The organism is Hymenobacter negativus, assembly GCF_017571495.1.
In the GTDB taxonomy this organism is placed as follows: Bacteria; Bacteroidota; Bacteroidia; order Cytophagales; family Hymenobacteraceae; genus Hymenobacter; species Hymenobacter negativus.
Genome location: NZ_JAGETZ010000004.1, coordinates 515,394 through 572,353, shown reverse-complemented (window position 1 = coordinate 572,353; position 56,960 = coordinate 515,394). Strand labels below are relative to the sequence as shown.

Below are 56,960 nucleotides of genomic sequence, written 5' to 3'. Positions count from 1 at the left end.
GCGCTTGCCACTACAATAAAGCCCACGGCCAGCCACTGGCCAAGCGTCAGGCGCTCATCTAGCAGAAGCCAGCCGGACAACGCCGCGGCTACCGGCTCCAGGCTCATCAGAATGCTGAACGTGCGCGTGGGGAGCGTACGCAGGGCCTGCATTTCCAGCGAAAAAGGCAGCACACTGGAAAACACGGCCAGCAGCACTCCCAGCAATAGTAAATAAGGCGTGAGCAGCAATAAGCTGCCGCTGGCTACCCCGAATGGCAGCACCGGCACCGCCGCAAACAGCATACCGATGGCTACGGCCTGCTGGCCCGGCAGCACGGCCGCCGTGCGCTGGCCCAGTATAATATACACGGCCCAGCACCCCCCAGCGGCCAGCGCAAAAGCCAGCCCGAGCAAATCGATGCCCTGGCCATGCCACGGCGCAATGAGAGCAATACCAGCTGCGGCCAGCAACACCCACACCACATCCACCCAGCGGCGCGAGCCCACCAGCGCCAGCCCCAACGGTCCCACAAACTCCAGCGTCACGGCCAAGCCCAGCGGCACGCGGGCCAGCGCGCAGTAAAACAAAAAGTTCATGATGCCCAGTGCCAGGCCGTATGGGACCACGGCCCGCCACTGCGCCGGCTCCAGACTTCCCAGCCGCGGCCGCACCACTACCAGCAGCACTAGCGCCGACAGGCCAATGCGCAGGCTCGTAGTCCCCGCCGGGCCTAGTAGCGGAAACAAGCCCTTGGCAATGGCCGCGCCGCCTTGCACACTCACAATGGAAAGCAGCACGGCGGGTACCGCCGGCAGCGAAAAACGGGTAGAATGATTCATAGCAGCTGGTTAGAAAATCCCTCAAACATACCGAAACGTCATGCTTCGTTGAGTTCAACATGACGCGCCAGGAAATTTCCAAACAGCTTGGCAGGCCTGAATTGTCTGCCCCAAATGGCTGAGCAAAAGAGCAAGCGGGAGAGCTGGGGTTTTGTCTTTGCTTTCCTCGCCGCGCTCGTAGCCCACGCTGAGCCCTAGCGCCGACTATCCGTGCACAAATAATTTGTCCTGCTATGTCGAACTCCCATACCCTCGGTCATAAACGGCAGTCGAAATTCCAGCAACACCGGGTCATTCACCTCAGTAGCGTTATGATTTAGCAGTAGGCAGGGGCCAGATTTACGGGGTTATCCACTTTAACCTATTTGGTCATAAATCTCATTATTCCCGGTTCTCTAGAAACCGAAAAACCCCGCCTACATGCTGCAGACGGGGTTTAAAGTGGAGATGCAGGGATTCGAACCCTGGTCCAGACAAGGAAATCAACGTGCTTTCTACGTGCGTATCTATGCTTGGATTTTCATGGCGGTACAGGCGCATATCAGGCCTTTGCACCGCCCCTAGCTACAGTTGGGTTTCGCCTCCGAATCACAGCTCTTCGAAGGCTATTTTCTACTTACGACGCTCCGAACTCCCAGGTGTAGAAACTTACCCAGGCGGAACGATGGCATTACCTAATTCTGAACTAGGCAGCCATGGCGTACGAATAGTCGCCAGTTGATTGTTGATAGATTTTTTGACAGGAGAGCTTCCATCAACTCCTGGCACGCTTACCCGCAATTTGCGCAAGCTGTCAATTCCGGTCATCCCCAAATGGTAAAGAACGAGTCCCGCGTGACGGTTGAGGCTAAGCGGGCCGCGAAGGTACGCAGTAGATGGGAAACGATAGGAGTTGAGGGAAGGTTTCCTGTCATTTTGGTGTTCAGGTAGATGAGTAGAAGGGAAGGGTAGAATAATAAAACCTGTCATGCTGAGCGTAGTCGAAGCATCTCTACTGCTTCGTTACAAGCAATGAATTACTTACGCGGCAGAGATGCTTCGGCTATGCTCAGCATGACCTTCTGGTAATGCTTGGATAAGCCAAACCTCACCTCTGCCCGCTTCCGAAGCCGCCCGTTTCTGGGTAACTTTGTAGATAGAACTTATGGATAATTTCGTCGTTTCGGCCCGCAAGTACCGTCCAGTCACGTTTCGCAGCGTGGTGGGGCAGCAGCACGTCACTACCACGCTGCAGAACGCCATTCAGAGCCACCACCTGGCACAGGCGTTCCTGTTTTGCGGCCCCCGCGGCGTAGGCAAAACCACCTGCGCCCGCATTCTGGCCAAAACCATCAACTGCACCAACCTCAGCCCCGAAACCGAGGCCTGTGGCACCTGCGCATCGTGCGTAGCCTTCCAGGAAAACGCCTCTTTTAACGTGCACGAGCTGGATGCCGCCTCCAACAACTCGGTCGAAGACATCCGCTCGCTGGTGGAGCAGGTGCGCTACGCCCCGCAGGCTGGCAAGTACAAGATTTACATCATCGACGAGGTGCACATGCTCTCGAATGCGGCCTTCAACGCCTTCCTGAAGACGCTGGAGGAGCCGCCGAGCTACGCCATATTTATCCTCGCCACCACCGAGCGCCACAAGATTATCCCCACCATCTTGTCGCGCTGCCAGATTTTCGATTTCAGCCGCATCCGGGTTGAGGACATGCGAAGCCACCTGCGCTACGTGGCCAACCAGGAAGGCATCACGGCCGAAGACGACGCCCTGCACCTGCTGGCCCAGAAAGCCGACGGTGGCCTGCGCGATGCCCTGTCGATGTTCGACCAGATGGTGACCTTCGGCGGCAACAACCTTACTTACAAAGAGGTGGTGCAAAACCTGCACATCCTCGACTACGATTACTACTTCCGTCTCATCGACAGCCTGCTCACTGAAAATCTCTCGGCTGCGTTGCTGCTGCTCGATGAGGTGATGCAGAACGGCTTCGACCTGCACAACTTCGTGGTAGGCACCGCCGAGCACCTGCGCGGCCTGCTCGTGTGCAAAGATGCCGTGACCGTGCAGTTGCTGGAAGTGTCCGATGGCATCAAGCAGAAGTACGTGCAGCAGGCCCAGGCCGCGCCGCTGGCCTTCCTGCTCTCTGCGCTCAACCTCATCAGCCAGTGCGACCGCGAGTTCAAGCAGGCCAAAAACCAGCGCCTCCACGTCGAACTGGCCCTGATGAAGCTGGCCTACCTGAACGGAGCCGTGCAGTTCGTCCGCGAACTCAGTCCCGCTAACGGCGAGGCTAAAAAAAAAACTAGTAGCCTGAATGGTGCAGTGGAAACCCCTGCAACTACTTACGCACCAAGTAGCAACGCCATTAATAGCCCAGTGCAACCACCGCCAGTAGCGGCTGCTGCTGCTGCTGCTCTTTCAGCGCATGCGGTGCCAGTTGCTTCCGTTTCGCATGCTGCGCCGGCTGCTTATGCTACAGAGTCGCCGGCTGCGCCCTACACGGCTACTCCGCGTCCGGCCGCTGCGCCCACGCCGTTGCCAATGCCGGCCGGCGCGCCCATTGCCACCGGCCCGGCCCCGGCCGATGGTCCCGACCCGCTACCTGTTGAAAACGGCGTGGAGGAGTTGCACGACACGCCCAGCATCGAAGCCGACCCGGCTGCCCCCATCACCGAGCGCCACCAGATGCGCGACACGCTGCCGCACGTCGAAATTGGGGTGCCCAGCTTTGAAGGAATTGAGCCCGCGCCGCGCCCATCACCAGCCGCCGCCTTTGCTAAAATCCCCAGCCTGACCAGCAAAATCCCGAGCCTGAAGGATTTAAGCTCCCGGGCTGCTGCCAGCCAAGCCGCCACTGCAGCTGCCGTCGAGCCGCAGTATACCAGCGGTCCGGTTGTCGCGACCGACCCCGCCGTGTTGCAGCGTGTGTGGCAGGAGCTGGCCGAGGAGCGTCGCGCCCAAGACCGTATGAGCGAATTCTGGGTTCTGAACCGACCTGTGACTGCTAACGAAGAGCACACTATTGAGCTAGCGGTAGACAACCCCATCCAGGTCGACCAGTTCAACGACATGCGTGTGGAATTCCTGGCCGACCTGCGCCGTCGCACCGGAAACCCCCGTCTCAACGTGCAGCCCGTCGTAACCGCCGCCGCCCCCACCGCTCGAAAGCTCTACACGTCAACCGACAAGTTTGAGTACCTGGCCGAGCGGTTTCCCGCCCTGCGCGAAGCCAAGCAGCGCCTGGGCCTGGAAAACGAGTTCTAATCGATGCTCTGCTGCGTAGAGAGCACTAAGTAAGAGGCTCAGCCCCGCGCCAAGTGCGCGCAGGTATAGAATCAGCTCCTTTTAGCAATAGAAGGCTCATATTCAGCATCTGGAAGTTGAACTACGCACTTTAGCGCCAGGATTCCCTTCTATCAGGAGAGGGCAGGGAAGAACCCACGTCCGCGCCGTGTTGCAACCTGCCGCTTTTCACCGCGTCCTTACAGCTGCGCAAAAGCAAACCGGGGCGCCGCTGTTAAAGCGCCGGCCCAGTTTGCTAAAATCTGCAAACGATTGGGGAAAGTATAGTCGAGGCGAAAACGTCTTGCTTGAGGGCGGGGCAATCTGCTAAGATAAGACGAAATTTTGTTTTTTATTCCTCTATCACCCAGCTACCTTTGTTTTTTGAACCCCATACTGCTCCCGCCTGCGCCCTTCTGTGAAAAAGAATTTTCTGCTGTTGATTCCGGCCCTGGCAGTATTAGGTGTTGCCACTCAGTGCCAATCAAGTAAACCGGTCAGCACAGCTTCAGCAGTACCTGCTGCGCCAGCTACCGCCGCAACTCCGGCTGCCCCCAAAGAATACCGCTACGAATCGGTGCCCGGCGACCCGCTGGGCGTACGCATCTACAAGCTGGACAACGGCTTGACCGTCTACTTGTCTGACTACAAAGACGCGCCGCGCATCCAGACCTACCTAGCCGTGCGCGCGGGCTCCAAGAATGACCCTGCTACCGCCACCGGCCTGGCTCACTACCTCGAACACATGGTGTTCAAAGGCACATCGCAACTGGGCACGCAGGACTGGGCCAAAGAGAAGGTAGAGCTCGACAAGATTGAGGCGCTGTACGAAGTGTACCGCGGCCAGCGCAACGACCCCGCCGCCCGCAAGCGCACCTACCACCAGATTGATTCAATTTCGGGCGTGGCGGCTAAGTATGCCGTGCCGAATGAGTACGACAAGGTGATGGGCGCCATCGGGGCCAAAGGCTCCAATGCCCACACCTCGAACGAGGAAACAGTGTACCAGGAAGACATTCCCAGCAACCAGCTGGAGAAGTGGGCCGCCATCCAGGCCGAGCGGCTGCGCGAGATGGTGCCGCGCCTGTTCCACACCGAGTTGGAGGCTGTGTATGAGGAGAAAAACCGGGGACTCGATAGCGACTTCAATAAGGAGTTTGAGGCGCTGAATGCCGCGCTCTATCCCACGCACCCCTACGGCACGCAGACAACCATCGGCACGATTGAGCACCTGCAAAACCCGTCCATTACGGAGATTAAGAAGTATTTCGGCCAGTACTACGTGCCGAACAACGTGGCGCTGTGCTTGAGCGGCGACTTGGATTACGACCAGACCATCCGGGTCATCGACAAGTATTTCGGGGCCATGCCGAGCAAGCCGGTGCCAGCCTTTAATGCGCCGGTGGAGCAGCCCCTGGCCGCTCCAATTACCAAGGAAATCCTCGGGCCGCAGTCGGAAAATGTGATGCTGGGCTACCGCCTGCCGGGCAAAGCGTCGAAGGATGCTGTGCGCCTGCGCATGCTGGATAAAATCCTGACCAACGGCCAAGCCGGCCTCATCGACCTCGACCTGAACCAGCAGCAGAAGGTGCTGGAAGCCGCTTCGTTCACGGACATGAACGACGACTACTCCACGCACGTCATCTATGGCACGCCGCGCCAAGGGCAGAAGCTGGAGGAGGTGAAGACGCTGCTGCTGGGCGAACTGGCCAAGATGAAAGCCGGCAACTTCCCCGATTGGCTGATTCCGGCCATCATCAATAACGAGAAGCTGACGCGCACCAAGAGCTACGAAAGCAACGAGGCCCGTGCCAGTGCCATGTACGAGGCCTTTATCGAGCGCATCGACTGGAAAGACTACCTGCAGCAGCAGGACGATTTCGGCAAAATCACGAAGGCTGAAATAGTGAAATTTGCTAACGACAACTACGGCCCGAACGTCGTGACCGTGTTCAAGCGCACCGGCACGGACCCCAACAAGGTGAAGGTGGTGAAGCCCGCCATCACGCCCGTACCGGCCAACCGTGACGTGGCCTCGGCCTACTACAAGCAGCTCACGGCCATGCCCAGCACGGAGCTGCAGCCGGTGTTCGTGGACTACAAAAAGGACATTCAGGAAACGGAAATCAAGCCCGGCCTGCCGCTGTACTACACGCACAACGCCGAAAACGGCTTGTTCAACCTGTCCTACGTCTTCGACCTGGGCAAGAACAACGACCCGCGCTGGAGCCTCGCTTCCGACTACCTGCAATACCTTGGCACCGGCAACTACACCGCCGCGCAGCTGCAGCAGGAGTTCTACAAGCTGGGCTGCTCCTTCAACGTGAGCAGCGGCGCCGACCGCATTTTCGTCACCCTCAACGGCCTCGACGCCAACCTGGAGCCCGCACTCAAGCTGTTCGAACAGCTGATGAACGCGCCCAAGCCCGACGCCGTGGCCCTGAAAGACATGGTGGCCGGCGTACTCAAGCAGCGCCAGGATGCTAAGCTCGAAAAGCGCGTGATTCTGAATCAGGCGATGGTGAACTACGTGAAGTACGGGCCGAAAAACCCCTTCACCAATAACCTCAGCGAGAAAGAGCTGAAGGCGCTGAAGCCGGAGCAACTCACGACCCTGATTAAGAAGTTGGAGTCGTACCAGCATCGGGTATTGTATTATGGACCGCGTGCCCAGGATGCAACGGTAACCGTACTCAAAGCCGAGCACCGCACCCCCGCCAAGCTCACGCCCGCCCCGGCGGCCAAAGACTTTGCCGAGCAGCCGCTGAAAGACAAGAAGGTTTATTGGGTGGACTACAACATGGTGCAGGCTGAAATTCTGTTCCTGACCAAGGGGGACCTGTATAGCAAAGAGCTGGCTCCGACGGTGGCGCTTTATAACGAGTACTTCGGCGGCGGCATGGGCAGCATCGTGTTTCAGGATTTGCGCGAGAGCAAGGCACTGGCTTACTCAGCCTACTCCGGCTACTCCAACGCCGATAAGCTGGGCCGCTCCAACTACAACCTGAGCTACATCGGTACGCAGAGCGACAAGCTGCCCGAAGCCATGGCCGGCATGGAGGCCCTCCTCACCGACATGCCCGTGGCCGAAGCCAACCTGGAAATCGCTAAAAACGCCATCCGCAACAGCATCAGTACCGAGCGCATCACCAAGGGCGACATCCTGATGAGCTACGAGCGAGCCAAGCGCCTCGGCCTGGACTACGACATCCGCCGCGACGTGTACGCCAGCACCCAGAAAATGACTTTCGACGAGTTGAAGAAGTTTCAGCTGGCCAAAGTGCGCGGCCAGAACCAGGTCATTCTGGTAATCGGCTCCAAGGACCGGCTGAATTTTAAAGAGCTGGCCAAATACGGCACCGTGCAGCAGCTCACGCTGAAAGAGATTTTCGGGTACTAACCGCCCATTGTCATGCTGAGCGCAGCGAAGCCCCTTATCCCGCCTGCGCATAGCTGAATTTTTACCCCCGACGCCTGACGCGATAAGGTCCTTCGCTGCGCTCAGGATGACAGACTTATACAACACACGACCCACATGGCAGAGCAAAAAATCACCATCAAAAACGGCAAGCTGACCGTTCCGGATAAACCCACCATTCCCTTCATCGAGGGCGACGGGACGGGGCCGGACATCTGGCGCGCTTCCAAACTCGTTTTCGACGCTGCCGTCGAGAAAGCCTACGGTGGCAAAAAGCAGCTCGTGTGGAAAGAGGTATTGGCCGGTGAGAAAGCCTACAAAGCCACCAACAACTGGCTGCCCAACGAAACCCTCGATGCCTTTCGCGATTACCTCGTGGGCATCAAAGGCCCGCTGACCACCCCCGTGGGCGGCGGCATCCGCTCGCTCAACGTGGCCCTGCGCCAGGAACTCGACCTCTACGCCTGCGTGCGCCCCGTGCGCTACTACGACGGCGTGCCCTCGCCCGTGAAGCACCCGGAACTGACCGACATGGTCATCTTCCGCGAAAACACGGAGGACATCTACGCCGGCATTGAGTACATGAATGGCACGCCCCAGGCCCAGAAAATGCTCGAATTCCTGCAGGACGAGATGGGCGTGAAGAAAATCCGTTTCCCTGAGTCGTCTTCGTTCGGCATCAAGCCGGTATCGAAGGAGGGCACCGAGCGCCTCGTGCGCGCCGCAATCAAGTACGCCCTCGACAACAAGCTGCCGTCGGTGACCATCGTGCACAAGGGCAACATCATGAAGTTCACCGAAGGCGCCTTCAAAACCTGGGGCTACGAGCTGGCCGAGAAGGAATTTGGCGCCAAGGTCTTCACCTGGGCCCAGTACGATAAAATCGTGGCCAAGCAGGGCGTGGAAGTGGCCGACGCCCTCCAGAAGCAAGCCGTGGAGCAGGGCAAGCTCATCGTCAAGGACAGCATTGCTGATGCCTTCCTGCAACAGATTCTGCTGCGCCCCGCCGAGTACTCGGTGGTCGCGACCCTGAACCTGAACGGCGACTACGTGTCCGACGCCCTGGCCGCCATCGTGGGCGGCATCGGCATCGCACCGGGCGCCAACATCAACTACCTCACCGGCCACGCCATCTTCGAAGCCACCCACGGCACGGCCCCCAAATACGCCAACCAGGACAAGGTGAACCCCGGTTCCGTTATCCTCTCCGGCGTGATGATGCTCGAGTACATGGGCTGGAAAGAAGCCGCCGCCCTCATCAACAAAGGCCTCGAAGCCGCCATCGCCAGCAAGCGCGTAACCTACGACTTCGAACGCCAGATGGAAGGCGCCACCCTCCTCAAAACGAGCGAATTCGGCCAGGAGATTATCAAGAATATGTAGTAGCTTGGCTGCTGCCTAAGCACCCACAGAAACCCCCGCGTCGGCTGCAAGGCTGGCGCGGGGGTTTTGATTATTTAAATTTCAAATAGAATGCAGACCGAGAAAAAAACTTGCTTTATAATAATGCCAGTATCAGACCATGCTGACTATGAAACTGGACATTTTAAAAGAGTTTATGAGCACATCATAAAACCCGCATGCATTGAGGCTGGATTTGAGCCCCTGCGTGCGGATGATGTTCAGAAAAGCAACATTATAGTTGTCGATATTTTGCATAAAATAGTTAATTGTGAAATGGCTTTGTGCGATTTGAGTTCAAAGAACCCAAACGTTTTATATGAATTGGGTATACGCCAAGCATTTGATTTGCCAGTTGCACTGATAAAGGATAATGTGACGCCTAGAATATTCGATATACAAGGATTCCGTGATGTAGGTTATGATAGTACCATGAGAGTTGACCAAGTTAATTCTGCAATCAAACAGATTGCAGATGCTATTACAGCAACATACGAGCAGCATGATACTAAAGACAACTCCATCATATCTCTTTTGTCAATAACAAAAGCCAATATAAGTGAGCCAGTAAAGCTCTCCCCAGAGATGAGTTTGATGATGGAAACGCTGAAGAGTATAAATGATAAGATACTTAAATTAGAGCCATTAATAGATTCGCAGACAAAGCATACAAATACTGAAGGCCATGTGCCTAATAAAGAAAGGATTTTTCCTTTCGAATCTAATACCACTTCATTTAAAAATGATGGGCACGTATTTAAACTGTCAGATACCATTTACCATAAGAAATTTGGGAAAGGTGTAGTCACAGGAATACAAGTTCAACAAGGGACGCATAAAGTTGAAGTTGATTTTGAATCTGTTGGGATAAAAGTTCTTTTATCAAGCTTTGTCAAACTCGGTCATCAGCCATTTATGTAATTTCCCGGCTGGCGTGCGTCTGTGACGCGCTGCCCAATGGGTTCAAGTCTGTGGTTTGGGGCGCGCCTACCTCGGCACTTTCGCCGCCCGCCGCGTAGTTTAGTAAATACAACAAGCCACCTCCGCTATGACTAAAGCCCAAATCCTCGAAACTGTTAACCAGCTGCCGGAAAACTTCGAGCTAGAAGACCTTTTCGAACGTCTGCTCCTCATCAAACGCATTGAGGAAGGAGTTCGCCAATCAGACAATGGCGAAACGCTGACCGAGGCCGAAGCCAGAAGCTACCTCAGCCGCTGGCTGACCGACACCGGCGTAACGGCGCGGTAGCATGGTTATTCACTACACCACCCGCTTCGTGCACGAGCTGGATGAGCAGGCTGATTATTTGGCGCAATATTCAACAACCCGGGCTTCGTTGGTCGTGAATAGCGTCTTTCGGCAGCTTGATTTGTTGCGTCAGCACCCCCGTATGGGCCGCATGGTACCCGAATTCGGCGACGAAACGATACGGGAGCTACTGTACCGACAGTATCGCATCATCTACCGCTTAGTTTCAGTTGAACGGATTGATGTGCTGGCATTCCAGACTGGGTTGCGGCCGTTGCAACGGCCGCTGTAAAGCATCATTGATTCAACAAAAAAGGGCACCCACGCCAAGTGGGTGCCCTTTTTTATATCACTCAATAAGTTACTCCGATACCTACGGGGCTTGGGTGCCAGTACCGGCCCCGCCGCCCTGCTCCCGGCGCACCTGCTGCAGAATCTTGCGCAGCGTATAGTCCTTCGCCTTGACTTTATCGGAGGTTTGGTAGAGGCTTTTGCCGTCGGCAAGCAGGTGTTTGATGGGAGCGTAGAGGGCGCGGAATAGATTGGCGTTGTCCGCCGTGAGCAGGCGCTGGTCGCTCAGGCCGCTGCCCTGGGTGGTGCTGTCCTGCACCAGGCCGTCGTAGAGGCTTTGGATTTGGCTGTTTTCCTCGGGCTTTTGGCCCTTGTCGAACAAGGCCTTTTTATTGGTTTCAATGTTTTGAAGCAGCGTTTTCAGCGAATCGGCCAGGCCCTCATGCTCGTTGTCGTTGCGGTCGCGGCGCACAGCCTCAATGCCGAACTTCTTGGCCGGCACGGTGAGGCCCTCAGCGCGGCGCACCCGGGCTTCGAGGCGGTTGAGGAGCTGCGGCAGTGCCTGCAGCAGCCCTTCGATGCGCTGCGTCACGAGCTGCCGCTCGGCAATGGCCACGCTGCTGCGCTGCACGTTCTCCACGGCCGCGCTGGCCTTGTCGAAATCCTTCAAAAAATCGGGTTTGTAATCCTCCGGCAGCAGGTCCTGAAAATCAGCTTGGTCGCGCACGTAGCTGGCGCGGAGCAAGCGGGCCACGGGCAGCAGCTCGCTAATACGGAAGGCGAAGGGTAGTTGGCGCGCATTCATTGACTACGAAGACGGTAAGGTGAATAGTATAAGCGTAATAGTACGCTTTTTTTCGGTCCCGATTGGAAGCCTCACCGGGGCAATTGGAACCCGTGCCGGAGCCGTTGGAACGGCTGCCGGAGCAATTGGAACCCCTGCCGGAATGATTGGAGCCTACGCCGGGGCGCTTGGAAGGTGTACCAGGGCATTTGGAACGCTCGCCGGACCGGTTGGAACGGTTGCCGGACCCATTGGCAGCCTGGCCAGAGGCATCGGTAACAACGCCAATGCCAGCGCTTGCGCTTGCCAAACCAACGCCCGTACTTTGCGTACCACCGGCCGCGCACACCTCCCCGTTATGGACATCAACAGCAAGGGTTTCCGCTTATTAATTCTGGTATCCATTTGCCTGCTGCTGAGCGACTGGCTACCGGCGCACTTCAAGTTATGGTTTGTGCAGGAAACCGGCCACGTCAGCCACGACCAGACGATGAACCTGCTGCTGATTCTGCTCCTGTTTCGGCGGTGGCGGCACGCCATCACGCTGGGCCTGTTTCTGAGCGGCCTCCAGCTCCTGTTTACTGCCCTGATTCTGTTCTTCAACTGGAAAGAAGGCGGCCCGCTCCTGGGCTATAGCCTGCAGCTGCTGCTGCTTTGGGTCGTTGTAAAAGTGCTGAACGACTCCACCTCGGTGCGGGAATTTATGCAGCGCGAGCAGCCCGTTTAGCCTAAAGCTCAGCGACAGGGTGGCACGTCTGCCGCCAACAATCTCATAGCAAAAGGGCACCCGCATAGCAGCGGGTGCCCTTTTGCATGCTGTGCCCAATACTTGAGCCTTCGGATTACCATATCATTAAATAATTAAGTTATACCTGTACTTTTGGGTTGTCGTATTACCTTCCCGACGCTCTGTATTCATGAAAGTCCAGTTGACCATTGCCGCCGCTGCTTTGCTTCTTGCCACGGGCTGCGAGCAAGCCAAACAAGCCAAAGAGTCGTATTCGGCCATCTCCAAGCTCAGCGAAGCCGGCAAGGACATGACCGCCAACCTCGAAAAGGCCGAAACCGACCGCGCCGAGCGGGTGAAGCGCGGCGATACCCTTTCCCTGCCCTACAAAGAGCTGGAGCAATACCTGCCCACCGAAGTGAGCGGCTACACCCCCGGCGAGCTCAAAGGCCAGTCGCAGAAAATGACCGGCATGGCCTTCTCCACCGCCGAGCGCACCTTCACCAAAAGCCCCGACGAGGAAGTAGAAATATCCCTCATCGACTACAACGGCTCGAACGCCCTCTACCAAGGCGCCGCCGCCATGATGAGCCTCGGCATTGAGCAGGAAGACGACGACCACATCATGGGCCCCACTGCCGTGAAAGCCGACGGCGTGAAAGGCATGGACACCTTCTACAAAAAAGACGGCCGCGCCGAAATGACGCTCGCCGTCGGCGGCCGGTTCCTGCTCACCCTCAAGGGCACCAAGCAAAAAGACATGGCCCTCCTGAAGTCTATTGCCGACGACATGGACCTGGAAAAACTCGCCAAGCTCTAGCCCTTGGCCCCTGCTGGGCCCCGAAACCAGCAGGGGCCAGCCAGCTCAGGGGATGACGACCGTGTCGCCATCCAGCATGAACACTTTTTTTGGTGGCGGCAACTTGCTTTCGGGCGTGGCCGAGTACAGTATCCAATGGGTGACGATTGTCCCGCGGCGCACCGTCAGCAAAGGAGAATTGGCGGCTTTGGTAAGGCGGTCGCCGCGGTGCAGGTAGTGGCCCAGGTCTGAGGGGTCATACCCCAACTCATCACTCATCCCTGTGCGGTCGGCCGGGTTGGCCGCATCAAAGGCGTTGAAATTATAATGCTTATAATCGTTGCCGTCTAACTGATAGGTGTATTGCTGACGGTTCATCGAAACGTCGGTGACTTCGGCATCCGTCAGAGCCATGTCAAAATCCTCGGTTGAGGGTGGCAACAACCCCGCCAGCCCACCCCCCAGCAGAAAAGGCACAATGGTATAGAAAGCGGCAAGAAAAGCCAGGATTGCCAGAATGTTCTTCTTTCTGGAAACGGGCGGGGCAGGGGGGACTTCAGCAGCCATTAGTGCGCAGGAGCTATTCGCCCGGCTTCAATCGCTGAAACGCATTATTCAGCACCTCGGCCCAGCTCGGGTGGGCCAAAATCATGTCTTCCAGCTCCTGGTAGCGCAGCCGGCCCGCCATCGCCAGCTGAAACATGGTCATGATTTCGCCACCCTGCTCGCAGAACACCGCTGCACCCAGCAGCCGATCGTCCTCGCCCACCAGCACCTCCACAAAGCCTTCGGTTTCGCCCGTCTGCACGGCCCGCCCAATGGTGCGGGCCGGCAGCCGGCTCACCCGGTAAGCAATCCCCTTTTCCTTCGCCTGGCTCTTTGAGAGGCCAATGCGGCCCAACTGCGGCTCCGTAAACACCACGTAGGGGAGGGGCCGGTCGGCGGTGCCGCGCTGTTGGCCGTGCAGCAAGGCATCCCGCACAATGCGGTAGTCGTCGTAGGCAATGTGAGTGAACTGCGGGCCGCCCTTCACGTCGCCCAGCGCATACACGCCCCGCGTGCCGGTCTGCAGGTGCTCGTTCACCTCAATGTAGCCGTCCTCGTCCAGCTTCACGCCGGTGTGTTCCAGCCCAAGTTCCTGCGTGTTGGGCTCGCGGCCCACTGCCACCAGCAGGTGGCTGCCGTGCAGGCGCCGCTCGCCGGCCTTGGCATCCACGGTGAGGGTAATGCTGCCATCAGCCGCGCGGCTCACACGGCGGACATCGGCTCCCAGCACCAGCTCCACGCCGGCCTCGGCCAGGCAGGCTTCCAGCGGGTGGCTCACGTCGGGGTCTTCGCGGGCCATGAGGCGCGGCTTGGTATCCACAATGGTTACGCGAGTCCCCAAGCGCCGAAACATCTGCCCAAACTCCACCCCAATGTAGCTGCCCCCCATAATGATGAGGTGCTCGGGCTGCTCGGTCAGGTTGAGCAGCAACGAGTCGCTGGTGAGGTAGCCGCTGTCGGCCAGCCCTTCCAGTTCGGGCACCGCCGCCTTGGTACCGGTATTGATGAAGATGAGCGGGGCCGTAAGCTGCTGCTCGCCGCCCACCACCAGCGCCACGCGCAACGTGTGCGGCGCCGTGAACTGCGCCCGCCCGCGAATGAGCGTAATGCCCTCGTGGTCCTCCGTAATCTTGCGGTGCAGGCTGTCGCGCGAGTTCTGGCGCAGCCGGTGCATGCGCCCAATCACGGCCGCAAAATCGACGTCTGGCTCCGGTGCATTAATGCCCAGCTCGCCCGCCGTGCGCACCTGGTGGGCCCGCTGGGCCGAAGCCAGCAGCGCCTTGGTGGGCGCGCAGCCGTAGTTGATGCAGGACCCGCCCAGTGCCTCGCTTTCCACCATTGCCACGCGGCGGCCCGCATCGGCCAGCGCGTAGGCAAGGGGCGTACCAGCCTGGCCGGCTCCTATAATGATGGCATCAAACGAATCGGCGGGCATAGCAGGCATTAAAGATGAGTGGACTCCTACATACGGTCCGGTTTGCCCCATGACTGAGTCTGCTAACTGAAATCCGCCGTAAAGTCCAGTAGAAACACGAAATTGCCGGTTCAGGCGTTGCCTGGGCTTGTTCTCCTAACTCCGCCTCATGAAGCATTTGCTGCGTTTAGCCTTTTTGCTTGTCCTCACTGGCCTCACAGGCTGCGCCTCGCTCTACTTTCCCCCGCCGCCGCACGCACCCATGCTCACGCACCAGGGCGAGTTCTACGGCACCGTGAGCACCAACCAGCACACCAACTATGCCCTGCAAGGCGCTTATGGCCTCACCAACCACCTGGCAGTGGCCGGCACCTTCTCTTCGCTGCACCGCAAAAAATCCGACAAGACCGAGAACATCGACTTTGGGGAAGCCAGCCTCGGCTACTTCACGCGCCTGCCCGACAAGCGCGTGCTCGAAGTGTACGTGGGCGGTGGCGGCGGCTCTACCCAGCGCATCGAGCGCAACGAAGCCCAGCTCACCACCCGCACCCTCGACGGCAGCCTCTCTAAAATCTTCGCCCAGGTGAACTACGCCAAGAAAAAGCAAAAGAGCCTGCACCTCTTCAACCGCGACTTTCCGCTTACCTACGGCGCGGCCATGCGCCTGAGCTACATGCAACTCAACAACTTCACCATCGACGGCCTAGCTGCCCCGGGCGAAAACAACGTCTTTTTCGAGCCCATCACCTTCACCCGCACCCAGATAGCGGGCCCCGTCCAGCTACAGCTCATGAGCGGCCAGATTTTCGGCTTCCGCAACAACAAGTACCTCAAAGCCGCCAACTCCGTCTTTCAGGTCGGCATCGTCATCAACCTGGACAAGAACACCACGCTAGGGGAATAATGCTGCTTGATGAATATAGAATTGATTCCTGTGCTGGAGATTCCCATAACTGCAAAAGCCCGGTTACAGGCAATTCAACGCCCACTGGCTAGTTTCCAGCAAAACCCGTTTGAGTGGGATGAGTATCAACGGCAGCTCTTGGTAGTGGGAGGGTTTTCCGACTATCAGTGTGTAATTCAGGGTTGTAATTTCGTGTGTGTCGACCAGTGGAGCCTGCCGGATTTGAGGCTGTTGGTGCAAAACCATTTGGACAGTGACGGTACGGCCCCCATCCCCTTAGCAGAATCATGCGCACTATTTGGCGGCTGCATCCTCATTGTGGATGGCGTGCCGGTTTTGGTGCCGCAGTGTTGTAGCACAATTGCTGATTTCAGCAGCTGGGAAGACCTGTTAGAACCACAGTTTACCGCAGGGCCGTTTTGCCTGGAAGGCCACCCAGGCCCGGAAGCTGTAAAAAACGGTGTCCACCTGTTGATAACGTGCGAAGACCCAGATGAAGCCTTTGACCAGCCCGCGCAATCCAGAGTAGTTGTGCCAATAGAAGACTTGGCCAACGCTACGGAAAGAGCGAGACAACTGATGCAGGCCTTTGCAGACAGAATAGATTTGCTTTCTGCTGAGCTGGGTGTGGCAAAAGCATCTGACTACATCGTTTGGGGTAACCAATAAAAAAAGCCCCAGCAGAAGCTGGGGCTTTTCTCTATCAACTACTTCTTGCGATAAGCCGCAGGCAAAAACTACTTGCCACTCAGCACGCGCAGCATAGTGTCGCCAATCTCGGCGGGCGAATCCACCACGTGGATGCCGCACTCGCGCATGATGGCCATTTTAGCAGCAGCCGTATCGTCGGCACCGCCTACGATGGCACCAGCGTGGCCCATGCGGCGGCCGGGAGGCGCCGTCTGGCCGGCGATGAAGCCTACTACAGGTTTCTTATTGCCGGTTTCTTTAATCCAGCGCGCCGCTTCGGCTTCCATGCCGCCGCCGATTTCGCCAATCATCACGATGCCTTCGGTTTCGGGGTCGTTCATGAGCAATTCCACCGCCTGCTTGGTGGTGGTACCGATGATGGGGTCGCCGCCGATGCCGATGGCCGTGGTCTGGCCCAGGCCGGCTTTGGTGAGCTGGTCAACGGCTTCGTAGGTCAGCGTGCCCGACTTGGACACGATGCCGATGCGGCCTTTGGTGAAGATGAAGCCGGGCATGATGCCCACTTTGCACTCGCCGGCGGTCATCACGCCGGGGCAGTTTGGCCCAATCATCGTCACGCCGGTGCGCTCCGAGAGGTACTGCTTCACGGCAATCATGTCCTTGGTCGGGATGCCTTCGGTGATTGTGATAATCACTTTAATGCCCGCGTCGGCCGCTTCCATGATGGCGTCGGCGGCGAAAGCCGGCGGCACGAAAATGATGCTGGTATCGGCGCCGGCCTTCTCCACAGCCTCGGCCACGGTGTTGAACACGGGACGGCCGAGGTGCTCGGAACCGCCTTTGCCGGGCGTCACGCCGCCCACTACGTTGGTGCCGTAGTCCATCATCTGTTGGGCGTGGAACGAGCCCTCGGAGCCGGTGAAGCCCTGCACGATAACCTTGGAATCTTTATTGACCAGAACGCTCATTCGGAGGTGTTTTTGGGTGTTGATGAAGTGGGGAGGCAGCCCGGTCGGGCAGCGGTGCTGCAAAAGTAGGGCATTTTGGGGCTAGGGCAAGGCCAGTATCTATCATCCGGAAACCATCTGTCATCCTGAGCAGAGCCAAGGACCTTACCACGCCTATGTCAGTTGAGATTACTGCACCTTGTTCGGCGGTGATGATGTCATTTGTTTCGCTCAGGATGAAGGGCGCTAACTCCGCACCCCGCCGCCGAAATTCCTACCTTTGTCTTCTCACCCCACACTCCCACCATTCTTTTTTCATGTATTTCAATCACGTCATCGAGGCCGTTGGCCAAACGCCTCTCGTCAAGCTCAACAGCGTTGCGGCTGGCATTAAAGGCACCGTACTGGCCAAAGTTGAGTATTTCAACCCCGGCAACTCGGTGAAGGACCGCATGGCCATCCGCATGATTGAGGACGCTGAGAAGGCCGGCCTCATCAAGCCGGGCGGCACCATCATCGAAGGCACCAGCGGCAACACCGGCATGGGCCTGGCTCTGGCCGCCATTGCGAAAGGCTACAAAACCATCTTCGTAATGAGCGACAAGCAGAGCAAGGAAAAGCAGGACATTCTGCGCGCCGTGGGGGCTCAGGTGGTGGTATGCCCCGTAGATGTGGCCCCCGAAGACCCGCGCAGCTATTACTCCGTGGCCAAGCGCCTCAACCAGGAAACGCCCAATTCGTTCTACCCCAACCAGTACGATAACCTCTCGAACGCCGCTGCGCACTACGACACCACCGGCCCCGAAATCTGGCAGCAGACTGAGGGTAAAATCACGCACTGGGCCGCCGGTGTGGGCACGGGCGGCACCATCTGCGGCGTGAGCAAGTACCTGAAAGAGCAAAATCCCAACATCTTCACGCTGGGCCTCGACACCTACGGCTCGGTGTTCAAGAAATACAAGGAAACGGGCATCTTCGATAAAGACGAAATTTATCCCTACAAAACAGAAGGCATCGGCGAGGATATTCTGCCCAAGAATGTGGACTTCGATGTTATCGATTTGTTCATCAAAGTGACCGATAAGGACGCCGCCGTGATGACCCGCCGGCTGGCCAAGGAAGAAGGCCTGTTTGTGGGCTGGAGCTGCGGCTCGGCGGTTTTTGGGGCTCTCGAATACGCTCGCGAGCACCTGAAGGAAGACGACACGATGGTGATTGTGCTGCCCGACCACGGCACGCGCTACCTCGGCAAAATCTACAATGACGACTGGATGCGCGCCCAGGGCTGGCTGTAAGTAAGCTGCGCAATTGCCAGGCCGTTGTTCTGTTGGTATCTTCGTGGAAGCTAAAATAACCCCCTATCAATGTCCGCAAATTTGAATCATATTGTACTCGTTGATGACAACGAAACCACCAGCTTTCTGAATAATCGGTTGTTGGGTCGGTTGGCTGTTGCGCAGCACGTTAGCACGTTTTCGCGGGCCGATGAGGCGTTTGAACAGCTCTGGGGCGACAACACGAGCGAAAGTGCCGTGCCCGCACCCGACTTGGTATTCGTAGACCTGAAGATGCCCGGCGTGTCCGGTTTCGAGTTTCTGGAGCTCTACAACTCGCTGCCTAAGCCGGTGCAGGACCAAACGGTAATGGCCGTCCTCACCACTTCCATGCACGGTGCCGACACGGCCCGCGTAGCCCAGTATCCCAACGTCGAGTACCTCACCAAGCCCCTAACCGAAGAAAAGATGCGCAAGCTGCTGGAAAAGCGGTTTCAGTAGCAGCTAACACCATAAGTAGCCAAGAGTTGAAAAGTCCCGACACCGCGCAGTGTCGGGACTTTTGTTTTATAGCTTATCTAGGGCCCGAAAAATACCCGTCTTCTTCTTTTTTAGGAAAATGTAGCGGATGGAAAATGCCGTCGGAAAGCGGTTCCAGTCGCCCGAGCCGTATTCGATGGTGGGCTTGAAGTCGAAGGAAATGACAAAAGGGATGAAGGCAACCTTGTATTCGGCGCCAATAACGCCATCGAAACCCCAGAAATTGCCGTCGTCTTTGTGGGTGCCAACGTGACCGCCCGCGCCGAAATAGTAGTTCAAGCTAGGACCAAGGATGCCGAAATGGCGCTCGGCCATGAGCGTAGCGCTACGCTCCCGTGGGGCAAACATGGCCAAGCCCTCCAGCGTAGCCTTAGGCAGAAGCACCTGCTGAACGGTGAGGCCGTAGTTAGTGCCGTCGCTGCGCAGGCCGGCCGCCGTGCGGTATTTCTGCGCGGCAGCCGGCGGGGGCACCAGCAACACGAGCGACATGAGTACAAGCAGCAATTTCATGGCAATGGGGTAGGAGCGGGGTGGTAACCCTACGCAGAAACGACGCCAGAAATTGCCAAGGTTGAATAAAGTCTGCTTATTCTACCGCGTCCACAAACGTGAATTGCTGCCCGTCGAATAGGCCTTTGTCGCTCAGTTTCAGGCTGGGAATAACGAGCAGAGCCATGAAGGAAAGCGTCATAAACGGCGCTCCCAGCGGCGAGCCCAGCTGTTTTGCTAAGGCATCAACAGCTGCATAGGCTGCTGCCACAGCGGAGCCTTCCTGGTCCGACATGAGGCCGGCCACGGGCAGTGGTACTAGAATTTCCTGGCCGTCGGCACCCACGGCGGCCAGGCCACCTTTGGCTTGGATAACCAGATTTACGGCACGGGCCAGGCTCTCGTCGTCGCAGCCAACGGCCGTGATGTTGTGCGAATCGTGCCCCACGCTGCTGGCCAAAGCGCCGTGTTTCAGCCCAAACCCGCGAATGAAGGCCAGGGCCGGTGCCACCTGCGGCTGGTAGCGGTTTATAACGGCCAATTTGAGCACATCTTCGCCTATGTTGGGCACGACGAAGCCTTGCTCAATAGTGGCGGGTAAGTCGACGCGAGCCGTAATAAGCTGGCCATCAAAGCACTCGATAGCGCGAAGAGTAGCTTGTTCGTGCGCAATAGGTAGTTGAAAATCGGCAGCTGAAACGGGCTGGGCGTGGAAGTTATTGACCACCGCCACGGGGGCAGCCGGTAGCAGCGACTTGCCGTTTTCGGCCACCAGCTCGCCGTTGAGGTAGGTTTGCAGCACCTCAAAGTCGCGCAAATCCTTCACCACGATAAAGTCGGCCGGGTCGCCTTCGCCTAGCAATCCGACGGGCAGGTTATAGTGCTTCACGGGGTTCACGCAGGCCACGCGCAACACGCTGAATACGTCGTTGCCAAGGGCCACGGCGCGCTGCACCAGCTGGTTGATGTGACCGAGCACGAGCGTATCGGGGTGCTTGTCGTCGGAGCAGAACATGAGGTGGTGATAGTGCTCGGGGAGCAGCTCGATGAGAGCATCGAAGTTGCGGGCCGCTGAGCCCTCGCGGATGAGGATTTTCATGCCCACGGCCAGCTTATCCAGTGCTTCGGCTGCGGTGAAGCACTCGTGGTCGGTGCTGATGCCGGCACTGGCGTAGTGGGTGGCATCATCGCCGCGCAGGCCGGGAGCATGGCCGTCTACGGGGCGGCCGGCAGCATGGGCCAGGGCTATTTTCTGCATCACGTCGGCGTCGCGGTGGAGCACGCCGGGCCAGTTCATCATCTCGGCCAAGTAGCCGATTTTGGGGTTTTCAAATAGCTTGACGATGTCGGTGGCCGTGATTTCGGCCCCGGCCGTTTCAAACGGTGTGGCCGGTACGCAGCTGGGCGCGCCAAAGCAGAACTTGAACGGCGAATGCGCTGCGTTTTCCAGCATGAACTCCACGCCGGCCACGCCCAGCACGTTGCCAATTTCGTGCGGGTCGGATACAGTAGCCACCGTGCCGTGCGTTACGGCCAGGCGCGCAAACTCAGTGGGAACCAGCAGAGAGCTTTCGATGTGCACGTGGGCATCCACAAAACCGGGCAGCACGTAGGGCAGCGCCGGGTCGGCCTCGGCTTCGGCAATGGGCGCGATGGCGGCAATGCGACCCGCTTCTATGGAAATAATAGCGGGCTGAATGGAACGAGCAAAAACATCAACCACGTTGGCGGTGAGCGAGAAATCAGCAGTCATGATTAGTTATTGGGAATTAGTTGCCGGTGGGTAGGAATGAAATAGCTCAGATGTGCTTTGCTAAGCGTTGTGGATGGTAAGGCAAGTTCTTTTAAGTGTGCCTGACAACCAAAAGCGAACCACTGACAACTACCCACCCGCAGGCAAAGAACCTTATATTTGACAAAAAACCAGTTTCCGGTGAAAAAGAACCTTGTCCTTTTGCTGCTCGTGCTGCCGCTGCTGCTGGCCGAGGGCGGCTGCGCCCGCCGTACCGCGCAGCAGAAAAAAACTTCTTGGTACAAGCACCACAGCGGCGGAAAGTCGGTGCCCTGCCCCTGCGGGCACTAGCTACAGTCCGCAACATCTATTGTGCAGTAAGTAGTGTCGTGCTTGCCTTGAATGATTAATTTGCCGGCACGCTGACGCTTTCTGCGCCTTATTGCCTGCTTATTGTTATTCAGAATACATTATGCCTGACGACACCTCACAGTCTCCCCTCGATTCGATAAATGCTGCTGCCGAACAGGTGCGGCAGCAGCTTCACCTAAAAGCTTTTGATGCCGAGGGCGTGGCCCATCTGGCCAACTTTATTCAGGCCCAGCGCGGCGAGCTGGGGCCAGCCGAGCGGCCGGGCGTGATTATGGCGTTGGGCTGCTTTTTGGGACAGTGCTTGGTGCAGGTGTACCGGGGCGAATGGGGCACCGGCAAGGACGGAACCACTGGCATCGGGCTGGCCAATCGATTTTTTTTTAATCCCTTTCATTTAGTCGATGCGCAACTGAATGAGGGAGAAAGCGCTTCGGTGGCGGCCTTTTTTGCCTCCGTTCCGCAGCGTCTGAAGACCCCACCTGCCGTTCGTAAGGGTTGGATTTCGTAATCTTGCGGGGCCAATGGCCGCCCGCGTCGTTATGAAACAACTCGTTATCGCCATTGACGGCTACTCTTCCTGTGGCAAAAGCACCACGGCTAAAGCCGTAGCCAACCTCCTGCACTACGCCTACGTGGACACCGGCGCCATGTACCGCGCCGTGACGCTGTACCTACTCGAACAGCACATCGCCTTCGACGATTTGCCCCGCATCGAGCAGGCCCTGCAGGAAATAGATATCACCTTCCGGCGCAACCGCAATACCGGCCGCAACGAGCTGTTTCTGAATGGTGTGAACCACGAAGATGATATCCGCCAGATGCGGATTTCTAACTCCGTGAGCGAGGTATCAATAATTCCGATGGTGCGGCATGCCATGGTAGCCCAACAACAGCAAATGGGTCGTAAACGCGGCGTGGTGATGGATGGCCGTGACATTGGTACCACCGTTTTCCCTGATGCGGAAGTCAAGATTTTTATGACTGCCGAAGTGGAGCTCCGCGCCAAGCGCCGCCAGGATGAGCTGGCCGAGAAGGGTGAAATCGTACCCCTCGAAGACATTGTGGAAAACCTGCGCAAGCGCGACTACCTCGATACCACCCGCGCCGAAAGCCCTCTGCGCCGAGCCCCCGACGCCGTGCTACTCGATACTACGCACATCACCATCACCGAGCAGGTCGATTTTGTGCTGGACCGGGTGTCATCAGCGTTGTTTGCAGCGGGCTGGGACTAAGAAGCTTTTGTAGTTAAGGGAACGGGTATCCTGAAGCACAGCTTTGGGACACTGATTTGGCTGCTTACCGGCTAACATGACAAGTGGGCGCTATCCATGAGACGTTCTGCAGCTCGGCCAACACCGCACAACGCCCGTTCGCCGTACCTTTGCGCTCGGCGAACTCCTCGCCGTCGCAGTGGTGTTAAAGCACAGCATGAAGGTCACGATTGATAAGAATTCCGGCTACTGCTTCGGCGTAGAATTCGCCATTCAGATGGCTGAGGATGAATTGGCGCACGAAGAAACCCTGTATTGCCTCGGCGATATTGTGCACAATAGCATGGAAGTGGAGCGCTTGCACCAGCAGGGCCTCCGTATTATCGACCGGGAGCAGCTGGCCCAGCTGCACGACTGCAAGGTGCTCATCCGGGCCCATGGCGAACCGCCCGAAACCTACCAATTGGCCTTGAAAAACAATCTGGAGCTGATTGATGCCAGCTGCCCGGTGGTGCTCAAGCTGCAAAACCGGGTGAAGCACGCCTTCGACCTGAGCCAGCGCCAAGACGGCCAGATTGTGATTTACGGCCAGCCCGGCCACGCTGAAGTGGCTGGCCTCACGGGCCAGACCGGCAACCGCGCCATTATTGTGATGAACGAGGCTGACCTCGACCAGATTGATTTCGCCCGGCCCGTCACGCTCTTTAGCCAGACCACCAAAAGCACGGCCGGCTTCTACAAGATGAAGGCCCTGATGGAAGCGCGCATTCAGGCCGCCGGTGGCACCCTCGATAGCTTCGATGCCAACGACAGCATCTGCCGGCAGGTGAGCAACCGCGAGCCCGCTCTGGCCAAGTTTGCGGTGGAGTACGACGTGGTGCTCTTCGTAAGCGGCCGCAAAAGCTCCAACGGCAAGGCCCTGTTCTCGGTGGTAAATGCCATGAACCCGCGCAGCTACTTCATCGAAAATGAAACCGAAATCGAGGAAGAATGGCTGGCCGGTGCACAATCGGTGGGCATTTGCGGGGCCACCAGCACCCCACTGTGGCTGATGAAGCAGGTGGCCGAGCGGGTGGAAGGCGTGGGCGAGCTGGCGTAAGGCGGCCGGGACTCTAGCTTTGAAGAACATTGTTCCAGCTAATGATTTCCCGACTACTCCTCGCGGCCCTGCTCAGTTTGTGCGCTGCTGACCGTGCTATGGCACAAGGCGCCGCGCTGGCAGATTCGCTGGCGGCGAAAAGCCCGGTCTCTTTTTATGATAACGACATCAAAGGTTACGGCAAGGCTGAAATCGTAGGGCCAGATGGCAAAACACATTTCGTGTACATTCCGCTCAATCTGAACGGGTTCGCGAGCATGTTGTCCTTTTATCGGCAGCCGGCGGAAATTGAAAGATTTGGTGCGGTGCCGTTCAGTATTGACGTTGATAAAGTGCAGTCCATCAGGCTCAATGGGCAGTATTACGAGCACATTATCCTGAAAGGAAAGCGCAAGCACATCCTGGCCCGACGCCTCACGAAAGGTCCTGTGGAGTTGCTCTGTTATAATGAAGTAAGGGAGCGAATGACAAAGGATGGCACGCCACTGGGCTGGAGCACCCGTACCGTCCCGTATTGGTACTTGCGACGCCCCGGCCAGGAGTTGGTGGCGGTAGACCGGGTTGAGTTTATTGCACAAACGACCCGTTACTTCCGTGACTACCACGATTTGCTGGTCGCTCTGACCAAAAGCAAGCTCCGGTACCATGACATGTTGCAAATAGTGGAGGCTTACAATGAATACCTTACTCGGCCGGTAGCGGCTGATGCCGCAGGCCCCAAGTAGTATACATTACCCGTCAAGGGCCTCTTCATAAAGCCGTCGGTTCTCGTCATCGAACGCCACAAATACCACCTGTTGCGGAAATGCATGAGCCGCCAGCCACTGCTGCACCTCGTGTACGGCAACGGCAGCCGCTTCCTTTTTGGGGTAGCCGTAAATGCCGGTGCTGATGCCGGGGAAAGCTACACTTTCCAGCTGGTGTTCTTCGGCTATGCGCAGGCTGTTGCGGTAGCAATTGGCGAGTAGCGCGGGCTCACCTTTGTGGCCACCGTTCCAGACCGGGCCGACGGTGTGGATAACGTGCGCCGCTGGCAGCCGCCCACCAGTGGTGATGACGGCCTCGCCGGTTTTACAGCCACCCTGACGGGCCCGGATGGCGCGGCACTCCTCCAGAACCTGGGGGCCGCCAGCGCGGTGAATGGCCCCATCGACGCCACCGCCACCGAGCAGGCTGGAATTGGCGGCGTTGACGATGGCTGAAACCTGCTGACGGGTGATGTCGCCCTGCGTGACGTGAATGCGGATGGAAGGGGGAGGTGCCATGCGTGAAAATTTGGAAAGGGTGTAATGCAAAGTACGGGACCTGCGATTGAGTGCTTACGCGGCCGAAATGGCTTTTGCTCGCGGGCTTGCTTGCAGTTCAGTGCCTCCACATGACGCTTCGGCATCCGCTGGCTACCGTTCGGCAACAACAAGTTGCCCGCCGGCAGGGCGGGAAGCTAGCTTTGACTATCAATTTCAACCACCCTCATCCCCAAGCTCATGGAATCCCTGCAACGCGACCCCTACCTGTGGCAAAAGGCCAAAGCCCGAGCCAAATTTCAATCGCACCTGGTCACTTACATGGTGATAAATGCGATGCTCTGGGTGATTTGGGCTCTCACCGACGGCCAGTTCCACGGTGGCCTGCCCTGGCCCATCTGGACGACGGCTTTCTGGGGCTTTGGGCTGGTAATGAACGGCATTGCCGCCTATGGTAACACGAGCGGCATGAGCCGCGAGCAGCGCACCCAGCGCGAATACGAGCAGCTGATGCGGGAGCAAGCCCGGCGTGCCGACCCTCTGGACAAGTATCGCTAAGGTAAGTTGCCTCTTGCTTGCGCATTAGCGATGCAACATGGAATATTAACTGGTGCAGGTAAGTCCATAAGGCTTCATATAGTTTTATGAGGCCTTCCCACCCGGAGCAGCCTCATTCATACTGCTATATTGACCCTTCCGGGCTAGTCCGCACCCCATAAAACAGCATTTGCAAGCCTTCCGGTCGTTACCGGAGGGCTTGCAAATGCTGTTTTATGGGGCGAAGCGTGCGATAGGGGAGGGCATTGGGTTATCGGTGCGGAGCAGTGGCTATCTTCACCGCATGAACCGCCCCCCCAAGCGCATCCTCGGCCGCCGCGAGCTGGTGGATTTCCCCGCCTTTGCCTTGCGCGAGGTGGAAGCCAAAGTGGACACCGGTGCTTACACCAGCGCCATTCATTGCACCAACATTCACATCGAGACCACCGCCGGCCAACCGGCCACGCTGGTGGTAAACCTGCTCGACCCCGGCCACGAAAGTGCCGATGGGTGCGCCTTGGCCTTCACTGAGTTTGTGCTGCGCGACATCCGCTCTTCTAACGGTGAAGTGCAGGAGCGCTACGTTATCCGGGCGGTGGTGCGGCTGTATGGGGAAGATTTTGAAGCCGAGTTTTCGCTCTCCGACCGCTCCGATATGAAGTATCCCGTACTGCTGGGGCGCAGCCTGTTGCGGCAGGGAAGGTTCATCGTCGATGTGGCCAAGCGCAACCTTTCGTACAAGACTTTGGCCCGGGCTGGTGCCCGGCGCACGCGTCGCTGAGTAGTTTTGTAGTGTGGTAGCTGGCCATGCTCAACTTGGCGAAGCACCGCTACCGCACAACTATTTTCCTTTGATTGAATTATCGTTGCGACAAAGCTGCCTTACCAAGCACAGCATGGCGTTCTGGCTTTCCCTCTGCTTTACCACCACCCCTCCACCACCCCCTCCACGATGAAACTGGCCATTCTCTCGCGTGAGCCGAAATCCTATTCCACCCAGCGGCTGGTGGAGGCCGCGGCTGCCCAAGGCCACGAAGCTGTGGTCATCGACCATTTGCAGTGCAACATTGTGCTGGAAAAGGGGAAGCCGGGCATCATCTACCAGGGGGCTACCCTGGAAGGGTTCGATGCCATTATTCCGCGCATTGGGGCTTCGGTCACGTTCTACGGCACGGCCGTGGTGCGGCAGTTTGAGATGATGAAGGTGCGTACCGCGGTCGATAGTCAGGCCATTGTGCGCTCGCGCGACAAGCTGCGTTCGATGCAGATTCTGAGTCGTGCTGGCGTGGGCATGCCCAAGACGGCCTTCACCAACTACTCCGAAGACGTGCCCGCTATGATAAACCAGGTAGGCGGTGCCCCGGTCATCATCAAGCTGCTGGAAGGTACGCAGGGCCTGGGCGTGGTGCTGGCCGAATCGGCCAAGGCCGCACAGTCCGTCATCGAGGCTTTTCACAACCTGAAGGCCCGCATTATCGTGCAGGAATTCATTGCCGAAAGCAAGGGGGCTGACCTACGTGCCTTCGTAGTGGATGGTGAGGTGGTAGGCGCCATGAAGCGGCAGGGCAAGGAGGGCGAATTCCGCTCCAACCTGCACCGGGGCGGCAGCGGCACGCTGGTCAAGCTTAGCCGGGCCGAGAAAGCTGCCGCGCTGCTGGCCACAAAGGCGCTAGGCCTGGGAATTGCGGGCGTGGACATGTTGCAAAGCAAGCGCGGCCCGCTGGTGCTCGAAGTCAACTCTTCGCCCGGCCTCGAAGGCATTGAGAAGGCCACCAAGCTTGATATTGCCGGCCGCATTATCGAATACACCGCCAACCTGACCTCTCGGAAGAAAGCCAAACCCAAAGCCAAAATAGGGGCCGGCCAGGCAGTAGATGCCCAATCGGACGTGCCGACGGGCAAGTAAGGACGACGCTGAAACGGGGCGGTTGGAGTGTTGAATGATGGGCGGGGGACGGTTCTGGCATCGTTCTGGCTTTGCGCGGCTGTCGTTCAACGATTCAACCACCCCCGTCCGTGCTACAGCGCGGACAGCCCCTTCTTCGTCAAGGAGGGAAGTTTTGCTCTCTCGTGCTTATGCCTGCTTCGCCCACCGCTTTTCACCTCAACGGTCTCACCATTCAGCCCGGCGAACGGGTGCTCACGCGGCTGGTGATTTCGAAGCTGCCTTCGGGCACGGTGATTGATGTGCCGGTGCATGTGCTGCGCTCCACGGTGCCCGGCCCCACGCTGCTGCTGATGGGCGGCATGCACGGCGATGAGGTGAACGGCATCGAAACCATCCGGCGGCTCGTCCGGCGCGAGCTACTAACACCATTGCGGGGCAGCATCATCGCCATTCCGATTCTCAACATATACGGGTTTCTGAACTTCAGCCGCGACGTGCCCGATGGCAAGGACGTAAACCGCTCTTTTCCAGGTTTTCCGCGTGGCTCGTTGGCCGGGCGCGTGGCTCACCGCTTCATGCGCGAAATCATGCCGCTGATTGATTATGGTATTGATTTTCATACGGGTGGCGCGGCGCGAGCCAACTATCCGCAGGTGCGTGCCCTGCTGGGTGTCGACCCGGAAATAGATGCTATGGCGGCGGCCTTTGGGGCACCGTTTACGTTGCACGCGGGCCTGCGTGGCGGCTCGTTGCGCGAGGCTGCGCACGAGTTGGGCAAGCGCATGATTGTGTATGAAACCGGCGAGAGCTTGCGCCTGGATGAACCCGGTATTGAAGAGGCAGTGGCTGGTACGCTACGCGTGCTTTACCACCTGGGCATGGGACCGGAGGCACCGGCACCCGCCCGACCCAGCATTGCGTGCCGGCGGCATACGTGGCTGCGGGCACGGTTTGCAGGCGTATTCCGGGCGCATGTTGAGAATGGGCAGTTCATCAAGAAAGGCCAGATTTATGGCTCCGTAGGCGACCCCTACGGGCAGCAGTCCGTGCGGCTGGAGTCGCCGGTGAGTGGCTACGTAATAGGCCTGAACCACATGCCCGTGGTGAACCAGGGCGACGCGCTGCTGCACATTGCCGTGCCGGAGTAAGAATGAAGACATAGGCATGCTTAGCAGCTTTTGCGCTGCCTCTTGTAAGCGCAGCAAACCCTGAATATGGGGACCAACGGGTGCCGGGTAGCATTTGGCCCGTCACCCGTTGGCCTGTCTTATGCCTCGGAGGGCTTTATCTTTCAGGTCTTTTCAATTCTTTTTCTACAGACATATTGTGAAAAATTACTTACTGTATTTGTTGCTTCTGCTGTGCTTCTGGCAGCCGGCTTTGGCTAAGACTCCCGCTGGTACAGCTCTGGTCGCGCATTCGCTGGCTACTGCTCTTAACCCCGACGGGACCCTGAAAACGGGCTTAGCAGGTTCTTTCGATGCCCGTCACTTTCGGATGAGTACGGCGCCTGATGGCCGGCCTGTGTTTCGGCCCGCCACTGTTACCGGTACGGGCGACGAGCGTTGGCAAAACGGTTTTGGCTTGCCCAATGGCACTGACGACCAAGTGCTGGCCGTCGTACAGACGGGTACTACCGTGTACGTGGGCGGTATTTTTACCGTAGCCGGCGCGGTTGCGGCTACCAACGTGGCTAAGTGGGACGGCACGGCATGGAGCAGCCTGGGCACCCGGACTGCTAATGGCGTGAATGGGTTTGTGTACACACTGGCTGTGGCGCCCAACGGCGACTTGTATGCGGGCGGTACCTTTTCGCAGGCCGGCGCAGTTGTGGCCAATAACGTCGCCCGGTGGAACGGCTCGGTATGGAGCAGCCTGGGTACTGGTACCGCCAATGGCGTGAATGCGCGCGTATCCACGCTGGCCGTGGGCAGCACTGGCGATGTGTACGTTGGGGGCCAGTTTACCCAAGCAGGTGGTGTGGTAGCCAGCCGCCTAGCCCGCTGGAGCGGCACTGCCTGGAGCCCCCTAGGGACCCTAGCGGCCAATGGCGTCAACGGCAACGTATCTGCGCTGGCTGTGGCCCCGGGCGGCAGCCTCTACGTAGGCGGCAGCTTCAGCCTAGCGGGCAATGTGGCTGCTGCTAACGTGGCCTGTTGGAGTGGCTCGGCTTGGACTTCGCTGGGCATTGGCACTGCCAATGGCACGAACGGAGCCGTGTATGCGCTGGCTGTGGCCGGCAGCGGCGACGTGTACGTGGGCGGTTCCTATTCCCAGGCGGGCGGGGTAACCACGAACTCGTTGTCCCGCTGGAATGGAACCAGCTGGAACTTGTTAGGCAGCGGCGTTACCAACGGAATAGCGGGGGCTGTCTCGGCGCTGGGAGTGGCCGGCAACGGGGACCTATATGTGAGTGGCCAGTTTCTGCAAGCCGGTGGAGTAGCGGCCAATAGAATTGCGCGCTGGAGCGGTAGCACCTGGAGTACGCTGGGCTCAGGCACCACCAATGGAGTGACGGGCTCCTTTATCCTGGCGATGGCCGTGACAGCGGCTGGCGAGGTGTACATCGGCGGCGAGTTCAGACAGGCTAATGGCGTGCCGGTTAACAACGTAGCCAAATGGAATGGTACGGCTTGGAGCACAATGGGTCCAGCCAGCGCCCGGGGCATTAATGGAACCGTCTACGCGCTGGCTGTAGCGCCCAATGGGGATGTGTATGCGGGCGGCAATTTCACGCAGGCCGGCGGGGTACTGGCCACCAATGTGGCCCGGTGGAACGGCTCGGCATGGAGCTCACTGGGCACTGGCACCGCCAATGGCGTAAACAACATTGTGCATGGGTTAGCTGTGGCGTCTACCGGCGAGGTGTATGTGGGCGGCGAGTTTACCCAGGCCGGCGGCGTGTCAGCGGCTCGTGTGGCCAAATGGGACGGCAGCGCCTGGAGCACCTTGGGCACCGGTGCTAATGGCAATGTGCTGGCCGTGGCTGTGGCGGGTAGCGGCGACGTGTATGTGGGAGGCTTCTTCAGCGCGGTTGGGGGCGTGCCGGCACCCAAAGTGGCCCGCTGGAACGGCACGGCCTGGTCTGGCCTGGGTGCCGGCCTGGGGTCTGGCAATTCGGTAGAAAACGTGCAAGCCCTAGTTATCGCGGGCAATGGTGATGTGTACGCCGGGGGCGGCTTTGGGCTGGCCGGCGGATTGCCGGCCAATTCTATTGCGCGCTGGAACGGCACCGCTTGGAGCGCTCTTGGCACCGGTACCACCAACGGCGTAGGCAGTGGCAATAGCGTGTTGGCCATGACCATGGTGGCCAACGGCGACCTCTATGTAGGCGGTGCTTTCACCCAGGCTGGCGGGGTACCTGCCAACCGCATTGCCCGTTGGAATGGCACCACTTGGAGCGCGCTGGGTACGGGCACTGCCAACGGAGTGAACAGCCAAGTTCAGGCAATAGGCGTAGCGCCCAATGGCGACGTGTACGTGGGCGGCCTATTCAGCCAGGCCGGTGGTGCATCGGCTCCCAGCATAGCCCGCTGGACCGGCACTGCCTGGACCCCACTGGGTACTGGCCTGAACCGCTTCACGGCGGCGCTGGTTGCTGCGCCTACAGGCAAAGTATACGTGGGCGGCCCATTTAACATGTTGGGCGACGGGAGCAAAGTCACCGTGCATTTCGGAGTATACGACCCCAACGCCCCGCTGGCCGTGGCAGCTGCAACGGTGGCTATTCGGGCAGCCGTTTTCCCCAATCCTGCTCATGGCACGGCGGCTTTGCGCCTGCCCGCCGGCATTTCCGCGCAGCCCATCACAGTGCTTGATGTAGAAGGGCGCTTGGTGCGGCGCTACCCCACTCCGCTCAGGGCCGATGCCTTGCTGGACTTGAGCGGCCTGCCTGCGGGCATATATCTGGTGCGTTGCGGCCAGTTCATTGAGCGCTTGTTGGTGGAATAAGGGGGCTCGAACCAACTGCTGCCGCCAAACTAGCGCTGATGGGGCTGGCGAGAGCCAGTACCTTACTTTTGTCCTCTATCATCATTCGTTGTCAATGAAAAACCCTCTTCAGCTTACCATTAACATTGTGCTGGCGCTGGCTGTGGCCGGCTTGTACTTCCTGCATTTCAACCAGACGCCGGTAGCCCCGGCCATTGCCACCGACAAAAACACTGCGGTGCTGGCCACGCCCGAGCCCGCCGCCGACACCACGGCGGACACCGCCCCGGCCACCGAAGCAGCGCCCGCGGTGGTGGCTGCCGCTGCGCCCGTGCAGGACATGACCGGCGACTTCTCGGGCAAACTGGCCTACGTAGAATCGGGCAAGATGCTGGATGGCTACCAGGGCATGAAGGATGCACGTAAGTCGTTTGAGAGCAAGGCCCGCGGCTGGGAAAAGCAGAACCAGAACATGCTGGCTACCTTCAAAGCTGCCGTGGAAGCCTACCAGAAGCAAGCGCCCAGCCTCACCGCCGAGCAGCGCGCCGCCTCCGAGCAGAAGCTGCAGGAGCAGCAGCAGCAGGTGGGCCAGCAGCAGCAGATGCTGCAGCAGCAGGCCCAGCAGGAAGAAGCCAAGCTCACCCAAACCGTGCTCGAAAGCGTGAATAAAAAGGTGGAAGCCTACGGCAAAGCCCACGGCTACAAGCTGATTCTGATTGCGGCGCCCAGCGGCACCATTGCCTACGGCGAGAAAAACCTCGATATCACCACGCCGGTGCTGGCATATTTGAACGCCGCCTACCGGAAAAAGTAGCAGCGGGTTCGCTGGCCCACTACGAGGCCGGCTTTTAGCGCGTCATGCAGAGCAGAGCGAAGCGTCTTTGTCACAGTAGTAATCGATTTACTGCTGCGGCAGAGACGCTTCGCTCTGCTCTGCATGACGCGCTTTTTTATGCGCTATGCGATGTCCTGCCTATGCCGGTTTGCGGCGCTTTGTACCCCTGGTTTATTTTCTTAAAAGCCCAAGCAACCCTCCCCGCCGAAACCTGCTCTTCACCCAACACTCACCTCGCCAATAAAACCAACTGCCTGCCGTTAGCCGTCGCGCTTGCTGACCGGGGCAGGTTCTTTTCCACTTTATCTTCTGCATGAAGACACTTTTTCGCATGGCCGCGCTGAGCAGCGTGGCGCTGCTGGGGGCCGCTGCCACGGTCCACGCGCAGCAAAATAACCGCTTCACTATCAGTGGCTACGTGCGCGACGGTGCTACCAGCGAAAGCCTGCCCGGGGTAGCGGTGGTGCACCCTGCCAGCGGCCAGGGCACTACCACCAACACCTACGGTTTCTACTCCCTCACCTTGGTGGCCAGTTCCGATTCGGTGCGGCTGCTGGTATCGGCGCTGGGCTACGAGAAGCAGCGGCTGGCGCAGAAATCCGACCGCAGCTTCACCCACGATTTCCACCTTAAAACCTCCACCGCCGAGCTGGCTGACGTGGAAGTGGTGGGCAGCAGGGAGGAGAAAATTGCCGAAAGCACGCGCATGGGTACCATCAACGTGCCAGTAGCTCAGATAAAGTTGCTGCCTGCGCTGTTTGGCGAAACCGATGTACTGAAGGTGCTCCAGCTGCTGCCCGGCGTGCAGGGTGGGGGCGAGGGCAGCAGCGGCCTGTACGTGCGCGGTGGCTCGCCCGACCAGAACCTGATGCTGCTCGATGGCACGCCCATCTACAACGCCTCGCACCTGTTCGGCTTCTTCTCGGTATTCAATGCCGACGCCATCAAGAACGTGGAGCTGATAAAGGGTGGGTTTCCGGCGCGCTACGGCGGGCGGCTGTCGTCGGTGGTGGATATTTCGATGAAGGAGGGCAACATGCAGAAGCTGCACGGCGAAGGCGCCATTGGGCTCATTGCCTCGCGCTTCACGCTGGAAGGACCCATCAAGAAAGACACGGCCTCGTTCATCTTTTCGGCCCGCCGTACTTACATCGACATTCTGGCCCGGCCCCTCATCAAGGCCCAGACCGATGGCTTGACGGCCGGCTACTACTTCTACGACCTCAATGGCAAGCTGAACTGGAAGCTGAGCTCACGCGACCGCCTGTACCTGAGCGGCTACATGGGCTACGACGAGTTTTATGCCGACGACGAGTCGACCAACGACGATGGCGGCTACTTCAAGCAGAAAAGCGCCCTGGGCTGGGGCAACCGCATTGCCGCTCTGCGCTGGAACCACGTGGTGAACGACCGGCTGTTTATGAACACAACCCTCACCTACACGCGTTACCAGTTCGATGTGGGCTCGACGCAGGAGGACCGGTACAAAGACAGCAACGGCCAGCAGCGCGATGAAAAATACTCGCTCAATTACCTGTCGAATATTCAGGATGTGAGCGCAAAGCTGGACTTCGACTACGTGCCCAACCCCAACCACTACATCCGGTTTGGTGGGCAGTTCATCCGGCACCAGTTCCGGCCCGGGACCTTGCAAAGCGAGGGCAGCATCGACCCCAGCCAGAACCAGGCAACGGGCCGCCGCATCGGGGCCAGCGAGGGCAGCCTCTACGTCGAAGACGACGTGAAGCTAACCGACCGCCTGAAGGTGAATGTGGGCCTGCGCGTGAACAGCTTCCTGGTAGATAGCAAGCTGTACCCAAGCGTAGAGCCGCGCGTGTCGGGCCGCTTCCTGCTCACCGAAGACTGGGCCCTGAAAGCTTCCTACGCCCGCACCACGCAGTACGTGCACCTGCTCACCAACAGCGGCATCGGCCTGCCCACCGACCTGTGGGTGCCTGCCACGGCCAAAACCCAGCCCCAGAAGGCCCAGCAGTTCAGTGTAGGGGCGGCCCGCAACCTGCGTTTCGGCGGCGAGGACTTCGAACTGAGCCTGGAAACCTACTACAAGCCTATGCAGAACCTGATTGAGTTCCGCGAGGGCGCTGATTTTGTGGGTACTACCGACGATAATTACGAGTCCAAAATCACCAGCGGCCAGGGCTGGGCCTACGGAGCCGAGCTGTTTCTGCAGAAGAAAACCGGCAAGACCACTGGTTGGATTGGCTATACTCTGGCTTGGAACAACCGCCGCTTTCCGGAGCTGAACCAAGGTCAGCTCTATCCTTACAAGTACGACCGGCGCCACGACTTCAAGCTGGTCGTCATCCACGAGTTCAGCCCCACGCTTACGCTCTCGGGCACGTTCGTGTACGGCACCGGCAACGCCGTGACGCTTTCGCAGGGGCGCTACCAGCTGGGGTCCTACGAAACGTTTGAGGACTACGGGTCCCGCAACAGCTACCGCATGGCCGCTTACCACCGCCTCGACCTCGACCTGAGCCATACCAAGAAAAAGCGCTGGGGTGAAGTGGTGAATAGCTTTAGCGTGTACAATGCCTACAACCGCAAAAACCCTTATTTCATCTATTTGGGCCGCGCCGCCGGTAGCGAGAAGCTTAGTTACCGGCAGGTATCACTGTTTCCCATTCTGCCTTCGTTCAGCAAAACGTTTCGGTTTTAACGCATCGTCAGCATGAAAATAAATACCCTTCTCACTCTGCTCGCCACCAGTGCCCTGGCCAACTGCGAAACCACCGTAGACCTGCCCGAGCCACCGCACACGCCCCGCGTAGCCCTGCTCTATAATCTTACCCCAACGCCGCAGGATTCATCGTTTGGAGAGCTGTACAATGCGCGACAGCTCTACATCAGCAACAGCCAGCGTGTATTCGATACCAGCCAATTAACCGGTCGCACCGATGCCGCCGTGGAGCTGCGCAATGCCGCCGGGACCGTAGTGGAACGCTACCGACCGGTGAGCACGGGCGGCAATCCGCAGTACGGCTATCCGGGCATTACGGGCTACTACCGGCCGGTGCTGGGCTTCCGGCCTCAGGTGGGACAGCCCTATACCCTGCGTGCCACGCTGCCCGGGCTCGAAACGGCCGAAAGCACCCTCACGCTGCCCGCCCCGCCCGTAGTGGAGAGCGGCAGCTACGTGCCCCGAACCGCTGCTAATCCCAATTCCGGCCAGTACACGGGCCGCCTGAATGTGGTACTGCGCGACGACCCTGGTACCGCCAATTACTACATGGCCTTCGCCCGCCTGCTCGACCGGCAGGGCCAGCCCGGCAACTGGAGCTCGGTGCAAGTGGACTACGACAGCCAGAGCAACACCGCCGGCAACATTGGCCAGTTCCAGCTATCGAGCCCCCAGCAGAACTACAGCCTGTACCCCTTCGCCGATACTGATGTGAATGGCCAGCGCATCAGTCTGACAGCTGATGTGAGCTTTTATAGCACCTGCTATCCACCCAGCAGCAACTGCCCAGAGCCGGGCTATATCGAGGTCTATGTCAGCAGCATCACACGCGAGGCGTACGACTTTTACCTTTCGCGCCGCCGTTATTACGACAGCGACGGCAACCCCTTTGCCGAGCCCGCACCCCTGGCCTCCAATGTGCGCAACGGCTACGGCTTGTTTGGTGGGGCCACCGATGTCACCTACCGCATCGCACTTCCGTAAAATTCCTTATCGAACCATTAAACCTGGATTCGATGTTTTCGTCCAAATCCCATAAAACTGGTTTTTCATCCTAACCTAAACGACGCGCTCCGGCGCGAATCTTATGCGGACCAAATCAATGTTTCTGACACTGGGCCTGTTTCTGCTGCTGGGCAGCCACGCGGCCAACGCGCAGGTTTCTGTAACCATTGGCTCGGGTGGCTACTATCCGCGCGCTTACTATGGCCCTCGCTACTATTATCCACCCCGCCCGGTGGTAGTGTACCCCGCTCCGCCGCCCGTTATTGTGGCCCCGCGCCCGGTTTATTATGCACCACGTCCGGTGTACTACGCCCCCCGACCTTACTACTATCGCGGGCACGGTCACGGCCGCCGCTGGTAAGAGTTCTTCGCTTTGGTTTTATTCTAAAAAGGGCCCGCTATGATAGTAGCGGGCCCTTTTTATGTTTAACGAGTTAGCTGTTTTACGCTTATTGGGCGCTACGCAGCAGTCGGATGGAGAGCTTGCCATCGGCGGAGCGGGCCGAGTAGAGGCCGGCGGGCACGTTGGCGCCGGGAGCCCACTGCACTTTGCCATCGACCTGGCTGGTGAGGTGGGCCACCACGCGGCCCAGGTTGTCGCAGACGGTGAGCTGCTGCACGCCAGCCGTGGGCAGCTGGAACTGCACCTGCTCGGTGAAGGGCGTGGGGTAGGCCGAAACCTGGGCCGAGGCGGCAGCGTTGTAAGTAGCCAAAGCCGTGCGGTACACGTGGAACGTGACAGGAATTGTGATGAGGTTGCGCAGGGGCGAGGCATCATCGGTCACGGTCACGCTCACGCGGTAGGTGCCGTTGGGCAGGCTCAGCGGCGGCGTGAAAGTGAGGCGGCCCATGCCAGCGGCTGCCCCCGCCTGGATAACAGCGCCGGGCACCGTGTTCTGCTCCAGCGTGAAGGCCAGCGGCGTGGTGCCGGGGATAAAGGCCGAGAAGTTGACGGAGATGGGCTCGCCGGCCAGCACGGCGATGGGAGCCGTCAGGGGCTTCGTAGTGGTTTGGGAGCCATCCTGCACGGTCATCACCGGAGAAAGAACCGGTGTGGCGGCGGTAGGACTGGAATACACAATCCAAAGCATGTCGCGCCGGGTGGTGCCAATGGCCACGTAGGCGCCGTTCTCGCGGCGCCACTCGGTCACTTTCACTACCACCACGTACTTGTTGTCTCCATCCGTCGCCGGTGTGGCGAGGTAGCGGTTGGGTGTGAAGCTGAAGGTGCCTTGCAAAGCGGAAAAAGCAAAGCGGGGGCGCGTGGTAGCCACAACAATATTCGGAGGGCATGCCGGGCGAATAATGGACCCATTCTCAAATACCGTATCCTGACTTACCGCAATAGGCAAAAACTGCGTGTATCCACTTGAAGGAGTGGTGCAGTTGATGAGACGAGTGCCACACCGCGGGTCGATGGCTGGGGTGCAGCCCACGCCGGGATATGTGGTGTAGGTTTCGTAGCTATTGCAGGCGTTCAGGGGCCGTTCCAGGCTGTAGGAAAGCGAGTCGCCATCCACATCAAATGCTCCGATGTGGAGCAGGGCGTTCTGGTTGACGGGCAGAAAGATAGTGGGCTGGCTGCTGAACGTGACCGAATTGTTTACGCGGCCCCGATTGTCAAGCGTGGCTTCAAGGCGTAAGTTGCCGGCTGAGTTGAGATTAGTGATTAAGGGACGGCTTGCTTCTTCTATCGACAGTATCCACTGGTTGGGAGCTAACGTCACAGTACCCTCGTAGTGATAAGTAGCAAAGTTGACCGGCCCGGTAGGCACTCCCCCAATTAACGCACACACTGCAGTGGGCTGAACTGCAGAGCTATAGGGTGAGCCATAAAAAGGTTGCCCTACCATATTTAGGGTTGTTGTGGTGCCCGTACTGCTACATGCCGTCTGGCAGTTCAGGTTGAGGGAGGAGGGAGGAAAAATGCCCGAGCAGTCGCGGAAAAAGTCGACCCGGACCCGGTAGCTATTGCCGCCCAACGAGGTGTAGGTAAGGCTACCACCCACCGCGTGCGAGGCCCGAGCCGACCGGGCAAACCCTAGACTCAGACCGGCTAAAAAGAGGATAAGAAAACGTAAACGTGAAAACATAGAAAGGAGGGGAGAAGTGGAAGCAAAAGAGAGAATCAAATGAAGAAATCAATCCAGCAGCAAGTGCGTAAGCGCAGCAGTAGAACAGCATTTTTAGCATCAGCACCATCTTTTAAACTGTGTCCCAGCGCCTGACTATTGCCTTAGCAAAAACCACCAAAATGGTGCCAGTATGGGGTTCGCTATGAATTATTTATCATTTTTTTGGCAGAAAAAGACCCCGCCATATAATGACGGGGTCTTGTATGATAGCATCCTCAAAAAGGTACTTACTGAGCGCTGCGCAGTAGTCGGATGGAGAGCTTGCCATCGGCGGAGCGGGCCGAGTAGAGGCCGGCGGGCACGTTGGCGCCGGGAGCCCACTGCACTTTGCCATCGACCTGGCTGGTGAGGTGGGCCACCACGCGGCCCAGGTTGTCGCAGACGGTGAGTTGCTGCACGCCGGCCGTGGGCAGCTGGAACTGCACCTGCTCGGTGAAAGGCGTGGGGTAGGCCGAAACCTGGGCCGAAGCAGCAGCATTGTAAGTAGCCAGGGCGGTGCGGTACACGCGGAAGGCGACGGGTACGGTAATAATATTGCGCAAAGGGGCAGCATCATCGGTCACGGTCACGCTCACGCGGTAGGTGCCATTGGGCAGGCTCAAGGGCGGGGTGAAAGTGAGGCGGCCGGTGCCGGGCGTGGCACCGGGCTGGATGACGGCACCGGGCACCGTGTTCTGTTCCAGGGTGAAGGCCAGGGGCGTGGCGCCGGTGGTCGTGGCCGAGAAGGTGACGGAGATGGGCTCGCCGGCCTGTACGGCAATGGGAGCCGTCAGGGCTTGGCTGCTGGTCTGCGAGCCATTCTGCACCGTCACCGTCGGCGACAACCGAGGCTGTATGGCAGCCGTGCCACCGTCGTACACAATCCAGAGCATGTCGCGGCGGGTAGTACCAATGGCCACGTAGGCACCGTTCTCCCGGCGCCACTCGGTCACTTTCACTACCACCACGTACTTGTTGTCTCCGTAAGCCGAAGACGTGAGCAGGTAGCGGTTAGGTGTGAAGCTGAAACTGCCCTGTAGCGCCGAAAAATAGAAGCGGGGCTGTATTGTAGCCGTCACGAGGTTGCCAGAAGCAGGGCAGGCCGGTCGGGTAGTTGAACCGTTCTCATATACGGTGTCGTTGGCAACAGAAATCGGCAGAGACTGCGAGTAATTGCTGGCAGGGCTAGTGCAGTTGATAAAGCGGCGGCTGCAAAGCGGGTCAAGTCCGGTTTGGCAGCTCGTAGTGGGGTAAGTCGCATAGGTTTCATAGGTATTGCAGCCACCCAGAGGCCGGTCCAGGGCATACGAAAGCGAGTCGCCGTCCGCATCGAAAGCACCAATTTGCAGCAGGTTAGGCTGGTTGTAGGGCACGAAGAAAGTAGGCAGGTTGCTGTAGGCCACCGAGTTGTTCACGCGGCCGCGGTTGTCGAGTGTAGCTTCGAGCCGCAGGGTTCCGCTGTTACTGAGATTGGTAACGGAGGGACGAGCCGATTCTTCTGCCGCCAAAATCCACTGATTGGGGGTCAACGTCACAGTGCCCTCGTAGCGAAAGGCCGCAAAGTTGGCTGGTGCGCTGGCTGGCGCACTGCCAGTCAAAGGGCATACTGCCGTCGGCTGAATAGTCGAGTTATAAGGCGTACCAATGAATGGGGCACCGACTTGGTTCAGAACAACCGTTGTACCAGCTGCACCACAGGCTGTGGTGCAGTTAAGAGTAAAGGACGTGGGAGCCGCAATGCCCGAGCAGTCGCGAAAGAAATCGACCCGGACCCGGTAGCTATTGCCGCCCAACGAGGTGTAGGTGAGGCTGCCGCCCTGAGCGTGCGATGCCTGAGCCTGCCGGGCAAAGCCCAGTCCGAGCCCGAACAGCAGGAGGATGAGAAAACGTAGGCGTGAAAACATAGAAAGGAGGGGAAAAGTGAAAGGGTGAAAAATGGAAATGAGTGAAAAAAAAACGATTGATTAGCAAAAACGAAGGCTGGTTATTCGCTTAATAAGCTGGTATACAATAGGTAGACAATGGTGCTTGATGCGTTGAACTACTAGCCGATAATGATATAAGAAATCGCTTTTATGCCCGCTAAAATTATGCCACTATATATAATTCCAATAAAAACCGGTATTTGTACTGGGTAGGCCGCAAGCGACGGGTTTATTTGAAAACAGCAATGCAGAAACGATTGAAAATCGGGTAGGTATAGCGGTGCTTCAACGAAAGAAGCGCTATAATTTTGCTTAATCTTACAGACGTAATCTCCCCTTATTTGGCTTCTCATGAATAGTAAAATAGTTGCGTTGAGCGCGGTAGTGCTACTAGCCGGCTGCAACCAAACGGCCCCCGTTACCTCCACGCCCACTGCTGCCCCCGAGGCGGCCGTTACGCCCGCCCCCAGTTCCACCGATTCGGCCACGGCTGCTGTCACCCCGCCGCCCGCCGAAGGCGCGGCCACCGCTACCGCCACCACGCCAGCCCTGACCGAAGCTGAAACGATGAAAATGTCGTTCAGCTTCAAGTCCACTCCCGACCCCGACGACCCCAGCCATCCGCGCACCAGTGCCCACCTGCTGCTACAGGGACGCAAGCCGCTGGATATCGACCTCGGCAAATTCATGAGCAAGCCCGACGTGGTAGACGCTGCCAAAGCCAAGGCCGCCAATTTCCCAAGCGACATGCTAATGGGCTTCCGCAGCTACTCGGCCTCCACTGGCACCAGCCAGGACTTGGCCGTACTGAGCGTAGACGGCCACCGCCTGCGCATCGTGCAGCGCCGCGTAGAGGAAACCGCACCCGAAGCCGGAACTTTCGAAACCGCCCGCGAGATTCCACTGCCGGCCAACACGCGGGTAGTGGTAGCAGCTGCGAAGTAGCCCCCGCAGCAGCGTAATATCGTACTTATTAGGTAGTAGACAGCCCGTCATGCAAAGCGGGGCGACGCATCTTTACCGCAGTAGTAAATCCCGTTGATTGGATTACTGCCGCGGTAAAGATGCGTCGCCCCGCTCTGCATGATAACTTGAAAACAATAGGCTAGAGTCCTTTAGGCCTCAATGTGCCGGCTGGGCATAGCGCGAACTTTCCGTTCGCGTCCCTGCGTCGCTTCAAGAAGCGAACGGAAAGTTCGCGCTACGAGCCACTGTTGCCGAAACCGCTCTACGGTTGGCCAATGGCAGCCACTGTCAGAGTATCTGTTGCAGGCCGTTGGCTTTGGCCTGCGCACCGGCAAGGTTACGGATGGCTACCAGCCGCCGGCGGTCGGCGTAGCTTTCCTCCAGCAGGCTATTGGGGGCAATGGCGGCACCAGTTGGGAAAACCAGCAGCAGGTAGCCTCGGTGTAGGTTCATCACAACGATGTCGCGTCGGTATTCCTTCGGGTCGAAGGGTGGCATTTCGCCCGTGTAGTAGAAGCTGGGCGAGTTCCATTTAATCTGTTCCCCAATGGTAGGGTCGGTGACCAGGATGCTTTGCCGCACCGCCTCAGCCACCGCCCGCAATGGTGGCTGAGGCGGTGCGGGGACTCCTCGACGGTTTGCGGCGGCGCGGATTTGGGCGGAGTGGTTCCGGGCATGAATCAGGAACCGGCGCGCTTATAGGTGAGGATAACGACGCCTGTGCTGGTTGTCGCAGTATTAGTGAGCTTAAACTCAGAACCGATTTCGGCGGTGAACAGCCGCTTGCCGCTGCCTAATACCACCGGGAAAATCATGATGCGGTAGGTATCGATGAGCTGGTGCTGACGCAGGTATTCAACCAGCTGCCCACTGCCGTAAATCAACAGATTTTGGCCAGGCTCCTGTTTCAACTTAGCCACGGCAGCGGCCACATCGCCTTGGATGATTTCGGCATTCCATTCAGCGGTTTGCAGCGTGTGGGAGGCCACATGCTTGGGCAGGCTGTTCATGATGGTGGCGCCGGGGGCGTCGGGCATGTTGGGCCAGGCGCTGGCAAAGGCTTCGTAGGTCACGCGGCCCAGTAGCAGGGCGTCGGCGGTCTGCATCAGCTCGCTTTGAAACTCGCCCAGTTCGTCGTTGAAATAGGGGGTGGTCCAGGCGGGATTCTCCATCACGCCATCAAGAGATAGGTATTCGGCGGCAACTACTTTGCACATAATACAGCAGCTAAAAAGGGCTTATTCGCTGGTAGATTTCTGAAAATTGAAGAGCCAATTGATGCCGAACCGGTCGGTGAGTGTGCCAAATCGCCCGCCCCAAGGCATATCGGCCAGCGCGTCAACGACCTGACCGCCATCGCTCAGTCGGGCAAAGGTTTCCTCAAGTTCGGCATCGTTGTCGAAGTGCAGGCTCATTCTCACGTTGTTGCCCACGGTGTAGGACCCGCCCATGCGGCCGGTATCAGCGCCCATGATGATAAAATCGGTGGTGGTGAGGGTGCCGTGCATGATTTTATCCTGCGCTTCGGCCGGCATGTGCGCTGCCGCGGGCGAGTCGCCGAACCGCTGCAGGTTGAGTTCGCCGCCGAGGCAGCTTTGGTAGAAGTTGAGGACTTCGCGGCAGTTGCCGATGAAGAAGAGGTAGGGGCTGAAGTGAACCATGAGTTTGGGGAAAAGTGGATTTTAGATGATGTTCAATGAGGAACCTCGCCCTCTCTCCAGAGAGGGAGGCACTGGTTCTTGGGGACGATGCTTGGAGCGCCTGCTTTATTCGCGCCGTGGGGCTTGGGAGGCTAGGCGTGCTATACCACCGGGGCTGCATAAGCTGCTGTGGGTTCGCTGGCGTCAGCGGCGGGCTGGGCGAGGTACTGCTTCCAGAGAAAGTAGATGCCGAAAACTATCAGCAGCATTACCAGGGCCGGGATGGTACCAAACATGCCCAGTCCCGCGAACAGAACCGAAGCCGCGGCCCCGGCGAAATCGATGACGAAGCCCGCGAAAGCCCATTCTTTCAGGGTGCGGTACTTGTTCTGGAGCAGGGCCAGCGCCCCAAGGATTTTGGCTGCGCCCGTAATGGTCATCACATACATTGGGTAGCCGAGCTGGCGCATACCTTCCTGGCCGTTCTTCTCCATCAGGAGGCCGGCTACGCCGTCGGCAATCATTATCAGACAAAAGAGGATGGTGAGCGTCCAATACAGGCGGGCAGTAGTACGAGGTTTCATAGTGGAAAGGGGTTTGATTTGGTTGCTAGAATGTTATGTTTGCAGAGACGTCCTGCTGCGCAACGGATTTTTGGCGGCTCAACACAGCAGTGAAGGTGCTTCGAAGTGCGCGGCATGACGGCCAGGAGGTAAATCAATTGCTAAAAATCTGATTGCCTAACTGGTTTAGCAAAGGTATTAGCAAAATATATCGGCAAACAGGGGCAATTGTGCCGAAGTAGGGGGCTGAATGCGGCAGGGTTCTGCCTACATTTGAGCCATGAAGCATATCTCGATTCTAGTGCCGGCTGGCGATGCGGTGGTCGGTAGTATTGAAGGGCCGCACAAGGTGTTCAGCCAGGTGAATGACTTGCTGGCGGGCATGGGCCAGCCACCGGCCTTTCAAGTTGAGCTGGTCGGCCTCACCCGGCATAAGACCTTTAACCGGGGCATCTTCACGCTGCACGCTGCCCGCACCATCGACGAAGACTTTCGCACCGACCTCGTTATTATTCCCGCGCCGCACGGCGACCTGGTGGAGGCCGTGGCGCTCAACGAAGACCTCATTGCCTGGATACGTCGGCAGCACGAGGCCGGGGCCGAAGTAGCCAGCCTGTGCCTGGGCGCGTTTCTGCTGGCCGCCACCGGCCTGATGGATGGCCGGCAGTGCGCTACGCACTGGCTGGGCGCGCCGCAGTTCGCCACTATGTACCCGGCCGTGCACCTCGTGGCCGAGCAGGTGATTACTGACGAGCAGGGCCTCTACAGCAGTGGTGGGGCTTATTCCTACCTCAATCTGGTGCTGTACCTGGTGGAGAAATACGTGAGCCGCGAGATGGCCGTGTGCTGCGCCAAGGTGTTTCAGATTGACATTGGGCGGCGTAGTCAGTCGCCATTCGTTATTTTCCAAGGCCAGAAAGGGCACGACGACGAACCCGTAAAAAAGACCCAGGAATTCATTGAGCAGCACTTTGCCGATAAAATTTCCATCGACGAACTGGCGGCCCTGGCCTGCCTGAGCCGCCGCAATTTTGAGCGTCGCTTCAAAAAAGCCACCACCAACACCGTGGCCGAATACATCCAGCGCGTGAAGATTGAGGCGGCCAAAATGAGCCTGGAGTCATCGCGCGAGAACGTGAACGAGGTGATGTACTCAGTGGGCTATTCCGATACCAAAGCCTTCCGGACGTTGTTTAAGCGTATTACGGGCGTGTCGCCACTGGCATATCGGGACAAATACAGCCGCAAAGGCACGGCAGCGCTGGCAGCGTAAGCGGCTTGGTAATTAAAATGCCTTTACGGATTCGTTAGTTACCCGAATCACAGCTATTGCGTCTTTCGCGATGAGGATGACAGTATTCTTATGCCGTCGCATCATCTGCCTTTAGCTCTTGCATGCTCTAGCCGGTCGAGGTGCTGGCTATAGAAATGCTGGATGTGGTAGCAGCAGAACCAGGGCGTAACCCCAGCGCTGACTACTGCGGTGAGAGTAAGTTGCCTAAGCTGCCGGGCGACGACTCTGCTGGCGGCAGGCCAAAATGGCGACGTTCAGGGCAATGCAATAGCACCAGGTGCTGCGTTTGGTCCGCCCCCTCAAATCCGGGTCAGGCTTTCCACAGCTAAATCACTATCTCCTGGTAGAAGGTATACTCGTCATTGACATCGTGCAATAAAGCCGGTATACCTGCCGCGGCTGCTACTGGGTAAGAGGTGGCCACAAAATCGGGAGAGACAACGGCAGCAGGCATAGCCAGAAAGGTTGCTGCAACCTATGCACGCCACCACCGGTCAGGGCAACATCGGCGGCCGTAACGGGCAGCCATTCTTTCACCTTTTAGCCCCTTTCCCGATGCTGACCCCTGTACTCAAAACAACTGCGCTGGCCCTGCTGGCGGGCGCTCTGTGCTTCACTACTGCCTGCCAGAAGCAGGAAGTGGCCGTAGAGGATATGCAGAAAGGCACGCTACCGCGCCCCCTCACCGGGGCCGAGCGTAACACCCTGACCAGCGCCAACGACTTTGCGTTTCGGGCTTTTGGGGCGTTGCGGGGCAACGCCCCCGCCACCAACATCTGCATCTCGCCGCTCAGCATTTCGGCGGCCCTCACCATGGTCTATAATGGGGCCGATGGCACCACCAAAGCGGATATGAAACAGACGCTGGGATTCCAGCCGCAGACGGATACCGAAATTAACGAGTCGTTTCAGAGCCTGTTTTCACTGTTTCAGGGCCTCGACCCGCAGGTGACCTTTACCACGGGCAACTCCATCTGGTACGGGCAGCAGTTTCAGCTCCAGACGCCCTTTGTGCAGACCAACCAGCAGTATTTCGGAGCCACAGTGCAGCCGGTGAGCTTTGGCGCGCCCGCCACTACCAACCTGATAAACAGCTGGGTGAATACTCAGACGCGGGGCAAGATTCCAACCATCCTGGACATGACTACTGCCGATGACGTGATGTACCTGATAAACGCCCTCTACTTCAAAGGCACCTGGACCTACCGCTTCGACCCGCGCAACACCCGGCCCAGCCTGTTTTATCCCGAAACCGGAGCCCCGGTAAACAAGGATTTTATGAGCCTGACCACCGGCCGCTACCGCCGCTACCAAGATGCCCAGCAGCAGGTTATCGACCTGCCCTACGGCAACCAGCAGTTCAGCATGACCTTCGTGGTGCCCCAGGGCCAAAGCACCCTGGCCAGCGTGGCCGCCCGCCTCACCCGCCCGCAGCTCGAAACCTGGCTGGCTGCCGCCGATACCACCGGCATGGAACTGCACCTGCCCAAGTTCCGCCTCGAATACAAGGAAGAGCTGCGGCAGTCACTCACGCAACTGGGCATGGGCTCGTCGTTTATTAATGCCAATTTTAGCCGGATGCTGGCCGGGGGGAGCTCAGGGCTGGCCATTAGCTCGGTGAAGCACAAGACCTTTTTGGAAGTGAACGAGGAAGGCACCGAAGCAGCTGCCGTCACGTCGGTAGGCATTGTCACTACCTCCCTGCCGCCGGTGGTGCAGGTAAACCGGCCGTTCCTGTTCCTTATCCGGGAGAAGTCGTCGGGCGCCATCTTGTTCATCGGGCAGATTACCAACCCGTAGGTGGGGGTTGCGCTGGCCGTAAGCGCATAGCCCGTAACTGTGAGCCGCTGGTAATGGTGAGTCTGTGACTCGTGTTGGCTAGGCCAGCTCGGGGCCTGACCCTTCGGAAACTGCAGCCGCTGTGGCTACAGATTTAACACAGAGGTGTCGGCATACATTCGCTGGGCCATGCTGATTAAATACAGCGCGGGCTTTCACAGAATAAACGGCTGATGAGTCTTCGTTTTGGGTTCTCGATGTGGCGTGTCAGCTTGTTGCTGAGCGTGTGTTGCTTACTGATGACGTTGGGCAGCCGGGCGCAGTCGCTCCGCGTTGTGCTGCGCGACTCGCTCACCCAGAGCCCCGTGATTGGGGGCAGTGTGAGTGTGCCGGGCACGGGCGTGGGCGCTGCTACCGATGTGAAAGGTGAGGCCGTGCTCACGCCAGCCCCGGCCCCCGGCACTCGCCTGCGCGTGGAGGCCCTGGGCTACCGGCCGCAACTGGTGGCCACGCCCGCTGCCGGAACGGCGCTCACGCTTCAGTTGGCTCCTGCCACCCAGGCCATCGAGGAAGAGGTGCTGGTGACGGCCACACGTACCAACTCGCGCCTCGAAGACCTGCCCACCCGCGTGGAGGTACTGGGGGAGGAGGAGCTGACCGAAGAAAACGGCATCAAGCCCGGCAATATTGCCTCCTTGCTCGGCGATATTGCCGGCACCCAAATTCAACCTACCTCGCCCACCACTGGCAACGCCGACCTGCGCATTCAGGGCCTGCCGGGGCGCTACTCCCAGATACTGCGCGACGGCCTGCCGCTGCTGGGCGGCTACTCGGGCTCGTTCGGCATCCTGCAGATTCCGCCGCTCGACTTGCGCCAGATTGAGCTGATAAAGGGCTCCAGCTCCACGCTGTATGGCGGTGGGGCCATTGCGGGCCTGGTAAACCTGGTGAGCAAAACGCCGGTGCTCGGCAGCCCGCAGCTCACCTTCACGGCCAACCAGTCCACACTAAAGGAAAGCAACCTCAACGGCTTTGCCAGCGGGCGCAACCAGCGCGTGGGCTACACGCTGTTTGCGGGCGGCACCCGGCAGCAAAGCGTGGATGTGGACGGCGACGGCTTCGTGGACGTGCCGCGGCTGCGCAACTTTACGGTGCACCCGCGCCTGTTTTATTACCCCAAAAATGGCCAGCTGGCTCTGGGCTACACCGGCACCGTGGAAGACCGGCAGGGCGGCGACGCGGCCGTGGTGCAGGGCGGCGCAAGCACCCTGGTGCCGAAGTTCTTTGTCACGAACAAAACGGAGCGTCACTCCACCGACCTCACTTATACCCAGGACAGCGTGGCCGGCGGCAGCCTCACGGTGAAGGCCACGGCCAGCTGGTTTCGGCGGGCGGTGAGCACCAATACCGTGGGCTACGCAGCTCGGCAGCTAAGCTATTATTCGGAAGTGAGCTACCTGCACCGCTACGGCCACCACACACTGGTGGGGGGCCTCAACGTGCTGGGCGAAGACTTTGAGCCGCTGCTCGCCGAAAGCCGGACGCCCCTACTCAACGACTACCGCTATGCCACCGTGGGCGGCTTCGTGCAGGACGACTGGCAGCTGACGCCCACTCTAAGCGTGCAGGGCGGCCTGCGCCTCGACCACCACAACACCTATGGCAACTTCCTGCTGCCCCGCGCCGCTGTGCTCTTCAAAGCCAGCCCCGATGTGACGCTGCGCCTGAACGGCGGTTTCGGCTACCGCGTGCCGGTGCCGTACGTGAACGAGCTGGATGAACGCGAAATCCCGCTGGTACAGCCGCTGCAAAACCTCAGCGCCGAGCGCAGCCAGGGACTGAACGGCGACGTCAACTACCAGCACCGCTTTGCCTCCGGCCTCAGCCTGAACCTAAACCAAGGTTTCTTCTACACCCGTCTGCAAGACCCGCTGGTGCTCAACCAGGCACGGATAATCGATTACCCCGTGCCCGTTGGCACCTTTGAGCTGCCGATAAACTGGTACAACGCCGCCGCGCCCACCGTGAGCCAGGGCCTGGAAAGCTACGTCCGCCTGCGCCACCACGAAACCGAAATCTACCTGGGCTACCTCTACACCTACGCCCGGCGGCGCTATGATGCCATCAGCCCCAACGTGCCGCTGGCGGCCCGCCACAAGCTTGCCACCGTGGCCACACAGGAGTTGAGCGAGCACCTGGCCGTGGGCATTGAGGCCAGCTATACCGGACGTCAGTATCTCGACGAGGGTTCTACCCGCCCGGGCTACCCCGTGGTAGCCGCGCTGGTGCGCTACACCGCCGGCCCCTGGACCTTCATTCTGAACGGCGAAAACCTGTTCGACTACCGCCAGACGCGCCGCGAGGCAGTGGCGCTGGGCGACCGCGCCAATCCTTATTTCCCAGAGCTGTGGGCCCCGGTAGAGGGCCGCGTCCTCAATGTGTCGGTGAACTGGAAATGGCTGCGCTAGCCTGCTCACCCGACGGTGCCGTGCTGTTGCCCCGCGCATGCTGCCGGAAGTGCAGTTCCAGCACAGCCTGTATTTTTTCCGGCGTCAGGGGCTTGTTGATGCGGCCGGCAGCCGGTAGCGCATCGAGGCGCATTAGGTCGCGGGTATCCATTGAGGTGGTGAGCACTACTACAGTGGTGCCCTGGCGCTGGGCTGGCGGCAGCTGCTGGTAGGCTTCCAAGAACTCGATGCCGTTCATGATGGGCATCTGAATATCGAGCAGAATGAGGGCGGGCAGCGCGGAAGCACTGGCAGTTGGTTGCAGCAGCGTCAGGGCTTCCTGGCCATTGGCCGCTACCAGTATGTGGGCGGCCACGTCAAGACGCTTGAGAAGCCGCTCATTCAGAAAATTATTGGTCGGGTCGTCATCGACCAGCAGCACGCTGGTAAGTTTGGGCATAGCCCAGCCATACGCAGAAGCAAACGTTGGGGTTTACGCATAGTCAGGCAGCACCACCGAAAAAACGGACCCCACGCCGGGCTCACTTCGGACCCAGATATTGCCACCGGCATTTTCTACAATGCGCTTCACCATGTAGAGGCCTACGCCCGTGCCCTCCACGTGGGTGTGCAGCCGCCGAAACATCACAAACAGTTTGCTCTGCTGTTCCTCAGTCAGGCCCAGACCGTTGTCCTGCACTTCCAGGTGCACCTGCTGATTGGTGCAGAAAGCCCGGAGCAGCACCTGCGGGGGCCGGCCCGGCACCTGGTACTTGATAGCGTTCGAAAGCAGGTTATAGAGAATGCTGCGCAAGTTTTTGGGTGAGAAGCGCACGGTGGGGCAGGCGGCAATATCGACCGTGAGCTGGCCTTGTGCGGCGGTCAGCATGGGGGCCAGGTCGAGGGATACAGCCTCGACCTGGGCGGCCAGGTCCACCAGCTCGGCGGGCTCGGCGTGGGCCTGTTGCAGCTTGCTGATGTCGGTGAGGTGCACCAGTGTCCGCTGAAACCGTTCTACCGAGCCGTGCATGAAGCCGAGTAGCTTGGCCACTTCCGGGTCTTGGCGCACGGTGCCGGGCAGCTGCTCGCGCAGGGCCAGCAGCAGGCCTTCAATGTTGGCAATTGGTGCCTTGAGGTCGTGCGAGGCCGTGTACACAAAGGTGTCCAGGTCCACGTTGGTGTAGTTGAGGCGGGCATTGGCGTCGCGCAGCTCCTCGTTGGCCACCTGCATTTCCTCGTTGATGGCGGCCAGTTCTTCGTTCAGCTCCTGCACCTGCTCGCGGGCCAGCGTTTGCTCCGTAATATCAGTCACGAGGCTGTAGAATCCCTTCACCTCGCCGTTTTGCACATCGGGGATGTAGTCGGTTTTGATGTGCTTCACGAAGTCTTCGCGGTAGGGCATTCGGGCCTCAAACGACAGCCGTTCGCCGCCCAGGGCGCGGTCCATATAGCTTTTGGTGTTGTTGTAGGCCTGCTCGCCCACTACGTCGCGCACCGTGCGGCCCAGTAGCGCGGCCGGGTCGAAATTGAACCAGTTTCGGTAGGCATGATTGACAAACTGGTAGCGCCGCTCCTGGTCGAGGTAGCCGATGAGCACGGGCAGGGCATCGGTGAGCAAGCGCAGGCGTTGGGCGTTGGCCTCCACGGCGTCGCGGGCCCGCACCTTATCGGTCGAATCCAGGATAAACGCCAGAATGCCCGTCGTCTTCCCCTGGTCGTCGAGCAGCGGCTGATAGGTGAAATCTACGTAAATCGTTTCGGGCTTGCCAGTAGTAGGGTCCAATAAGGCAATGGGCATTTCCCGGCCTACAAACGGTTTGCCAGTGGCATATACTTCGTCAAGCAGGCCAATAAACCCCTGTGCTATCACTTCCGGAAACACTTCGGCCACCGTGAGGCCGAGGGCGGTGCGGTTGCCCGAAAGCCGTTGGTAAGGCTCGTTGAAAAATGAGTAGCGGTGCTCGGGCCCGCTCAGCGTGGCAATGGAAGCCGGCACCTGGCTCAAAATCTGCTGAAGCAGTTGCTGCTGCCGGGACACCGCCTGGGTGCGTTCGGCCACACGGCTTTCCAGCTCCTGATTAAGGGTAGAAAGGGTCTGTTGCGATTCGGCCAATGCCGTGTTGGTTTGCAGAAACTCATCGTTGCTGGCCCGCAGCTCCTCGTTGATGGCGGCCAGCTCTTCGTTCAGTTCCTGCACCTGCTGGCGGGCGCGCACCTGCTCGGTTACCTCAACCGCAATATCGATGACGCCCAGCACTTCGCCGTCAGGCCCGTATAAAGGCTTGTAGACGAAGTCGTAGTATGTCGTTTCCAGCCGGCCGTTACGTAGCAAATTGGCCGGTACCTCAGTACCCACAAACGGGACCTGTGTGCGTGCTACTTCCCGCAGGAGCTCAACAAAGCCCTGGTTGCGCAGTTCGGGTACGCCGTCCAGCAGCGGCCGGCCCAGCACCTCGGCCGGTGGATGGCCCCACAGCTCGCAGACCAAGTCGTTGGCGGTGGTCACCACACAGTCGTCGCCCTGAAACAGGCAGATGGCCACCGGCGACTGCGTGAGCACGGCCTGGAACAGGTTGCGCTCGGTCTCGGCCTCGGCGCGGGCCGCCAGCTCGCGGGACTGGCTGGCGCGCAGCTCTTCCACTATGTCGGTACGGGACTGGTCATTGGCGTCGTCGAAGCTCACTACCAGCACCTCGCCCTGGCGCTGAGCCACCAGAAAATAGTAGCTATCCAGGCCGTCTTGCTGGTAATTGTTCTGGCGGCGCTCCACCTTGCCTGACAGAAAGGCATCGCGGTAAAACCCAAACACGCCCGCTGTCTTCGCCGTCGGATAGAGCGTCAGGAACGATTCCGCGGGGCGCTGGGGCAGTTGCAGCATCTGCTGGGCAGCAGGGTTGAGGTACACCACGGCCATGTCGACAATGGTAGTTCCACTGGCGTCATATACCGGGCGCAGCACCATGATGCCCGTTTGGGATATATTGAGCACAACTTCTAGCAGCTCCTGAGAAGCAGGCAGGTCGGCTGGTAGCGCTGATGGGGTCAAATCGGGCATGGAGGGGCTACTGTGGGCGGGAGAAGCGTTGCTAAATTACTGGTTACCGCCGCAGAAGTTGGGACCTATCCTCGCTCTACAAACGTAAGGCGGTTGCCAAATGGGTCAATAACAGTCATCTCCTGCGCAGTAGGGTCGTAGAAAGGTGCGTGCAGGCCGGGCTTGTTGTAAGGGTAGTTCTTATCCAGCAGCTGTTGATGAAAAGGCGCCAGCGCCCGGAAGTCATCAATAAAAACACGGGCGCCCGGCGAGCAGTCGCCGTGGTGCTCCGAGAGGTGCAGGCTGATATCACCGAGCGTGATTTGCAGGTAGGCCGGGCTGCCTTCCGGCCGGTGCTCCCAGTCGATGCGGAAGCCCAGCCAATCCTTATAAAATTCCAGGGCTTTGACGTAGTCGAAAATGCGGAGAATGGGCTTGACGGTAGCCATGCGGCGGGCGTTGCTTGTGGATGGTTGTTTTGAACGGTTAAGCTACGGCTTGGCTGCGGTAGAAGGCCAGCCGGGGATTGGCAAAGCAGCAAAGAATGCGTTGCACGACGTTCTTTGTCTGCACGTACTTGCTCTTTCCAGATGCGCACTGCCAGAAGCCTCAAAACAGATTTCCGCCAATCCTGCCGGCTCGGTACCGGGCGGCCCTACCTGCTGGCGCAAGCCTACCCCCACGCTGACTTTTCAGATGCCATTATTGAAGTCGCAAGGCGGAATTTTGCCTACGATGGACAAGCGGAATCCGACCGGGCAGCATACGTTTACGGCCTTTACTACCTGTCGCGGCAGCAGGCCCGAATTCGGCGGGCCGTGCTCAAGGCCCTGGCCACCGAGCAGGACGATACCTGGACGCTGACGCAGCTTTTTGCCCTCGCGCTAAAGTTTGCGCAGGAAGGCCATACCCAGGCACGGCGGGCAATCTGCCGGCGGTTTCTAGTGCGGCCCATCAGCGGTTCCGACTGGGCGGGCGCTGATGAAATCATTGCGCTCGATGGCCTGGAAGGCTTTCAATACATCGCCCGCAAAGTAGGCCGTAAGCTGGCGCGCTACGCCGATGGCTGGGAAGACGAAACCTACATCGACTCATTTCAGGAGCGGTATCCGGCTATGAATGCGTGGGCCGAGCTGCGCCAACTGGCCACTGAGGATGAGGACGCGCGCCGCTACCTGCACAACGTGGAGGCTACCATGGCCAGCCGGACCGAGTATCTGGCGCAACGCCCGCCTGAAGTACCGGATGCTGACCTTGCAAACATCCTGCGCATGCCTGGCCGCTATATCAGCAGCCAGCGGCTACGCAAGCGTGGGTTGGCGCCTCACGAAATCCAGCAGCTAGCGGAGCAGCTGCTGACGGAACAGGACCCCCGCGTGCGGGAAAGCCTGTATAAGGTGTTCACCCTGTTTCCATTCCCGCTGCCCTTCGGGCCGATTCTGGCGCAGGCCCGCCAGAAGCCCAACCGCCAGAATCAGCGGCTTATCAGCTACGCCCTCGATGCGCTGAAGCTTTTGCAGGCTCCGGAAATTCGGGCTTTTGCCCTGGAGCGAATGCAGCGCTCAAGCCAGCCGGGGCTTTATGCCGAAATCCTGACCAGCAACTACCAGAAAGGCGACGCTACGCTGCTTACCGCGCTGGTGGAGCGCACCCACAGTGAGAGCGGTATCGAGTGGCTGGCCATCAGCTGCACCAGCATCTACGAAGCCAACAAAACGCCGGAGTGCGCCGCCCCGCTGCTGGCCCTGTACTCGAAAATGACCTGCGGTATTCATCGCTTTGAAGTAATAAAGCTGCTGATTGCCAGCAAGGTGTTGCCCGGCTGGTTGAATAAGGAGCTGCCCTTCGACAGCTACGTCAAAACCCAGGCGCTGCACCAGCCGCAGCCGTAACCTGGGAAGTGCTGCCATGTCTAGCCTTAGAAGGCCACAGCCCCGCCAGCAAACACTAACGGGGCTGTAGTAGCGCAACCAGACGGGCTGCGCAGATTAGGAGCGTGGTGGGAAAATCCCCTGCACCGCAATGTAGTAGGCCAGGACCTGGTAGGGCTGCATGTTGTTGTGCGGCTGCGCCGAGCCGGTAGCACCTGAGGCCATGTACGCCGTGCTGGTGGCCGCGTACTGCGGCCGGCCCGCGCCGTTGCTGGCCAGGTAGGCATTCTCGGGCGAGGCGGTATTGCCCAGGCTCTGGCTGTAGCTAAGCGCCATCGTGTGGCTGTGGGCGGGCATTTCGGTGGGCAGGAGTGTCACGGCGTCGCTGCCACCGGTTTGGCCCAGGTCGTAATAAGAGAGCCCCGGGCCCTGCCCAGCCCCCAGGGGCACGCGGCCATTTAGGTTGGGCAGGGCAAAATTACTCTGCCCGTTGCCGCCGTAGGTGGTGCCCAGTAGCGCAAACAGGGCGGTGTTCTGGCTGAGGGGCAGCAGCTGTCCGTCGCAGCGAACGTAGCCGTGTGGGGCGAAATTGAAAGCGGCCATGATGATTTCACCCACAAAAGGGCTGCCCGCACTGCTGCTGACGCCGGCTGGGGAAGCAATCCGTGCCGGCGCGGCTGCTTTGGCCAGTAGCCGGCGGCCAAACAGGGCCTGCATTGGGCTGGCCAGAAAGCTGCCGGCCACCACGGCACTCAGGCGCTTGAGCAGGCTGCGCCGGGCCGGTTGCGGCAGGGTAGGCGGCGTGGGAGCGCCGAGCGGTTCAGAGGAAGAGGTTGACATGGCTATTGAGAAGGGAAAACGCCTTGTAGGGCAATGGCAAATTCGATGCACAGATAAGGTTGCCGGTTTTCGTGGGCCTGGCCGCCGCCGAGGCTGTTCGTCACGTTCACGTTGGGGCCCGTGGTGCTGGCCAGGCTGGTGTTTACGTCGTAGCCGTACTGGGCCGAGCCGCCGCCGCTGTCGGCCAGGTAATTATCCACCGCCGGACCCGTGCTTCCGGAGAGAGGCGTGGTGCCCAGGCCTGCGCTGGCCTTAAGCCCGTGGGTGTGCGGCACCATTTCGCTGGTGTTCAACGTGTGGAATTCGGTGCCCGCCCGCTGACCCAGCACGTAGTTGAAGCCGCCGTCCTGAATCGGTATGCGGCCCCGCAGGTCCGGTAGGGCAAAGGTGGTCTGCCCGTTGCCACCATAACTGGTGCCCAGCAGCGCAAACAGCGCCTGATTTTGGTTAATAGGCAGCACCTGGCCCCGGCACAAGGCGTAGCCACCTGGCGCAAAATTGAAGGAAATTGGCATTATTTCCCCTAAGAATGGGGAGTTGTTTCCACCACTCGACTGCGAAGGGAATAGCCCATACAGCGAGATAATGTAGTTGATGACCAGATAGGGCTGCATGTTTTCGTGTGGCTGGCTGCCCCCGAAAACCCCCAGGATTTGCACGGGCTGCTGCGTGAGGCCGGTGGCGCTGGTGGTGTACTGAGCCGCGCCGGCTCCATTGTCGGCCGGGAAAGCATTGACAGGCGAAGCCGTGGTGCCCGGCGACCGGGTAGCGCCTGGCGTGTGATTGTGCACCGGGATTTGCTGCAAGTTGAGCGTGACGCTTTCCACGCCGCCAGTTTGGCCAATGATGTAGCTCTGCGAGATGCCGGGCCCCTGGCCCGTGCCCATCGGGGCCCGGCCCCGCAGGTCAGGTAAGCGAAAGGTTGTCTCCCCATCGCCGCCATAGGTGGTGCCAATGAGCTGAAATAGGACATCGTTTTCGGAAATAGACAGGTAGCTGCCATCGCAGAAGGCCCAGCCGGCCGGTGCAAAATTGCCCGCGAACAAGGCAATTTCACCTACGTAAGGCGAACCTGCGCTGGGCCGCATCGACACCAGTGCGGGAGCTTGTGGCGCAGCCTCGGTGGCTCCAGGCAGCAGCCCGCTTAAGGCTCGTCGCAGCCAGGAGCGCCGCGACGAGGCCGCGCCCGATGACGCGGCAGAAAATAAATTTGCCATAAAAAATGAGGAAATCAGCAACGAAAAAGACCTGCCCGGCTGTGGCCGCTGGCTACGACTCGCGGCGCCAGGCGCCGTTGGTGTAGATGTAGCGGGCGCCGTACCGGGGCAGGATGTTGCCCGTGCCACTGGTCGATATCACCGGCAGGTACTCGGTGTCGTTGTTAATAATGACCAGGCGCTGGCCTTCCGTGCCGGGCTGCAGCGTGACCGAGCCGATAGTGCTGCTGCTGTTGGTGGTGTACACGATGGTGGTGGCGGCGGGCGTCAGGTTCACAGCTGTGGTAGGCGCGGCCAGTGTGGCCATGCTTTCCGAGTTTAGCGTGCCTACGCTCACCCAGCCCTGGCCCGTAATGTACTGGTACAAGCCGGGCGTGTTGTCGGTTTGGGTGATGAGCAGGCCCGAAGCGGGCGAAACAATGGCGTCGCGCTGGGCCTTGGTCAGGCGCGGGGGCAGAAAGCCCTTGGTGGTGGAAGCTACTTCCAACTGGGCCGTGGCCGCCGGCGTAGTGGTTCCGATGCCCACGTTCTGGTTTTGGGCCTGTGCGGAGCCGGCCAGCAGCAGGGCCCCGGCCAACAAACTGATGCGGTGGCCCAGCCACAATTGAGTAAAAAAGTGATGCATGTATTGCGAAGGTTAGTTAAAGCAGAAACAGAGTGCAGGTTAATAGATAACCCGCAAATCAGTGCCGACAAAATTACTGATTTATTCAACTATTCAATATGAATAACTGATGAGTTTGTAGCAGTAGAAATTAACGCTGGCTGCCGGGGTATGCGGTGAACTTAAGCTGACCAAGAACGCTTTGATGCTGGTTACTGTGCAGGCCAGTAATGAATGGCTTGGCCAGAGCGCAAAAAGCCCCGTCAGTAGCTGACGGGGCTTGATTGCAGCGAAGCTACTGGCCGAGCCGGCTAGTTCTTCGCGCCGCAGTTAGCGCAGAATTTTTGCTCGGGTTTCAGCTTGTCGCCGCAGCTGGTGCAGTGGCGCTCCTGAACTTTGGCGGCGGGGTTGGGCGTGCCGCAGCTGGCGCAGAATTTCTGGTCGGCGGTGAGCTTGGCCTGGCAGTTGGGGCACTGCAAGAGGGCGCCGCGGTTCAGGAAATCGAGGTTTTGAGTATAGTCCTGAGCGCGGGTTTTGGTATAAATCTGCTCTTTGGCAGCCTGCGACTGCTGGGCGCGGAGTTCCT

52 protein-coding genes, 1 other RNA gene and 1 pseudogene (2 of these 54 cut by a window edge) are annotated in these 56,960 nt (G+C 59.0%); 31 read left to right on the top strand and 23 right to left on the bottom strand.

The annotated features are described in order from the left end of the window. Together J4E00_RS12225 and ssrA are read right to left on the bottom strand one after the other, a co-directional pair. Positions 1-821: the 5' portion of an EamA family transporter gene (locus tag J4E00_RS12225; RefSeq protein WP_208175424.1), read on the bottom strand. The gene continues 52 nt to the left of window position 1, outside the view; 821 of the gene's 873 nt are visible here — the first part of the coding sequence; it begins with the start codon at positions 819-821; its stop codon lies off the left edge, out of view. 439 nt (positions 822-1,260) lie between these two features. Further along, positions 1,261-1,632: a transfer-messenger RNA gene (gene ssrA / locus J4E00_RS12220) on the bottom strand. A 333-nt stretch (positions 1,633-1,965) separates the two neighbouring features. Here ssrA and J4E00_RS12215 point away from each other — a divergent pair. The 6 genes from J4E00_RS12215 (at position 1,966) to J4E00_RS12190 (ending at position 10,452) form a co-directional block, all read left to right on the top strand. Continuing rightward, positions 1,966-4,074 (top strand): DNA polymerase III subunit gamma/tau, encoded by a 2,109-nt coding sequence (locus J4E00_RS12215; RefSeq protein ID WP_208175423.1) that lies wholly within the window; start codon positions 1,966-1,968, stop codon positions 4,072-4,074. 436 nt (positions 4,075-4,510) lie between these two features. Next, on the top strand, positions 4,511-7,492 hold the full coding sequence (locus J4E00_RS12210; protein WP_317196615.1) for a M16 family metallopeptidase: 2,982 nt from the start codon (positions 4,511-4,513) through the stop codon (positions 7,490-7,492). Between the two features lie 135 nt (positions 7,493-7,627). Continuing rightward, positions 7,628-8,893 carry an NADP-dependent isocitrate dehydrogenase gene (gene icd, locus J4E00_RS12205; protein WP_208175422.1) on the top strand — a complete coding sequence of 422 codons (1,266 nt, stop codon included), beginning with the start codon at positions 7,628-7,630 and terminating at the stop codon, positions 8,891-8,893. A 90-nt stretch (positions 8,894-8,983) separates the two neighbouring features. After that, complete coding sequence (locus tag J4E00_RS12200) at positions 8,984-9,832, top strand: hypothetical protein (RefSeq protein ID WP_208175421.1); 849 nt, start codon at positions 8,984-8,986, stop codon at positions 9,830-9,832. A 127-nt stretch (positions 9,833-9,959) separates the two neighbouring features. Continuing rightward, the gene (locus J4E00_RS12195; RefSeq protein ID WP_208175420.1) at positions 9,960-10,160 is read left to right on the top strand and encodes a hypothetical protein; all 201 of its coding nucleotides are present in this window, start codon (positions 9,960-9,962) and stop codon (positions 10,158-10,160) included. Position 10,161: 1 nt separating this feature from the next. Then, positions 10,162-10,452 (top strand): type II toxin-antitoxin system RelE/ParE family toxin, encoded by a 291-nt coding sequence (locus J4E00_RS12190; RefSeq protein ID WP_208175419.1) that lies wholly within the window; start codon positions 10,162-10,164, stop codon positions 10,450-10,452. Between the two features lie 81 nt (positions 10,453-10,533). On the opposite strand, the gene J4E00_RS12185 is transcribed toward J4E00_RS12190, so the two are convergent. Further along, entirely contained in the window at positions 10,534-11,256 is a 723-nt protein-coding gene (locus J4E00_RS12185) for a hypothetical protein (protein WP_208175418.1), read from the bottom strand. Between the two features lie 337 nt (positions 11,257-11,593). On the opposite strand from J4E00_RS12185, the gene J4E00_RS12180 reads away from it, so the two are divergent. Both J4E00_RS12180 and J4E00_RS12175 read left to right on the top strand, forming a co-directional pair. Next, positions 11,594-11,962 carry a hypothetical protein gene (locus J4E00_RS12180; RefSeq protein ID WP_208175417.1) on the top strand — a complete coding sequence of 123 codons (369 nt, stop codon included), beginning with the start codon at positions 11,594-11,596 and terminating at the stop codon, positions 11,960-11,962. A 190-nt stretch (positions 11,963-12,152) separates the two neighbouring features. Next, complete coding sequence (locus J4E00_RS12175; RefSeq protein WP_208175416.1) at positions 12,153-12,782, top strand: hypothetical protein; 630 nt, start codon at positions 12,153-12,155, stop codon at positions 12,780-12,782. A gap of 45 nt (positions 12,783-12,827) precedes the next feature. Here the strand turns inward: J4E00_RS12175 and J4E00_RS12170 are convergent, their stop codons facing one another. Both J4E00_RS12170 and J4E00_RS12165 read right to left on the bottom strand, forming a co-directional pair. Beyond that, the gene (locus J4E00_RS12170; protein WP_208175415.1) at positions 12,828-13,328 is read right to left on the bottom strand and encodes a hypothetical protein; all 501 of its coding nucleotides are present in this window, start codon (positions 13,326-13,328) and stop codon (positions 12,828-12,830) included. A 13-nt stretch (positions 13,329-13,341) separates the two neighbouring features. Continuing rightward, entirely contained in the window at positions 13,342-14,742 is a 1,401-nt protein-coding gene (locus J4E00_RS12165) for a mercuric reductase (RefSeq protein ID WP_236049719.1), read from the bottom strand. A 148-nt stretch (positions 14,743-14,890) separates the two neighbouring features. Here J4E00_RS12165 and J4E00_RS12160 point away from each other — a divergent pair, with 148 nt between their 5' ends. Both J4E00_RS12160 and J4E00_RS12155 read left to right on the top strand, forming a co-directional pair. Continuing rightward, positions 14,891-15,625: a hypothetical protein gene (locus J4E00_RS12160; RefSeq protein ID WP_208175413.1), complete on the top strand. Its 735-nt coding sequence runs from the start codon at positions 14,891-14,893 to the stop codon at positions 15,623-15,625. A gap of 9 nt (positions 15,626-15,634) precedes the next feature. Next, a complete protein-coding gene (locus tag J4E00_RS12155) occupies positions 15,635-16,294 on the top strand; it encodes a hypothetical protein (RefSeq protein WP_208175412.1) in 660 nt (219 codons plus the stop codon). A gap of 68 nt (positions 16,295-16,362) precedes the next feature. Here the strand turns inward: J4E00_RS12155 and sucD are convergent, their stop codons facing one another. Then, positions 16,363-17,244 carry a succinate--CoA ligase subunit alpha gene (gene sucD, locus J4E00_RS12150; protein ID WP_208175411.1) on the bottom strand — a complete coding sequence of 294 codons (882 nt, stop codon included), beginning with the start codon at positions 17,242-17,244 and terminating at the stop codon, positions 16,363-16,365. A gap of 296 nt (positions 17,245-17,540) precedes the next feature. Here sucD and J4E00_RS12145 point away from each other — a divergent pair. Then, a pseudogene (locus J4E00_RS12145) lies at positions 17,541-18,515 on the top strand (PLP-dependent cysteine synthase family protein); the annotation flags it as partial. Between the two features lie 72 nt (positions 18,516-18,587). Beyond that, positions 18,588-18,998 carry a response regulator gene (locus tag J4E00_RS12140; RefSeq protein ID WP_208175409.1) on the top strand — a complete coding sequence of 137 codons (411 nt, stop codon included), beginning with the start codon at positions 18,588-18,590 and terminating at the stop codon, positions 18,996-18,998. A gap of 66 nt (positions 18,999-19,064) precedes the next feature. On the opposite strand, the gene J4E00_RS12135 is transcribed toward J4E00_RS12140, so the two are convergent. Both J4E00_RS12135 and ade read right to left on the bottom strand, forming a co-directional pair. After that, a complete protein-coding gene (locus tag J4E00_RS12135; protein ID WP_208175408.1) occupies positions 19,065-19,547 on the bottom strand; it encodes a hypothetical protein in 483 nt (160 codons plus the stop codon). Between the two features lie 76 nt (positions 19,548-19,623). Next, positions 19,624-21,279 (bottom strand): adenine deaminase, encoded by a 1,656-nt coding sequence (ade, locus tag J4E00_RS12130; protein WP_208175407.1) that lies wholly within the window; start codon positions 21,277-21,279, stop codon positions 19,624-19,626. A 180-nt stretch (positions 21,280-21,459) separates the two neighbouring features. Here ade and J4E00_RS12125 point away from each other — a divergent pair, with 180 nt between their 5' ends. The 5 genes from J4E00_RS12125 (at position 21,460) to J4E00_RS12105 (ending at position 24,665) form a co-directional block, all read left to right on the top strand. After that, positions 21,460-21,609, top strand: a complete 150-nt coding sequence (locus J4E00_RS12125; protein ID WP_208175406.1) for a hypothetical protein — start codon at positions 21,460-21,462, stop codon at positions 21,607-21,609. 121 nt (positions 21,610-21,730) lie between these two features. After that, entirely contained in the window at positions 21,731-22,138 is a 408-nt protein-coding gene (locus tag J4E00_RS12120; protein WP_208175405.1) for a hypothetical protein, read from the top strand. Positions 22,139-22,169: 31 nt separating this feature from the next. After that, on the top strand, positions 22,170-22,862 hold the full coding sequence (gene cmk / locus J4E00_RS12115) for a (d)CMP kinase (RefSeq protein WP_208175404.1): 693 nt from the start codon (positions 22,170-22,172) through the stop codon (positions 22,860-22,862). Between the two features lie 196 nt (positions 22,863-23,058). Continuing rightward, positions 23,059-23,940: a 4-hydroxy-3-methylbut-2-enyl diphosphate reductase gene (locus J4E00_RS12110; RefSeq protein WP_208175403.1), complete on the top strand. Its 882-nt coding sequence runs from the start codon at positions 23,059-23,061 to the stop codon at positions 23,938-23,940. A gap of 41 nt (positions 23,941-23,981) precedes the next feature. Next, positions 23,982-24,665, top strand: coding sequence for a hypothetical protein (locus tag J4E00_RS12105; RefSeq protein ID WP_208175402.1), 684 nt, complete (start codon positions 23,982-23,984; stop codon positions 24,663-24,665). Positions 24,666-24,671: 6 nt separating this feature from the next. Here the strand turns inward: J4E00_RS12105 and J4E00_RS12100 are convergent, their stop codons facing one another. Beyond that, positions 24,672-25,205 (bottom strand): O-acetyl-ADP-ribose deacetylase, encoded by a 534-nt coding sequence (locus tag J4E00_RS12100; protein ID WP_208175401.1) that lies wholly within the window; start codon positions 25,203-25,205, stop codon positions 24,672-24,674. Positions 25,206-25,424: 219 nt separating this feature from the next. Between J4E00_RS12100 and J4E00_RS12095 the strand changes: the two genes are divergently transcribed. From J4E00_RS12095 to J4E00_RS12055, 9 genes are all read left to right on the top strand, one after another. Next, positions 25,425-25,742, top strand: coding sequence for a 2TM domain-containing protein (locus J4E00_RS12095; RefSeq protein ID WP_208175400.1), 318 nt, complete (start codon positions 25,425-25,427; stop codon positions 25,740-25,742). 283 nt (positions 25,743-26,025) lie between these two features. Beyond that, positions 26,026-26,502 (top strand): ATP-dependent zinc protease, encoded by a 477-nt coding sequence (locus J4E00_RS12090; protein WP_208175399.1) that lies wholly within the window; start codon positions 26,026-26,028, stop codon positions 26,500-26,502. Between the two features lie 171 nt (positions 26,503-26,673). After that, a complete protein-coding gene (gene rimK / locus J4E00_RS12085) occupies positions 26,674-27,627 on the top strand; it encodes a 30S ribosomal protein S6--L-glutamate ligase (RefSeq protein ID WP_208175398.1) in 954 nt (317 codons plus the stop codon). 170 nt (positions 27,628-27,797) lie between these two features. Continuing rightward, entirely contained in the window at positions 27,798-28,757 is a 960-nt protein-coding gene (locus J4E00_RS12080) for a succinylglutamate desuccinylase/aspartoacylase family protein (RefSeq protein WP_208175397.1), read from the top strand. Between the two features lie 178 nt (positions 28,758-28,935). Further along, entirely contained in the window at positions 28,936-31,560 is a 2,625-nt protein-coding gene (locus J4E00_RS30010; RefSeq protein ID WP_208175396.1) for a T9SS type A sorting domain-containing protein, read from the top strand. A gap of 94 nt (positions 31,561-31,654) precedes the next feature. Then, positions 31,655-32,353: an OmpH family outer membrane protein gene (locus tag J4E00_RS12070; RefSeq protein WP_208175395.1), complete on the top strand. Its 699-nt coding sequence runs from the start codon at positions 31,655-31,657 to the stop codon at positions 32,351-32,353. A 334-nt stretch (positions 32,354-32,687) separates the two neighbouring features. Continuing rightward, the gene (locus J4E00_RS12065; protein WP_236049718.1) at positions 32,688-35,054 is read left to right on the top strand and encodes a TonB-dependent receptor; all 2,367 of its coding nucleotides are present in this window, start codon (positions 32,688-32,690) and stop codon (positions 35,052-35,054) included. A gap of 12 nt (positions 35,055-35,066) precedes the next feature. Next, positions 35,067-36,059 (top strand): DUF4249 domain-containing protein, encoded by a 993-nt coding sequence (locus J4E00_RS12060; RefSeq protein ID WP_208175394.1) that lies wholly within the window; start codon positions 35,067-35,069, stop codon positions 36,057-36,059. A 103-nt stretch (positions 36,060-36,162) separates the two neighbouring features. Further along, on the top strand, positions 36,163-36,441 hold the full coding sequence (locus J4E00_RS12055; RefSeq protein ID WP_208175393.1) for a hypothetical protein: 279 nt from the start codon (positions 36,163-36,165) through the stop codon (positions 36,439-36,441). An 88-nt stretch (positions 36,442-36,529) separates the two neighbouring features. Here the strand turns inward: J4E00_RS12055 and J4E00_RS12050 are convergent, their stop codons facing one another. Together J4E00_RS12050 and J4E00_RS12045 are read right to left on the bottom strand one after the other, a co-directional pair. Next, positions 36,530-38,173: a hypothetical protein gene (locus tag J4E00_RS12050; protein ID WP_208175392.1), complete on the bottom strand. Its 1,644-nt coding sequence runs from the start codon at positions 38,171-38,173 to the stop codon at positions 36,530-36,532. Positions 38,174-38,442: 269 nt separating this feature from the next. After that, positions 38,443-40,098 carry a hypothetical protein gene (locus J4E00_RS12045; RefSeq protein WP_208175391.1) on the bottom strand — a complete coding sequence of 552 codons (1,656 nt, stop codon included), beginning with the start codon at positions 40,096-40,098 and terminating at the stop codon, positions 38,443-38,445. A 372-nt stretch (positions 40,099-40,470) separates the two neighbouring features. Here J4E00_RS12045 and J4E00_RS12040 point away from each other — a divergent pair, with 372 nt between their 5' ends. Then, positions 40,471-41,064, top strand: a complete 594-nt coding sequence (locus tag J4E00_RS12040) for a hypothetical protein (protein WP_208175390.1) — start codon at positions 40,471-40,473, stop codon at positions 41,062-41,064. 309 nt (positions 41,065-41,373) lie between these two features. Here the strand turns inward: J4E00_RS12040 and J4E00_RS12035 are convergent, their stop codons facing one another. The 4 genes from J4E00_RS12035 to J4E00_RS12020 all read right to left on the bottom strand — a co-directional run bounded on the left by J4E00_RS12035 (position 41,374) and on the right by J4E00_RS12020 (position 43,309). Continuing rightward, complete coding sequence (locus J4E00_RS12035; protein WP_317196618.1) at positions 41,374-41,679, bottom strand: DUF1801 domain-containing protein; 306 nt, start codon at positions 41,677-41,679, stop codon at positions 41,374-41,376. Between the two features lie 86 nt (positions 41,680-41,765). Next, positions 41,766-42,302 (bottom strand): dihydrofolate reductase family protein, encoded by a 537-nt coding sequence (locus J4E00_RS12030; protein WP_208175388.1) that lies wholly within the window; start codon positions 42,300-42,302, stop codon positions 41,766-41,768. 21 nt (positions 42,303-42,323) lie between these two features. Further along, positions 42,324-42,746, bottom strand: a complete 423-nt coding sequence (locus J4E00_RS12025) for a VOC family protein (protein WP_208175387.1) — start codon at positions 42,744-42,746, stop codon at positions 42,324-42,326. A gap of 140 nt (positions 42,747-42,886) precedes the next feature. Then, the gene (locus J4E00_RS12020; protein WP_208175386.1) at positions 42,887-43,309 is read right to left on the bottom strand and encodes a DoxX family protein; all 423 of its coding nucleotides are present in this window, start codon (positions 43,307-43,309) and stop codon (positions 42,887-42,889) included. A 259-nt stretch (positions 43,310-43,568) separates the two neighbouring features. Between J4E00_RS12020 and J4E00_RS12015 the strand changes: the two genes are divergently transcribed. Beyond that, a complete protein-coding gene (locus J4E00_RS12015; protein ID WP_208175385.1) occupies positions 43,569-44,561 on the top strand; it encodes a GlxA family transcriptional regulator in 993 nt (330 codons plus the stop codon). 346 nt (positions 44,562-44,907) lie between these two features. Here J4E00_RS12015 and J4E00_RS29835 read toward each other — a convergent pair whose 3' ends face one another. After that, the gene (locus tag J4E00_RS29835; protein WP_262898404.1) at positions 44,908-45,036 is read right to left on the bottom strand and encodes a hypothetical protein; all 129 of its coding nucleotides are present in this window, start codon (positions 45,034-45,036) and stop codon (positions 44,908-44,910) included. 101 nt (positions 45,037-45,137) lie between these two features. On the opposite strand from J4E00_RS29835, the gene J4E00_RS12010 reads away from it, so the two are divergent. Together J4E00_RS12010 and J4E00_RS12005 are read left to right on the top strand one after the other, a co-directional pair. Continuing rightward, positions 45,138-46,382, top strand: a complete 1,245-nt coding sequence (locus J4E00_RS12010; RefSeq protein WP_208175384.1) for a serpin family protein — start codon at positions 45,138-45,140, stop codon at positions 46,380-46,382. Positions 46,383-46,594: 212 nt separating this feature from the next. Beyond that, on the top strand, positions 46,595-48,829 hold the full coding sequence (locus J4E00_RS12005) for a TonB-dependent receptor domain-containing protein (protein ID WP_208175383.1): 2,235 nt from the start codon (positions 46,595-46,597) through the stop codon (positions 48,827-48,829). Here J4E00_RS12005 and J4E00_RS12000 read toward each other — a convergent pair. The 3 genes from J4E00_RS12000 to J4E00_RS11990 all read right to left on the bottom strand — a co-directional run bounded on the left by J4E00_RS12000 (position 48,795) and on the right by J4E00_RS11990 (position 52,291). Then, a complete protein-coding gene (locus tag J4E00_RS12000) occupies positions 48,795-49,268 on the bottom strand; it encodes a response regulator (RefSeq protein ID WP_208175382.1) in 474 nt (157 codons plus the stop codon). The two genes, J4E00_RS12005 and J4E00_RS12000, sit on opposite strands and share 35 nt — an antisense overlap. A 33-nt stretch (positions 49,269-49,301) precedes the next feature. Further along, on the bottom strand, positions 49,302-51,863 hold the full coding sequence (locus J4E00_RS11995; protein ID WP_208175381.1) for a PAS domain-containing protein: 2,562 nt from the start codon (positions 51,861-51,863) through the stop codon (positions 49,302-49,304). 65 nt (positions 51,864-51,928) lie between these two features. Beyond that, on the bottom strand, positions 51,929-52,291 hold the full coding sequence (locus tag J4E00_RS11990) for a glyoxalase superfamily protein (RefSeq protein WP_208175380.1): 363 nt from the start codon (positions 52,289-52,291) through the stop codon (positions 51,929-51,931). A 141-nt stretch (positions 52,292-52,432) separates the two neighbouring features. Between J4E00_RS11990 and J4E00_RS11985 the strand changes: the two genes are divergently transcribed. Next, complete coding sequence (locus tag J4E00_RS11985; protein WP_208175379.1) at positions 52,433-53,734, top strand: hypothetical protein; 1,302 nt, start codon at positions 52,433-52,435, stop codon at positions 53,732-53,734. A gap of 96 nt (positions 53,735-53,830) precedes the next feature. On the opposite strand, the gene J4E00_RS11980 is transcribed toward J4E00_RS11985, so the two are convergent. From J4E00_RS11980 to J4E00_RS11960, 4 genes are all read right to left on the bottom strand, one after another. After that, positions 53,831-54,553 (bottom strand): phage tail protein, encoded by a 723-nt coding sequence (locus tag J4E00_RS11980; RefSeq protein ID WP_317196614.1) that lies wholly within the window; start codon positions 54,551-54,553, stop codon positions 53,831-53,833. Positions 54,554-54,555: 2 nt separating this feature from the next. Next, entirely contained in the window at positions 54,556-55,770 is a 1,215-nt protein-coding gene (locus J4E00_RS30005) for a phage tail protein (protein WP_317196613.1), read from the bottom strand. Positions 55,771-55,822: 52 nt separating this feature from the next. Beyond that, a complete protein-coding gene (locus J4E00_RS11965; protein ID WP_208175378.1) occupies positions 55,823-56,395 on the bottom strand; it encodes a hypothetical protein in 573 nt (190 codons plus the stop codon). Positions 56,396-56,685: 290 nt separating this feature from the next. Next, positions 56,686-56,960, bottom strand: partial view of a zinc ribbon domain-containing protein gene (locus tag J4E00_RS11960; RefSeq protein ID WP_208175377.1) — the 3' portion only. The gene runs 364 nt beyond the window's last position; only the last 275 of its 639 coding nucleotides appear in the window; its start codon lies beyond the right edge, outside the window; the stop codon is at positions 56,686-56,688.

Coding starts and splice junctions, on each gene's coding strand:
- J4E00_RS12215 (WP_208175423.1), top strand. CDS start 1,966: ATGGATAATTTCGTCGTTTCGGCCCGCAAGTACCGTCCAGTCACGTTT.
- icd (WP_208175422.1), top strand. CDS start 7,628: ATGGCAGAGCAAAAAATCACCATCAAAAACGGCAAGCTGACCGTTCCG.
- J4E00_RS12200 (WP_208175421.1), top strand. CDS start 8,984: ATGCAGACCGAGAAAAAAACTTGCTTTATAATAATGCCAGTATCAGAC.
- J4E00_RS12195 (WP_208175420.1), top strand. CDS start 9,960: ATGACTAAAGCCCAAATCCTCGAAACTGTTAACCAGCTGCCGGAAAAC.
- J4E00_RS12190 (WP_208175419.1), top strand. CDS start 10,162: ATGGTTATTCACTACACCACCCGCTTCGTGCACGAGCTGGATGAGCAG.
- J4E00_RS12185 (WP_208175418.1), bottom strand. CDS start 11,256: ATGAATGCGCGCCAACTACCCTTCGCCTTCCGTATTAGCGAGCTGCTG.
- J4E00_RS12180 (WP_208175417.1), top strand. CDS start 11,594: ATGGACATCAACAGCAAGGGTTTCCGCTTATTAATTCTGGTATCCATT.
- J4E00_RS12175 (WP_208175416.1), top strand. CDS start 12,153: ATGAAAGTCCAGTTGACCATTGCCGCCGCTGCTTTGCTTCTTGCCACG.
- J4E00_RS12170 (WP_208175415.1), bottom strand. CDS start 13,328: ATGGCTGCTGAAGTCCCCCCTGCCCCGCCCGTTTCCAGAAAGAAGAAC.
- J4E00_RS12165 (WP_236049719.1), bottom strand. CDS start 14,742: ATGCCCGCCGATTCGTTTGATGCCATCATTATAGGAGCCGGCCAGGCT.
- J4E00_RS12160 (WP_208175413.1), top strand. CDS start 14,891: ATGAAGCATTTGCTGCGTTTAGCCTTTTTGCTTGTCCTCACTGGCCTC.
- J4E00_RS12155 (WP_208175412.1), top strand. CDS start 15,635: ATGAATATAGAATTGATTCCTGTGCTGGAGATTCCCATAACTGCAAAA.
- sucD (WP_208175411.1), bottom strand. CDS start 17,244: ATGAGCGTTCTGGTCAATAAAGATTCCAAGGTTATCGTGCAGGGCTTC.
- J4E00_RS12140 (WP_208175409.1), top strand. CDS start 18,588: ATGTCCGCAAATTTGAATCATATTGTACTCGTTGATGACAACGAAACC.
- J4E00_RS12135 (WP_208175408.1), bottom strand. CDS start 19,547: ATGAAATTGCTGCTTGTACTCATGTCGCTCGTGTTGCTGGTGCCCCCG.
- ade (WP_208175407.1), bottom strand. CDS start 21,279: ATGACTGCTGATTTCTCGCTCACCGCCAACGTGGTTGATGTTTTTGCT.
- J4E00_RS12120 (WP_208175405.1), top strand. CDS start 21,731: ATGCCTGACGACACCTCACAGTCTCCCCTCGATTCGATAAATGCTGCT.
- cmk (WP_208175404.1), top strand. CDS start 22,170: ATGAAACAACTCGTTATCGCCATTGACGGCTACTCTTCCTGTGGCAAA.
- J4E00_RS12110 (WP_208175403.1), top strand. CDS start 23,059: ATGAAGGTCACGATTGATAAGAATTCCGGCTACTGCTTCGGCGTAGAA.
- J4E00_RS12105 (WP_208175402.1), top strand. CDS start 23,982: ATGATTTCCCGACTACTCCTCGCGGCCCTGCTCAGTTTGTGCGCTGCT.
- J4E00_RS12100 (WP_208175401.1), bottom strand. CDS start 25,205: ATGGCACCTCCCCCTTCCATCCGCATTCACGTCACGCAGGGCGACATC.
- J4E00_RS12095 (WP_208175400.1), top strand. CDS start 25,425: ATGGAATCCCTGCAACGCGACCCCTACCTGTGGCAAAAGGCCAAAGCC.
- J4E00_RS12090 (WP_208175399.1), top strand. CDS start 26,026: ATGAACCGCCCCCCCAAGCGCATCCTCGGCCGCCGCGAGCTGGTGGAT.
- rimK (WP_208175398.1), top strand. CDS start 26,674: ATGAAACTGGCCATTCTCTCGCGTGAGCCGAAATCCTATTCCACCCAG.
- J4E00_RS12080 (WP_208175397.1), top strand. CDS start 27,798: ATGCCTGCTTCGCCCACCGCTTTTCACCTCAACGGTCTCACCATTCAG.
- J4E00_RS12070 (WP_208175395.1), top strand. CDS start 31,655: ATGAAAAACCCTCTTCAGCTTACCATTAACATTGTGCTGGCGCTGGCT.
- J4E00_RS12065 (WP_236049718.1), top strand. CDS start 32,688: ATGAAGACACTTTTTCGCATGGCCGCGCTGAGCAGCGTGGCGCTGCTG.
- J4E00_RS12060 (WP_208175394.1), top strand. CDS start 35,067: ATGAAAATAAATACCCTTCTCACTCTGCTCGCCACCAGTGCCCTGGCC.
- J4E00_RS12055 (WP_208175393.1), top strand. CDS start 36,163: ATGCGGACCAAATCAATGTTTCTGACACTGGGCCTGTTTCTGCTGCTG.
- J4E00_RS12050 (WP_208175392.1), bottom strand. CDS start 38,173: ATGTTTTCACGTTTACGTTTTCTTATCCTCTTTTTAGCCGGTCTGAGT.
- J4E00_RS12045 (WP_208175391.1), bottom strand. CDS start 40,098: ATGTTTTCACGCCTACGTTTTCTCATCCTCCTGCTGTTCGGGCTCGGA.
- J4E00_RS12040 (WP_208175390.1), top strand. CDS start 40,471: ATGAATAGTAAAATAGTTGCGTTGAGCGCGGTAGTGCTACTAGCCGGC.
- J4E00_RS12030 (WP_208175388.1), bottom strand. CDS start 42,302: ATGTGCAAAGTAGTTGCCGCCGAATACCTATCTCTTGATGGCGTGATG.
- J4E00_RS12025 (WP_208175387.1), bottom strand. CDS start 42,746: ATGGTTCACTTCAGCCCCTACCTCTTCTTCATCGGCAACTGCCGCGAA.
- J4E00_RS12020 (WP_208175386.1), bottom strand. CDS start 43,309: ATGAAACCTCGTACTACTGCCCGCCTGTATTGGACGCTCACCATCCTC.
- J4E00_RS12015 (WP_208175385.1), top strand. CDS start 43,569: ATGAAGCATATCTCGATTCTAGTGCCGGCTGGCGATGCGGTGGTCGGT.
- J4E00_RS29835 (WP_262898404.1), bottom strand. CDS start 45,036: ATGCCTGCTGCCGTTGTCTCTCCCGATTTTGTGGCCACCTCTTACCCA.
- J4E00_RS12010 (WP_208175384.1), top strand. CDS start 45,138: ATGCTGACCCCTGTACTCAAAACAACTGCGCTGGCCCTGCTGGCGGGC.
- J4E00_RS12005 (WP_208175383.1), top strand. CDS start 46,595: ATGAGTCTTCGTTTTGGGTTCTCGATGTGGCGTGTCAGCTTGTTGCTG.
- J4E00_RS12000 (WP_208175382.1), bottom strand. CDS start 49,268: ATGCCCAAACTTACCAGCGTGCTGCTGGTCGATGACGACCCGACCAAT.
- J4E00_RS11995 (WP_208175381.1), bottom strand. CDS start 51,863: ATGCCCGATTTGACCCCATCAGCGCTACCAGCCGACCTGCCTGCTTCT.
- J4E00_RS11990 (WP_208175380.1), bottom strand. CDS start 52,291: ATGGCTACCGTCAAGCCCATTCTCCGCATTTTCGACTACGTCAAAGCC.
- J4E00_RS11985 (WP_208175379.1), top strand. CDS start 52,433: ATGCGCACTGCCAGAAGCCTCAAAACAGATTTCCGCCAATCCTGCCGG.
- J4E00_RS11980 (WP_317196614.1), bottom strand. CDS start 54,553: ATGTCAACCTCTTCCTCTGAACCGCTCGGCGCTCCCACGCCGCCTACC.
- J4E00_RS30005 (WP_317196613.1), bottom strand. CDS start 55,770: ATGGCAAATTTATTTTCTGCCGCGTCATCGGGCGCGGCCTCGTCGCGG.
- J4E00_RS11965 (WP_208175378.1), bottom strand. CDS start 56,395: ATGCATCACTTTTTTACTCAATTGTGGCTGGGCCACCGCATCAGTTTG.